This window comes from Microtetraspora niveoalba, assembly GCF_001570405.1.
Classification (GTDB): Bacteria; Actinomycetota; Actinomycetes; order Streptosporangiales; family Streptosporangiaceae; genus Microtetraspora; species Microtetraspora niveoalba.
On record NZ_BBYM01000051.1, the window covers coordinates 1 to 49058 of the forward strand.

Annotated in this window: 50 protein-coding genes, 2 tRNA genes and 1 pseudogene; 28 read left to right on the top strand and 25 right to left on the bottom strand. The window is 68.2% G+C overall.

Going from position 1 to position 49058, the window contains the following annotated elements:
* Positions 1 to 124 precede the first annotated feature (124 nt).
* Positions 125 to 1282 (bottom strand): NAD(P)/FAD-dependent oxidoreductase, encoded by a 1158-nt coding sequence (locus tag AWQ70_RS34705; RefSeq protein ID WP_067186017.1) that lies wholly within the window; start codon positions 1280 to 1282, stop codon positions 125 to 127.
* 251 nt (positions 1283 to 1533) lie between these two features.
* Here AWQ70_RS34705 and AWQ70_RS42520 point away from each other — a divergent pair, with 251 nt between their 5' ends.
* The 3 genes from AWQ70_RS42520 to trhA all read left to right on the top strand — a co-directional run bounded on the left by AWQ70_RS42520 (position 1534) and on the right by trhA (position 3806).
* Positions 1534 to 1983, top strand: a complete 450-nt coding sequence (locus AWQ70_RS42520; RefSeq protein ID WP_169808788.1) for a PadR family transcriptional regulator — start codon at positions 1534 to 1536, stop codon at positions 1981 to 1983.
* A complete protein-coding gene (locus AWQ70_RS34710; protein WP_067186018.1) occupies positions 1878 to 2939 on the top strand; it encodes a serine hydrolase domain-containing protein in 1062 nt (353 codons plus the stop codon). The genes AWQ70_RS42520 and AWQ70_RS34710 overlap by 106 nt, the downstream gene beginning before the upstream one ends.
* Before the next feature lie 189 nt (positions 2940 to 3128).
* Complete coding sequence (gene trhA, locus AWQ70_RS34715; RefSeq protein WP_067186020.1) at positions 3129 to 3806, top strand: PAQR family membrane homeostasis protein TrhA; 678 nt, start codon at positions 3129 to 3131, stop codon at positions 3804 to 3806.
* Between the two features lie 420 nt (positions 3807 to 4226).
* Here trhA and AWQ70_RS34720 read toward each other — a convergent pair whose 3' ends face one another.
* Entirely contained in the window at positions 4227 to 4838 is a 612-nt protein-coding gene (locus AWQ70_RS34720; RefSeq protein WP_067186022.1) for an SMI1/KNR4 family protein, read from the bottom strand.
* Between the two features lie 9 nt (positions 4839 to 4847).
* Here AWQ70_RS34720 and AWQ70_RS39580 point away from each other — a divergent pair, with 9 nt between their 5' ends.
* Positions 4848 to 5000: a hypothetical protein gene (locus AWQ70_RS39580; protein ID WP_157530822.1), complete on the top strand. Its 153-nt coding sequence runs from the start codon at positions 4848 to 4850 to the stop codon at positions 4998 to 5000.
* 96 nt (positions 5001 to 5096) lie between these two features.
* Here AWQ70_RS39580 and AWQ70_RS34725 read toward each other — a convergent pair.
* Positions 5097 to 5185: transfer RNA gene (locus tag AWQ70_RS34725), tRNA-Leu, on the bottom strand.
* A gap of 207 nt (positions 5186 to 5392) precedes the next feature.
* Between AWQ70_RS34725 and AWQ70_RS34730 the strand changes: the two genes are divergently transcribed.
* From AWQ70_RS34730 to AWQ70_RS34740, 3 genes are all read left to right on the top strand, one after another.
* The gene (locus AWQ70_RS34730; protein ID WP_084518144.1) at positions 5393 to 6691 is read left to right on the top strand and encodes a M20/M25/M40 family metallo-hydrolase; all 1299 of its coding nucleotides are present in this window, start codon (positions 5393 to 5395) and stop codon (positions 6689 to 6691) included.
* Between the two features lie 94 nt (positions 6692 to 6785).
* Complete coding sequence (locus AWQ70_RS34735; protein ID WP_067186026.1) at positions 6786 to 7358, top strand: hypothetical protein; 573 nt, start codon at positions 6786 to 6788, stop codon at positions 7356 to 7358.
* A 225-nt stretch (positions 7359 to 7583) separates the two neighbouring features.
* Entirely contained in the window at positions 7584 to 9134 is a 1551-nt protein-coding gene (locus tag AWQ70_RS34740; RefSeq protein ID WP_084518137.1) for a chaplin family protein, read from the top strand.
* Positions 9135 to 9377: 243 nt separating this feature from the next.
* On the opposite strand, the gene AWQ70_RS41780 is transcribed toward AWQ70_RS34740, so the two are convergent.
* Positions 9378 to 9563, bottom strand: a complete 186-nt coding sequence (locus tag AWQ70_RS41780; RefSeq protein ID WP_066945649.1) for a DUF5703 family protein — start codon at positions 9561 to 9563, stop codon at positions 9378 to 9380.
* A 254-nt stretch (positions 9564 to 9817) separates the two neighbouring features.
* On the opposite strand from AWQ70_RS41780, the gene topA reads away from it, so the two are divergent.
* The 9 genes from topA (at position 9818) to AWQ70_RS34790 (ending at position 22882) form a co-directional block, all read left to right on the top strand.
* Positions 9818 to 12508: a type I DNA topoisomerase gene (topA, locus tag AWQ70_RS34750; RefSeq protein WP_067186030.1), complete on the top strand. Its 2691-nt coding sequence runs from the start codon at positions 9818 to 9820 to the stop codon at positions 12506 to 12508.
* A 121-nt stretch (positions 12509 to 12629) separates the two neighbouring features.
* Complete coding sequence (locus AWQ70_RS34755; protein ID WP_067186088.1) at positions 12630 to 13955, top strand: metallophosphoesterase; 1326 nt, start codon at positions 12630 to 12632, stop codon at positions 13953 to 13955.
* A gap of 339 nt (positions 13956 to 14294) precedes the next feature.
* The gene (gene tmk / locus AWQ70_RS34760) at positions 14295 to 16352 is read left to right on the top strand and encodes a dTMP kinase (protein WP_067186032.1); all 2058 of its coding nucleotides are present in this window, start codon (positions 14295 to 14297) and stop codon (positions 16350 to 16352) included.
* Between the two features lie 41 nt (positions 16353 to 16393).
* On the top strand, positions 16394 to 17581 hold the full coding sequence (locus tag AWQ70_RS34765) for a DNA polymerase III subunit delta' (protein WP_067186034.1): 1188 nt from the start codon (positions 16394 to 16396) through the stop codon (positions 17579 to 17581).
* Between the two features lie 297 nt (positions 17582 to 17878).
* Positions 17879 to 18394 carry a SigE family RNA polymerase sigma factor gene (locus AWQ70_RS34770; protein WP_245647296.1) on the top strand — a complete coding sequence of 172 codons (516 nt, stop codon included), beginning with the start codon at positions 17879 to 17881 and terminating at the stop codon, positions 18392 to 18394.
* Positions 18391 to 20064: a hypothetical protein gene (locus AWQ70_RS34775; RefSeq protein WP_067186036.1), complete on the top strand. Its 1674-nt coding sequence runs from the start codon at positions 18391 to 18393 to the stop codon at positions 20062 to 20064. Before AWQ70_RS34770 ends, AWQ70_RS34775 begins: the two co-directional genes overlap by 4 nt.
* 358 nt (positions 20065 to 20422) lie before the next feature.
* Positions 20423 to 20917: a SigE family RNA polymerase sigma factor gene (locus AWQ70_RS34780; protein ID WP_245647297.1), complete on the top strand. Its 495-nt coding sequence runs from the start codon at positions 20423 to 20425 to the stop codon at positions 20915 to 20917.
* The gene (locus AWQ70_RS34785) at positions 20914 to 21528 is read left to right on the top strand and encodes a permease-like cell division protein FtsX (RefSeq protein ID WP_067186040.1); all 615 of its coding nucleotides are present in this window, start codon (positions 20914 to 20916) and stop codon (positions 21526 to 21528) included. Before AWQ70_RS34780 ends, AWQ70_RS34785 begins: the two co-directional genes overlap by 4 nt.
* Positions 21529 to 21619: 91 nt before the next feature.
* The gene (locus AWQ70_RS34790; protein ID WP_245647298.1) at positions 21620 to 22882 is read left to right on the top strand and encodes an amidohydrolase; all 1263 of its coding nucleotides are present in this window, start codon (positions 21620 to 21622) and stop codon (positions 22880 to 22882) included.
* Between the two features lies 1 nt (position 22883).
* Here the strand turns inward: AWQ70_RS34790 and AWQ70_RS34795 are convergent, their stop codons facing one another.
* Positions 22884 to 23543, bottom strand: coding sequence for a trimeric intracellular cation channel family protein (locus tag AWQ70_RS34795; protein ID WP_067186044.1), 660 nt, complete (start codon positions 23541 to 23543; stop codon positions 22884 to 22886).
* A gap of 109 nt (positions 23544 to 23652) precedes the next feature.
* Between AWQ70_RS34795 and AWQ70_RS34800 the strand changes: the two genes are divergently transcribed.
* From AWQ70_RS34800 to AWQ70_RS39585, 4 genes are all read left to right on the top strand, one after another.
* Positions 23653 to 24477 (top strand): PSP1 domain-containing protein, encoded by an 825-nt coding sequence (locus AWQ70_RS34800; RefSeq protein ID WP_067186046.1) that lies wholly within the window; start codon positions 23653 to 23655, stop codon positions 24475 to 24477.
* A gap of 44 nt (positions 24478 to 24521) precedes the next feature.
* On the top strand, positions 24522 to 26018 hold the full coding sequence (locus tag AWQ70_RS34805) for an alpha/beta hydrolase (protein ID WP_245647299.1): 1497 nt from the start codon (positions 24522 to 24524) through the stop codon (positions 26016 to 26018).
* Positions 26019 to 26084: 66 nt separating this feature from the next.
* A tRNA-Thr gene (locus AWQ70_RS34810) sits at positions 26085 to 26161 on the top strand.
* A 131-nt stretch (positions 26162 to 26292) separates the two neighbouring features.
* Positions 26293 to 26892 carry a hypothetical protein gene (locus AWQ70_RS39585; protein WP_157530824.1) on the top strand — a complete coding sequence of 200 codons (600 nt, stop codon included), beginning with the start codon at positions 26293 to 26295 and terminating at the stop codon, positions 26890 to 26892.
* Here the strand turns inward: AWQ70_RS39585 and AWQ70_RS34820 are convergent.
* The 9 genes from AWQ70_RS34820 to AWQ70_RS34850 all read right to left on the bottom strand — a co-directional run bounded on the left by AWQ70_RS34820 (position 26889) and on the right by AWQ70_RS34850 (position 33048).
* A complete protein-coding gene (locus AWQ70_RS34820) occupies positions 26889 to 28244 on the bottom strand; it encodes a tyrosine-type recombinase/integrase (protein ID WP_218004765.1) in 1356 nt (451 codons plus the stop codon). The two genes, AWQ70_RS39585 and AWQ70_RS34820, sit on opposite strands and share 4 nt — an antisense overlap.
* A gap of 1 nt (position 28245) precedes the next feature.
* Positions 28246 to 28437 carry a helix-turn-helix domain-containing protein gene (locus AWQ70_RS34825; RefSeq protein ID WP_067186051.1) on the bottom strand — a complete coding sequence of 64 codons (192 nt, stop codon included), beginning with the start codon at positions 28435 to 28437 and terminating at the stop codon, positions 28246 to 28248.
* A complete protein-coding gene (locus AWQ70_RS34830) occupies positions 28430 to 29824 on the bottom strand; it encodes a replication initiator (RefSeq protein ID WP_067186053.1) in 1395 nt (464 codons plus the stop codon). The genes AWQ70_RS34825 and AWQ70_RS34830 overlap by 8 nt, the downstream gene beginning before the upstream one ends.
* Before the next feature lie 97 nt (positions 29825 to 29921).
* Positions 29922 to 30062, bottom strand: coding sequence for a hypothetical protein (locus AWQ70_RS39590; protein WP_157530826.1), 141 nt, complete (start codon positions 30060 to 30062; stop codon positions 29922 to 29924).
* 5 nt (positions 30063 to 30067) lie between these two features.
* Positions 30068 to 30229, bottom strand: coding sequence for a DUF3970 family protein (locus tag AWQ70_RS39595; protein ID WP_157530828.1), 162 nt, complete (start codon positions 30227 to 30229; stop codon positions 30068 to 30070).
* Positions 30230 to 30249: 20 nt separating this feature from the next.
* Positions 30250 to 30606, bottom strand: coding sequence for a hypothetical protein (locus tag AWQ70_RS34835; protein ID WP_067186055.1), 357 nt, complete (start codon positions 30604 to 30606; stop codon positions 30250 to 30252).
* A gap of 17 nt (positions 30607 to 30623) precedes the next feature.
* The gene (locus tag AWQ70_RS34840) at positions 30624 to 31340 is read right to left on the bottom strand and encodes a DUF2637 domain-containing protein (protein WP_067186057.1); all 717 of its coding nucleotides are present in this window, start codon (positions 31338 to 31340) and stop codon (positions 30624 to 30626) included.
* A 21-nt stretch (positions 31341 to 31361) separates the two neighbouring features.
* Complete coding sequence (locus AWQ70_RS34845) at positions 31362 to 32714, bottom strand: FtsK/SpoIIIE domain-containing protein (RefSeq protein ID WP_067186059.1); 1353 nt, start codon at positions 32712 to 32714, stop codon at positions 31362 to 31364.
* A complete protein-coding gene (locus AWQ70_RS34850; protein ID WP_067186061.1) occupies positions 32707 to 33048 on the bottom strand; it encodes an SCO3933 family regulatory protein in 342 nt (113 codons plus the stop codon). Before AWQ70_RS34850 ends, AWQ70_RS34845 begins: the two co-directional genes overlap by 8 nt.
* Before the next feature lie 108 nt (positions 33049 to 33156).
* On the opposite strand from AWQ70_RS34850, the gene AWQ70_RS34855 reads away from it, so the two are divergent.
* Entirely contained in the window at positions 33157 to 33525 is a 369-nt protein-coding gene (locus AWQ70_RS34855) for a GntR family transcriptional regulator (protein WP_067186064.1), read from the top strand.
* A gap of 177 nt (positions 33526 to 33702) precedes the next feature.
* Here the strand turns inward: AWQ70_RS34855 and AWQ70_RS34860 are convergent, their stop codons facing one another.
* The gene (locus tag AWQ70_RS34860) at positions 33703 to 33921 is read right to left on the bottom strand and encodes a hypothetical protein (RefSeq protein WP_067186067.1); all 219 of its coding nucleotides are present in this window, start codon (positions 33919 to 33921) and stop codon (positions 33703 to 33705) included.
* Between the two features lie 152 nt (positions 33922 to 34073).
* Here AWQ70_RS34860 and AWQ70_RS34865 point away from each other — a divergent pair, with 152 nt between their 5' ends.
* Positions 34074 to 34814 (top strand): helix-turn-helix domain-containing protein, encoded by a 741-nt coding sequence (locus AWQ70_RS34865; RefSeq protein WP_067186069.1) that lies wholly within the window; start codon positions 34074 to 34076, stop codon positions 34812 to 34814.
* A gap of 2 nt (positions 34815 to 34816) precedes the next feature.
* The gene (locus AWQ70_RS34870) at positions 34817 to 35293 is read left to right on the top strand and encodes an NUDIX hydrolase (protein ID WP_067186072.1); all 477 of its coding nucleotides are present in this window, start codon (positions 34817 to 34819) and stop codon (positions 35291 to 35293) included.
* Here AWQ70_RS34870 and AWQ70_RS34875 read toward each other — a convergent pair.
* The 3 genes from AWQ70_RS34875 to AWQ70_RS41785 all read right to left on the bottom strand — a co-directional run bounded on the left by AWQ70_RS34875 (position 35276) and on the right by AWQ70_RS41785 (position 36711).
* Positions 35276 to 35827 (bottom strand): HD domain-containing protein, encoded by a 552-nt coding sequence (locus AWQ70_RS34875; RefSeq protein ID WP_245647300.1) that lies wholly within the window; start codon positions 35825 to 35827, stop codon positions 35276 to 35278. The genes AWQ70_RS34870 and AWQ70_RS34875 overlap by 18 nt on opposite strands.
* Positions 35828 to 35906: 79 nt before the next feature.
* The gene (locus AWQ70_RS34880; protein WP_245647301.1) at positions 35907 to 36383 is read right to left on the bottom strand and encodes a GntR family transcriptional regulator; all 477 of its coding nucleotides are present in this window, start codon (positions 36381 to 36383) and stop codon (positions 35907 to 35909) included.
* Complete coding sequence (locus AWQ70_RS41785) at positions 36370 to 36711, bottom strand: GNAT family protein (protein WP_067186074.1); 342 nt, start codon at positions 36709 to 36711, stop codon at positions 36370 to 36372. Before AWQ70_RS41785 ends, AWQ70_RS34880 begins: the two co-directional genes overlap by 14 nt.
* Positions 36712 to 36876: 165 nt before the next feature.
* On the opposite strand from AWQ70_RS41785, the gene AWQ70_RS34890 reads away from it, so the two are divergent.
* Together AWQ70_RS34890 and AWQ70_RS42525 are read left to right on the top strand one after the other, a co-directional pair.
* Complete coding sequence (locus AWQ70_RS34890; protein WP_067186076.1) at positions 36877 to 37608, top strand: phospholipase D-like domain-containing protein; 732 nt, start codon at positions 36877 to 36879, stop codon at positions 37606 to 37608.
* A 455-nt stretch (positions 37609 to 38063) separates the two neighbouring features.
* Positions 38064 to 38915: an endonuclease domain-containing protein gene (locus AWQ70_RS42525; RefSeq protein WP_084518142.1), complete on the top strand. Its 852-nt coding sequence runs from the start codon at positions 38064 to 38066 to the stop codon at positions 38913 to 38915.
* Positions 38916 to 39524: 609 nt separating this feature from the next.
* On the opposite strand, the gene AWQ70_RS34895 is transcribed toward AWQ70_RS42525, so the two are convergent.
* From AWQ70_RS34895 to AWQ70_RS34915, 6 genes and pseudogenes are all read right to left on the bottom strand, one after another.
* The gene (locus AWQ70_RS34895) at positions 39525 to 41597 is read right to left on the bottom strand and encodes a hypothetical protein (RefSeq protein ID WP_067186078.1); all 2073 of its coding nucleotides are present in this window, start codon (positions 41595 to 41597) and stop codon (positions 39525 to 39527) included.
* Positions 41598 to 41658: 61 nt separating this feature from the next.
* Positions 41659 to 43587, bottom strand: a complete 1929-nt coding sequence (locus tag AWQ70_RS34900; RefSeq protein ID WP_157530832.1) for a hypothetical protein — start codon at positions 43585 to 43587, stop codon at positions 41659 to 41661.
* A gap of 83 nt (positions 43588 to 43670) precedes the next feature.
* Positions 43671 to 44360, bottom strand: coding sequence for a hypothetical protein (locus tag AWQ70_RS34905; RefSeq protein ID WP_067186100.1), 690 nt, complete (start codon positions 44358 to 44360; stop codon positions 43671 to 43673).
* Between the two features lie 280 nt (positions 44361 to 44640).
* Positions 44641 to 44779, bottom strand: a pseudogene (locus tag AWQ70_RS41790) (transposase); the annotation flags it as partial.
* A 176-nt stretch (positions 44780 to 44955) separates the two neighbouring features.
* A complete protein-coding gene (locus tag AWQ70_RS38265) occupies positions 44956 to 46050 on the bottom strand; it encodes an ImmA/IrrE family metallo-endopeptidase (RefSeq protein WP_084518143.1) in 1095 nt (364 codons plus the stop codon).
* Between the two features lie 30 nt (positions 46051 to 46080).
* Positions 46081 to 46347, bottom strand: a complete 267-nt coding sequence (locus tag AWQ70_RS34915; RefSeq protein WP_157530835.1) for a type II toxin-antitoxin system RelE/ParE family toxin — start codon at positions 46345 to 46347, stop codon at positions 46081 to 46083.
* 448 nt (positions 46348 to 46795) lie between these two features.
* Here AWQ70_RS34915 and AWQ70_RS34920 point away from each other — a divergent pair, with 448 nt between their 5' ends.
* The gene (locus AWQ70_RS34920) at positions 46796 to 47179 is read left to right on the top strand and encodes a transposase (protein ID WP_067186102.1); all 384 of its coding nucleotides are present in this window, start codon (positions 46796 to 46798) and stop codon (positions 47177 to 47179) included.
* Here the strand turns inward: AWQ70_RS34920 and AWQ70_RS34925 are convergent.
* Positions 47133 to 48218 (bottom strand): IS110 family RNA-guided transposase, encoded by a 1086-nt coding sequence (locus AWQ70_RS34925; RefSeq protein WP_067186084.1) that lies wholly within the window; start codon positions 48216 to 48218, stop codon positions 47133 to 47135. The genes AWQ70_RS34920 and AWQ70_RS34925 overlap by 47 nt on opposite strands.
* A gap of 254 nt (positions 48219 to 48472) precedes the next feature.
* On the opposite strand from AWQ70_RS34925, the gene AWQ70_RS34930 reads away from it, so the two are divergent.
* Positions 48473 to 48667: a hypothetical protein gene (locus tag AWQ70_RS34930; RefSeq protein WP_067186086.1), complete on the top strand. Its 195-nt coding sequence runs from the start codon at positions 48473 to 48475 to the stop codon at positions 48665 to 48667.
* Positions 48668 to 48783: 116 nt separating this feature from the next.
* Positions 48784 to 49058 (top strand): transposase (locus AWQ70_RS34935; RefSeq protein WP_174552453.1); only part of this gene is annotated, 275 nt, incomplete at its 3' end.

A 49058-nucleotide genomic window follows, 5' to 3' on the forward strand; every position in this document is an offset into this window, starting at 1 on the left:
CCGCCGGGCTGGCCGACCCCGGCGCCCGGCGACCGCCGGGCCGGCTGACCCCGGGGCGCGCCGACCGCCGGGCGTGCCGCCCACGGGCTCGCTGATCGTACGGGTCGGCTGACCGTCGGGGTCGCTAAGCGGAGACCTGCCCGAGCGCGCTCGGCGTCCTGTCCGGATCGTCGCGGACCCCGCGCAGCCGCGCGAGCGAGTACGCGCGGATGTCGTCGTCCGGCTCCCCTCCCTCGGCGAGGTCGGCGAGCACCTCGCCCATGAGGGCCGCGTACTTGAAGCCCTCGCCGCTGTCGCCGCAGGCCAGCACCGTCCCGCCGCCGACGCGGTCGATCACGAAGTGCCCGTCCGGAGAGTCGGTCCAGGAGCACACCTGCTCGTCCACGACCCTCGGGACCACGTCCGGGAACATGGCCCGCATCCGGCGGGTCAGCTCGGCCGTACGCTCCGGGACCGGGGTGCGGTCGTCGTCGCCGGGCACCAGCGGCCGCAGCGGCGTGTCCAGCCCCACCTTGTAGCCGACCCCCGGCGTGGGCATCCCGTACACGCCGGGAGCGCCGGCGTCGGGCCCGTCGAACAGGCCGGGCAGCCGCGCGGCGAGGTCCGGACGGCCGGTGTCCGCGTAGTGGACCACCTGTTCGAGATACGGCCGGAGCGTCACCGCGACCCCGAGACGGGGCAGCAGCTCCGGCGTGCCCGGGCCGGCGGCGACCACCACCGCGTCGCCGGGCAGCGTCGTGCCCCCGGCCAGGCGTACGACCGGGCGGCGGGCCGCGGCGTCGACCGCGACCACCGTCTCGCCGGTGAGCAGCCGCCCGCCGGCCGCGCGGAACCGGTCCGCCTGGGCCGCGAGGAACGCCTCGGCGAGCACCACGCCCGCGTCCTCCTGGAAGACGGCGTCCCGGCCGTCGGAGGCGAGGCCCGGGAAGAACCGGCCGACGTCGGCCGCCGGGACCTCCGCGAACGGCACCCGCGCTTCGCGGAGCGCGGTCGTGAGCCGGGGCAGCGAGGCGGTGTCCCGCCACAGCAGCCCGAGGCGCAGATGCAGCGTGGCCTCCGTCAGGCGCTCCACCCGCCGCATCGCGTCCCGGCCGCGCAGCGACAGCCGTATCCTGCGCGGGTCCGGATCGGCCAGCCGCCACAGCCGGGTCGGGCCGCGCGAGGAGGACAGGGGGTTGCCCACCCCGTAGCGCTCGACCAGGGTCACCTGATGACCCCGGGAGGCCAGCTCGGCCGCCGCGGACAGCCCCCAGGCGCCGGCCCCGACCACTGTGCACAGCACGTCACCACTCCAACCGTCGAGACAAGGTTCCCGTTCGCTCCGGTCGCGGGAACACGTCCTCCGGAGAACATGTCGGGGGCGGCCCTCCGGCGACCAGTCCCGCCCGTGCCGGCAGAAGCCGAAAATCGTGACACTCTGTCAGCCGGCCCGGCAGATCGCGCCGGGTTGTCCGGTTCCGGTCACGTCGGGTGATGGTCATACATGTTATGTTCTGCGGCACGCCCAGGGGTACGGACGAGGTCAGCGAGCCCATGTACTACGTGCTCACCGCGCTGCTCGACGGCCCTCTGCACGGCCACGCGATCATGAAGGTCATTGGGGAGATCTCGGGCGGCCGGGTCAAACCGTCCGTCGGCACTCTCTACGGCATCCTGGAGCGCCTCGGCGACCGGGGCCTGATCGTGGTGGACCCGCCCACGGCGCGGAACTCGTCGGCGTACGGCCGTCCCCATGCCGGAGCGCGTACCGGATCGGTCGCGCACCCGGCGGTAGGGCGGGCCCTACCGTCAAGAGAGCGGGCAACGTTACTGATCTTGCCGCGTCCGCGCCGAGAAGATGAGGACATCGTTCCCCCAGACCTGGAGTTGTCCTCAAAATGCGCAAGCTACTCGCCGCCGCCGCGGCCGCGGTCGTCCTCCTCGGCGCCGCCTCTCCCGCCCTGGCGGCGACCGCGCCGCACAAGACGGTCCGGCAGCACATGACCCGGTTGACCACCCAGGACGGGTTGGCGGGGGCGGTCGTCTCCGTACGCGAGCCGGACGGCCGCGTCACCACCTGGACGTCGGGCACCGCCGAGCGCGGCACGGGCAGGCCCATGGTCGGCGCCGACGCGCACTTCCGGATCGCCAGCGTGACCAAGCCCGTGATCGCGGCCACCGTGATCCGGCTGGTGGAGCAGGGCAGGATCGACCTGGACGCGCCCGTGGAGCGGTACGCGCCCGGCCTGCTCGACGGCCGGCCGATCACCGTCAGGCAACTGCTCAACCAGACCAGCGGGCTGCCCGAATACCTGCCGCTGATCGACTTCGCCCATCCAGGGGGCGACGCCGACTTCCTGCGCCTGGCCCTGGACGCCGAGCCCGTCGGCAAGCCTGGAGAGAAGTGGTTCTACTCCAACACCAACTACCTGGCCGCCGGCATGCTGATCGAGAAGGTCACGGGCAAGGATTTCCGTACGGTCACCCGGCGGGGCGTGCTCCGGCCGCTCACCCACACGTACTGGCCGCGCGAGAACGAGACGGGCATCCGGGGCGCGCACGCGCACACCTACGGCGTCAATCCCTTCGACCCCGAGGCGCAGGGCAAGACGGTCGACACCACCCGGTTGCCGGGGTACCTGTTCGGCGCCTCGGGCGGGCTGATCTCCACTCCCGACGACCTGAACCGCTTCTGGCAGGCGCTCCCCACCTCGACGATCGACACGATGCTCAAGGGAGCGGTGGCCGCCTACGACCCGCCCCGATCCCGCTACGGACTCGGCGTCTACTCCTACCCGCTGACCTGCAGGCCCGCCTGGATGCACGACGGCGGGCTGCCCGGCACCCGCGTCCTGAGCGGCCGCAACCGCGCCGGCCGCGCGGTCACCCTCTACGTCACGGGCACCCCGAAGAACGACAGGCACGTCTTCGAGACCTTCGACGCCGCGATGTGCTCCTAGCCGTACCCGGTCAGGGGCGGCTCCCGGCATGCCGATGACCGTCCCCTGTCAGGCACGCCGACCGGCAGGGAGCCATGGAGGATCAGCGGAACAGGGCGGAGAGCCGGTCGGCCGCCGCCGCGTCGAAGGCGGCAAGGGTTTGATATGGCGAATACTTGCGAGTAACCTACGGTACCGTAACCTAGGCCCATGACGACGATCAGGCCGCCGCGTCTGCGGCCCGTGGACATCGGCAAGCCCCGGATGCGGGGCTGGCTGCACACCTATGCCTCCGGAGTCGCAGCGGCGTGCGGCGTCGTCCTGTGCTCGCTCGCCGCCGTCCGGCCCGGCTGGTCCCCTTTCTTCAGCTGCCTCGTCTACAGCCTGAGCGTGTGTGCCCTGTTCGGCACCAGCGCGCTCTATCACCGCCGGGTCTGGTCGGAGCGGGGCTACCGGCTGATGCGCCGGCTCGACCATTCAATGATCTTCATCTTCATCGCGGGGACCTACACGCCGATCACCGTCCTGCTGCTGCCCGGTGGCCTGGGACGGATCATTCTGGCGGTGGTCTGGGGCGGCGCCCTCCTCGGCGTGGGCATGAAGGTGATCACGCCCGACGCCCCCCGGTGGCTGTCCACCCCCGTCTACGTCGCCCTCGGCTGGGTGGCCGTGATCGTGCTGCCCGACATCCTGCACAGGGGCGGGGTGACCGTACTGGTGCTGACCATCGTCGGCGGCGCCCTCTACACCGTGGGCGCCGTCTTTTACGCCATGCGCAAGCCGAATCCGTGGCCGACCGTCTTCGGCCATCACGAGTTCTTCCACACCTGCACACTCGTGGCGGCGCTCTGCCACCACATCGCCATCTACTTCGCGCTCTATTCCTGACAGCCGCGGCCTTCATCGGTCGGCCCGAGCCGGGGTCGGCGGTGTGGTCACATCATGGGGGGCCTCGGGGGGCCGAGACGAATGACCCGGCGGGAGCCGGCAATCCCGTCCGCGGTGGAGAGCTTCGAACCCCGGAGGGGAGGGCGAGTCCGGGGATGGGCGTCGGAATATCCCGGTTACCGCATCAGCCGTACCGGCATTTGGCGGACCGTACCGAAAGTCGCCTTCATGGAGAACCTCCCGCCGGAGCGGGTGTTCTGGGAGTCGCATCGGGCCGGCGCCGGGTGGCTGGTCGATTTCCTGTGGTTGGACAAGGTCCGCGGGTAAAAGCGAAACGCCCGGACAATCCTGCCCGAGCGTCTGCTCAATCTCGCGTATTCATGCGATCCCGAGGCAGGCTCACGGCAAGGTGTACTGAAGTTACGCCAGGTACCTGCCGAATTGATATTCCATGAGGTCCCAGAACGACCGGTAGCGGACCTCGCCCGGATGCCAGCTCGCGAAGTCCCATGCCTCCCACTCGCCGTCCGGCCCGACGACGTGCGGGTTGAGCAGCCACACCTGCCCCTCGATCTCCTCGGAGACGCAGAGGCTGGCGGACACGGACTCTTGGTGGAGATACCACGTGTCCTGCGGGTCGGCACCATCCAGGCCATCCCAGATCTGGGCGATCATCGGCTCGACATCACGGGTCCACCCAACCTCATTCAAAGACAGCAGGCGGAGACTCGAATGGCTGTACTCATCCCAGCCATCGGTGACCTGGAGAAACTCCCGGTAGCTCGGCGGCAGGCGCATGCCGAGCCGCTCCTCGTGCCGCACGATCTCGGCTTCACTGGCGCCGGTCGTGCCGAGCCAGGGCGCGCGACCGAATCCGTCGTCCGGCTGCGCTGGGCGCTGCGCAAGATGAGCCCTGTACTGCGCGAAGTATTCCTGGGCCGCAGCGTTCACGCTGTGGAGAAGATCGTTCCAGGGATAGCGGGGGGCTTTGGAGACGGCCATGGCGAGGACCTTAACGGCTGTGCCCGACATGCCGCGATCATGCTGATTGCCCGCGTGAACCCGAAGATCGTGAGCGAGTGCCTTGGGCACTCGACGGTGAGCATCACGCTCGGCATCTACTCGCACTGCCTCCCGACGATCCGGCGTGAAGCCGTCGAGAGGTTCGCCGCGATCAGGGGCGGCAACGGCTGATCAAGGCCGGGAAGTATCAGCGCGGTGTCACGGCTCGTTCTGGTGGTGAAAAAGAAAAAGCCCCGAGCCTGTGACCTGCACAAACTCGGGGTCTCCTGGTGTCCGAGGGGGGACTTGAACCCCCATGCCCATCACTGGGCACTAGCACCTCAAGCTAGCGCGTCTGCCTATTCCGCCACCCGGACTTGGTGCCTGCACGTGGGACCGTCATCCCGCGTCGGCTCACACAGATTAGCACTCTCCGGCGCGTGGTTCACACCGGGAATTCGCGGCCCCGGCGCCGGGCTCCTCCTTCCGGCGGTCGGACGGCAGGATGGGAGGCGCAGGCCGTACCCGAACAGGAGGAGCACGCTGTGACCGACCGAAGCACGGAAGACCCCGGGGAGAGGCGCATCACTCCGCTCAACGGCGAGGACGAGGTCGTCGGCCTGTGCCGTGACCTGATCCGCATCGACTCCACGAACGCGGGCGACAACGCGGGGCCGGGCGAGCGCCGGGCCGCCGAGTACGTCGCGGAGAAGCTGGCCGAGGTGGGTCTCGAACCGCGCATCCTCGAATCCGACACCGGGAGGGCCAACGTCATCGCCCGCATCGAGGGCGCGGACTCGGGGAGGGGGGCGCTTCTCCTCCACGGCCACCTGGACGTGGTCCCGTTCAACGCGTCCGACTGGACGCATCACCCGATGAGCGGCGAGATCGCCGACGGGTGCGTCTGGGGCCGCGGGGCCGTGGACATGAAGGACATGGACGCCATGATCCTCGCGGTCGTGCGTCAGCGGCTGAGCCAGAACAGGAAGCCCCCGCGGGACGTCGTGCTCGCCTTCACGGCCGACGAGGAGGCCGGAGGCAATTACGGCGCGCACTGGCTGGTCGACCGGCACCCGGAGGTCCTGGAAGGCTGCACAGAGGCGATCGGCGAGGTCGGCGGCTTCAGCGTGAGCCTCTCGGACAGCCGCAGGCTCTACCTCATCGAGGCGGCGGAGAAGGGCATCGCCTGGATGAGGCTCACCGCGACGGGCCGGGCCGGCCACGGCTCCATGCTCAACAACGAGAACGCGGTGACCGAGCTGGCCGAGGCGATCGGCCGCCTGGGCCGCTACCAGTGGCCGGTACGGCTCACGCCGACGGTCCAGTCCTTCTTCCGCGAGGCGTTCGACATCGAGCTGAGGGCCGAGGACGCGGAGGAGGCCGTGGCCAAGCTCGGCCCGCTGGCACGGATGGTGGGCGCGACCCTGCGGAACACCGTCAACCCGACCATGCTGGACGCCGGCTACAAGGCGAACGTCATCCCCCAGAGCGCCACCGCGCATGTGGACGGCCGCTTCCTGCCGGGGTACGAGGAGGAGTTCTTCGGCACCGTGGACGAGCTCCTCGGGCCGAACGTCACCAGGGAGTTCGTCTACCACGACGTGGCTCTGGAGACGGCCTTCGAGGGGTCGCTGGTCAAGGCCATGTCCGACGCGCTCCAGGCCGAGGACCCGGGCGCCAAGGCGGTGCCGTACACGCTGAGCGGGGGCACGGACCTCAAGGCGTTCAGCCGGCTGGGGATCCGCGGATTCGGCTTCGCGCCCCTCCAACTCCCTGCGGATCTCGATTTTTCCGGAATGTTCCATGGGGTAGATGAGCGGGTTCCGGTGGATTCGCTCAAATTCGGGGTTCGAGTTCTTGACCGATTCCTCGATTACTGCTGAGAAACCGGTTGCGATCACTTGGCGTACCGCTAGAGTAACTCTCCGTTGAGGGGCGATCCGCATCGGGCGGACTCGGTTGACTCGGGGAGGTCGCGTGGCACGCACGCCGGACGAGCGGTCGCGGGCAGAGATGCCCGCCGCCGGCCCGTGCGTGCCCGCGATTGTTTCCGAGGACGGCGAGCGGAGCCGGATGGCGCGGTTCGTGGCCGGTTCCCGGCTGGTCCGCTTTCTGATCGTCTGCGGCTTCATCGGCGCCGCCTGGGTGCTCGGAGTGATCTTCGGCGCCTTCGGCGCGGCTCCGGCCAGTGCCGACACGGCCTCCTCAGCGGTCGTCATCGGGTCGGTCGTCGAGGGTGGTGCCTCCATGAAGGCCGACGGTTTCCCCACGAGTGACGACGCGTTGGTCAACGCCGAAGCGATGGCCGGGCGCAACGTCGACGGGCTGACGAGTCAGTCGAAGCCCGGATTCCCATCGCCGTCCACCGCCGATCACACCTCAGGGAGCCAGGGCATGGTTCCCCAGGGAAGCGGCGGATCCATTCTGTTCGGGGACGTCGCACGTTCTTTCCACGACGTGCGGCTCATGGCCCTGCCCGCGCCTCACGCGGCGGTCCTCCCCCCGGTCGTGCGCACAGCGGCGGACGACCCATCCATCTCGCCTGACTGATCCCGCCTCGGCAACGGTCCGCCCCATCGAACAGCGGACCGGTGGCGGAGCACGCCCCGCGACGGCCCCTGTACCGGTGAGCCGTGCCGCCTGAGCGTCTCCGTGCGGGTGACGCGAGTTTCTTTCCCGAATTCCTCGTGACGGTCCACGGCCCCGCTGTGCCCGGCCGGCACTCCGTCGCGAGCTGTTGTCAGGTATCCCCCAGAAAACCTAGGAGCATCCATCATGCGAACGTGGGCGAAGGGTTCGACCCCCGTGGCGCTTCTCGCCGTCGGTGTCCTGTCCCTCGGCAGCGGTACGGCTTTCGCCGACACCGACGGCAGGGGCTCGATCGGTGGCGGCAACCAGCTCAACCTCCCGATCTCCCTCCCGATCGACATCAGCGGCAACGCGATCGGCGTCGCCGGTGACGCGAGCGCCTCGTCCCAGGGCGGCGCGTCGGTCGTCAACGGCGGCCAGGGCGGTTCCGGAGGGGGTGCCGGCGGCAACAGGACCGACGGCGAGCACAGCATCCTGGGCGGCAACCAGATCGTCGCCCCGATCACCGCGCCGATCAACGCGTGCGGCAACGCGATCGCGATCTTCGGCGACGCCACCGCCGGCTGCAAGGGCGGCGCCTCCGTCAAGAACTCCGGCTCGGGCGCCGGCGGCAACCGGACCTCGGGCCGCTCCTCGGTCCTGGGCGGCAACCAGGTGGTGGCGCCGATCAACGCGCCGGTCAACGTCTGCGGGAACTCGGTCGGCGTCCTCGGCGAGGCGTTCTCCGGGTGCAAGGGCGGCGCCTCGGTGGACGGCCCCGGCAAGGGCGGGGGGCACGGCTACCGCGGTCACGGGCGGGGCCACGGCCGCTCGGGCGGCGGCGCCGGAGGCAACATCACGACCGGCGAGCACGGCATCCTCGGGGGCAACCAGATCATCGCCCCGATCACCGCGCCGATCAACGCGTGCGGCAACGCCGTGGGCAACGGCAGCGCCGGTTGCACGGGTGGCACGTCCGTGAAGAACTCGGGGGCCGGCGCGGGCGGCAACGTCACCTCGGGCCGCTCCTCGGTCCTGGGCGGCAACCAGGTGGTGGCGCCGATCAACGCGCCGATCAACGTCTGCGGGAACTCGGTCGCCGTCCTGGGCGACGCCTTCTCCGGGTGCAAGGGCGGCGCCTCCGTGAGCGGTGGCGGCAACGGCGGCGGCGCCGGTCGCAACGTCACGAGCGGCGCGCACAGCATCCTGGGCGGCAACCAGATCGTCGCCCCCATCGCCGCGCCGATCAACGTCTGCGGCAACGCGGTCGCCGTCCTGGGCGACGCCGCCGCCGGGTGCCTCGGCGGCGCGAGCGTGGGCGGGGGCCAGTGGCACGGCCGCAAGACCTGGCACGGCACCTGGAACAAGAACGCGCACAAGGGCTCGCACAAGGCGCTGCCGGTGCGGACGAGCGGCATGCTCTCCACGCTGCCGATGGTTCCGGGGGTCGCGGACAGCGGCGTTCTGCCCGCCGCCGCCCAGACGCCGGGCCGCCCCGCCGCGGGCAAGGGGAGCGCCGGTTCCGCGCTCGCCCCGGTGACCGGCCTGGTCGGCTCGCTGCCCGTCGCGAACTCCCTCGGCGACGCGGGCGACGTGCTCCCGCTCGGCGGCCTCGGCCTGATGAGCGCCGAGCAGCCGGTCGGCGTGACCGGGATGAACCCCGGCTCCCTCATCGCGCTGGCCCTGGGCGCCATGTTCGCCGCCTCGGCGACCATGTTCGGCGTCGTGCGGCGCCTGCGCCCTCGCGGCCGGCGGTAGGGAGACCGCTGGGGCTCGTCACGGGCGAGTGAGCACGTGACCGGGAACCCCCGCTTCTCCTCCCCGGTGGTCAGCACACGAGGAGGAGAGGCTTCGCCCCGGCCCTGAAGGGAGCGGCCCAGAGCCGCCACCCGCAGGCCGTACGGCGAAGCAGTGAAGAGCTTGCCCGCTCCGGGGGCGCGGCCCGGGGCGGGCAATGCCATGCCCGGCGGACGGCGCCCCGATGATCAGCGTGGGGCGTGGTCACATGGTGCGGACGACACGTATGATCTTGCGGCGCAGTCGGACGCGCCTGCTTCCGTCAGGATAGAGTCGCAGCCGGTCAAGTTCCCAGCTTCCGTACTCGGCATGCTCCGTGAGAACCTGCCTGGCGGCCTCGCGTGAGGTCCCGCAGGGCAGATACAGGTCCTTGTAGGAGTAGTCCAGCACAGCGATTAGTCTCCCAGGGGTGTGTCAGGGGAACGCGCCTGGCTCTATTCTGCGTCCTTGCGGATAGAAGGTCCAGGTGGGTTACACACCGGGACGGGACCGGGTAGCCCGAGGGGGAAGGACTTCCGGCGACGGGTTACCGTCGAGACGGTCCCGTGGACAGGCCGGGCCAAGGATCAGCCGAGCCTGCTGTGAGGGCGGCTGTCCCGACCGGGACACGGGGAACGACAGGGAACAGCGAGGTAGGAAGCAGCGTGCCAGCCAAGGACGGCAACGCCGGCGCAACCCGCCTGGTGATCGTCGAGTCGCCTGCAAAGGCGAAGACCATCGCCGGGTACCTCGGGCGCGGCTACATCGTGGAGTCCAGCATCGGCCATATCCGTGATCTTCCGGAGAAGGCCGACGACATCCCTGAAAAGTACAAAGGAGAGACGTGGGCCCGTCTGGGGGTGAACGTCGACCATGAGTTCGAGCCGCTCTACGTCGTCAACCCGGACAAGAAGTCCCAGGTCTCCAAGCTGAAGCAGCTTCTCAAGGACGCCGACGAGCTCTACCTCGCCACCGACGAGGACCGCGAGGGTGAGGCGATCGCCTGGCACCTGCGCGAAGTGCTCAAGCCGAAGGTGCCGGTGCACCGGATGGTCTTCCACGAGATCACGCCGCACGCGATCCAGGAGGCCGTGTCCAACCCGCGCGACCTGAACCTGCGGCTCGTCGACGCGCAGGAGACCCGGCGCATCCTCGACCGGCTGTACGGCTACGAGGTCAGCCCGGTCCTGTGGAAGAAGGTCAAGCCCCGGCTGTCCGCCGGGCGGGTCCAGTCCGTGGCGACGCGGCTGGTGGTCGAGCGCGAGCGCGAGCGCATGGCGTTCACCGCCGCGGCGTACTGGGACCTGCAGGCCCTCTTCGACACGGGCAGGGACGAGGAGCCGCGCAGGTTCAGCGCCACGCTGACCTCCGTGGACGGCAGGCGGGTGGCGCAGGGCCGCGACTTCGCCTCGACCGGCACACTGAAGAGCGCGGACGTCCTCCACCTGGACGAGGCCGCCGCCGGAGCGCTGGCGGGCCGCCTGGGGAACGCGTCGTACTCCGTCACGTCCGTCGAGCGCAAGCCGTACACGCGCAAGCCGTACGCGCCGTTCCGCACGACGACGCTGCAGCAGGAGGCGAGCCGCAAGCTCGGCTTCTCGGCGAAGTACACGATGCAGATCGCGCAGCGGCTGTACGAGAACGGCTTCATCACCTACATGCGCACCGACAGCATCACGCTGTCGGAGACCGCCGTCGCCGCCGCCCGCGGCCAGGCCATCAAGCTGTACGGCTCCGCGTACGTGCCGGACAAGCCGCGCGTCTACACGAGCAAGGTCAAGAACGCGCAGGAGGCGCACGAGGCGATCCGCCCGTCGGGTGAGGAGTTCCGCACGCCCGGCGAGACCGGCCTGTCGGGGGACATGTTCCGCCTGTACGAGCTGATCTGGCAGCGCACGGTCGCCTCCCAGATGAAGGACGCGGTCGGCGAGTCGGTGTCGGTGAAGGTGGGCGGCGTCTCCAGCGCCGGCGAGAACGTGGAGTTCGGCGCCACCGGCCGCACGATCACCTTCCATGGCTTCCTCAAGGCGTACGTCGAGGGCGCGGACGATCCCGCGACCGACCGGGACGACGCCGAGAAGCGGCTGCCCAACCTGTCGGACGGCGAGCGGTTGACCGCGGCCGAGCTGAACGCCCTGGCCCACTCCACCAAGCCGCCGGCCCGCTACACCGAGGCGTCGCTGGTCAAGGAGCTGGAAGACCGCGAGATCGGCCGCCCGTCCACGTACGCGTCGATCATCGGCACGATCCTGGACCGGGGATACGTGTTCAAGAAGGGCACGGCGCTGGTGCCGTCGTTCCTCGCGTTCGCCGTGGTGAACCTGATGGAGCAGCACTTCGGCAACCTGGTCGACTACGACTTCACGGCCGAGATGGAGAAGGTCCTCGACGACATCGCCAACGACCGCGCCGAGCGGGTGCCGGAGCTGCGCCGGTTCTACTTCGGCGGCGACGGCGACGAGGGCCTCAAGGAGATGGTCACCGACCTGGGCGAGATCGACGCCAAGGAGATCAGCTCCTTCCCGATCAGGGGCAGCGACATCGTGATCCGGGTCGGGCGGTACGGGCCGTACCTCGACCGCGAGGGCGCCCGGGTCAACGTGCCCGAGGACATGACGCCCGACGAGCTCACCGCGGAGAAGGCCGAGGAGCTGTTCGCCCGCCCGAGCGGCGACCGTGAGCTGGGCAAGGACCCGGCCACCGGCAACGTCATCGTGGCCAAGAGTGGGCGGTTCGGCCCGTACGTCACGGAGATCCTGCCGGAGGAGCCGGCGCCCGCGGAGGCGAAGAAGCGGACCAAGAAGGCCGACGCGCCCAAGCCGCGGACCAGTTCGCTGTTCAAGTCGATGTCGCTGGACACCATCACGCTCGACGAGGCGCTGATGCTGCTGGCGATCCCCCGGGTCGTCGGGGAGATCGACGGCGAGGAGGTCACCGCGCAGAACGGCAAGTTCGGGCCCTACATCAAGAAGGGCACCGACTCGCGGTCGCTGGCCGCCGAGGAGGACCTGCTGACGATCACCATCGACCAGGCCAGGGAGCTGTTCGCGCAGCCCAAGGCCCGGGGCAGGGGCCGGGCCGCGGCCGCTCCGGCGCTGCGCGAGCTGGGCGACGACCCGAACTCCAAGAAGCCCGTCGTGGTGAAGGAGGGCAGGTTCGGCCCGTACGTCACGGACGGCGAGACGAACGCCTCGCTGCGCAAGGGCGACACGGTCGAGGACATCACGATCGAGCGGGCCGCCGAGCTGCTGGCGGAGCGTCGTGAGCGGGCGCCCGCGGCCAAGCGCACGACGACCGCCCGGGCCAAGAAGGCACCCGCGAAGAAGACCACGGCCAAGACGACGTCGAAGTCCTGAGGTCGTACGTCGAGCCCCCGGTCCCCGGTTATCCACAGGGGACCGGGGGCTCGACGCGTTCTCGGCGATCGCTCCGTAGGATCGTCCGGCAGCGGAGCGAGGGGAGTACGCCGTGGGGTTCATGAGCATGATCACGGTCGTCGTGATCGTCGTGCACTACTACCTGTGGCGGCGGCTGGTCAGGCCGACCACCCGCCCGGGGAGCGTGCCGCGTCGGGTGCTCACGTGGGCGCTCGTCGTGCTCGTGCTCCTGGTGCCGCTGAGGACCGTCGGCGGCCAGGTCTTCGGGATGTCCTTCGAGCGCGTCATCGCGTGGCCCGGCTTCATGTGGCTGGCGATCATGTTCTATCTCGTCGTGTTCTCGCTGGTCCTGGAGATTCCCCGGGCGATCGCCCTGCTGGTGGTCCGGCGTGCCGAGAAATCTTCTGAGCCTGTGGAGTCTCCTGCGCCAGTGGATTCCGGTCGGCCTGTGGATTCCGGCGGACCCGCGCCGCGGTCGCCTCTCCCGGCGCGGCCGTCCACCGGATCCGGCGCGTCCGGTGCCTCCGCGATATCCACAGACGCGATCGTGTCCCCGGCCCCGGCGATATCCTCCGGCCCGGGAACGTCCAGGGTCGACCGGCGGATGTTCATCTCCCGTACGGCCGCCACGGTCGTGGGCGTCGGAGCGCTGGCCACGGTCGGGTACGGCATGCGCACGGCCCTCGGAGACCCGGTGATCGAGCGGATCCCCGTGCGGCTGCCCCGGCTCGACCCGCGGATGAGCGGGCTGCGGTTCGCCGTGGTGAGCGACATCCACCTCGGCCCGCTGACCGGGAAGGGGCACGCCGAGCGCATCGTCCGGATGATCAACGGTCTCCAGGCGGACGTGGTCACGATCGTCGGCGACCTGGTGGACGGGACCGTGGCCGAGCTCGGGGACCTGGCCGCGCCGCTGCGCCATCTCGAGTCCCGATACGGGTCATATTTCGTCACCGGTAATCACGAGTACTACACGGCCGGGGGCCCGCAGGAGTGGATCGAGGAGCTGAACTCCCTCGGCGTGCGGTCGCTGCGCAACGAGCGGGTCGAGATCGCGCACGGAGGAGCCGTGCTCGACCTCGCCGGGATCAACGACCTGAACGGGACGCCGTCGGGAGACGGCCCGGACCTGGCGAAGGCCCTGGACGGGCGGGACGCCGGGCGGCCGGTCGTGCTGCTCGCGCACCAGCCGGTCCAGGTCGGACAGGCCGCCGCCCACGGCGTCGATCTCCAACTGTCCGGGCACACCCACGGCGGGCAGATGATGCCGTTCAACCTGGCGGTGCCCCTGCAGCAGCCGGTGGTCGCCGGGCTGGACCGGGTGGACGGCACCCAGATCTACGTCACGCGCGGCGCGGGCTACTGGGGGCCGCCGGTCCGGGTCGGCGCCCCTCCGGAGATCACCCTCATCGAACTGCGCGCCTGACCGCCCGCCGTCATGGGCGGCTTCGCAGTGACCGGGCCTCTCACCGCCCGAAAAGCGAGACGGCTCAGGGCGATGAGGCTGTTCCTCGAGCGGGGAGTTCGGGGTGCTGAGGCTGTTCCTCGAGGGGGAGTTCGGGGTGCTGAGGCCGTTCTTCGGGCGGGGCTCGTTCGGGAAGGCGTGGGCGCTCTGGAGGCGGCGGCGGTCCGAAAAGTGGGGCCGTTCCTCCCGTCCGTCCTGCGGGACAGGGCGGGACGTACTACCCTCAGGCGACGAGCGGGTGGAAATCCGGCCCCCTCACACTCTTCTCCCGCCCAGCGAGCACCTGGATACGCTGACATCATGAGCACCCATGGCCGGGCAGTCGCGCGACGCAGACCGCCGAACGTGCTGGCCAACGCGCCTTTCCGCAGGCTGTGGACGGCCATGTCGGTCTGCAGCCTCGGCGACTGGCTGAACATCATCGCGCTGACCGCCCTCGCGGGGAACCTCACCGCGGGATCGGGCTTCCAGACGCAGACCCTCGCCGTCGGCGGCGTGTTCATCGCGAAGATGCTGCCGTCCGTCCTCCTCGGCCCGCTGGCCGGGGCGTTCGCCGACCGGTTCGACCGCCGGTTGACGATGGTGACCGCCGACATCGCGAGATTCGCCGTCGTGGCCTCGATCCCGCTGGTCGGCAACTACCAGTGGGTGATCATCGCGTCGTTCCTCGTCGAGTGCGTGAACCTGTTCTGGGTGCCGGCCAAGGACGCGACGGTCCCCAACCTCGTGCCCCGGGAACGGCTGGAGGAGGCCAACCGGCTCAACCTGCTCGTCACGTACGGCACGGCCCCGGTCGCGGCCGCGCTCTTCGCGGTGCTGTCGGCGGTCATGGGCATGATCACCGCGGCCGCCCCCGGGTTCGCCATGCGGCCGACGGATCTGGCCCTGGCGGTCAACGCCCTCGCCTACCTGGTGTCCGCCGCTCTGATCTTCACGCTGCGGGACATCCCGAAGGGACACACGGTCAGGGCGTCCACGCCGTCCGTGCTCGGGCAGGTCGTCGAGGGCTGGCGGTTCGTCGGCCGCGACCGCGTGGTGCGGGGCCTGGTCATCGGCATGCTGGGCGCCTTCGCCGCCGGGGGCGCGGTCGTCGGAGTGGCCAAGGCGTACGTCAGCGCGCTGGGGGGCGGCGACGCGGGATACGGCGCCGTCTTCTGCGCGGTCTTCCTGGGCATGGGCTTCGGGATGTTCTTCGGGCCCCGCCTGCTCGGGGGGCTGTCCCGGCGGCGGATGTTCGGCCTGGCGATCATCGTGGCCGGTGTGACGCTCGCCGCCATCGCGCTGATCCACAACCTGGCCCTGGTCGTCGTGCTGGCCGTGGTGCTCGGAGCCTGCGCCGGGACGTCCTGGATCATCGGGTACACGTTGATCGGCCTGGAGGTGGAGGACGGCCTGCGCGGTCGCACCTTCTCCTTCCTGCAGTCGCTGGCCAGGGTGGCGCTGCTCCTGGTCATCGCGGCGGTCTCCGCGCTCGGCGGGCTCTTCGGCTCGCACCTTCTCGTGGTAGGGGACATGACGTACCGGTTCGACGGGACGAACCTGGTGCTGCTCCTGGGCGCGCTGCTCGCGGTGGTCGTCGGCGCCCTCGCGCTGCGGCACATGGACGACCGGCGCGGTGTCCCGATCGGGGCCGACCTGGTCGCCGCGTTGCGGGGCGAGAGGTTCGCCGTCCAGGACGACGAGCAGCGTCCGGGCCTGTTCGTGGCATTCGAGGGCGGCGAGGGCTCGGGCAAGACCACCCAGTCGCGGCTGCTCGCCATCTGGCTGCGCGACCAGGGTTTCGACGTGGTGCAGACCCGCGAGCCGGGATCGACCAAGATCGGCATGCGGTTGCGCGCCATCCTCCTCGACGCCGCCCACCAGGGGTTGTCCGCCCGCTCCGAGGCCCTGCTGTACGCGGCCGACCGGGCCGAGCACGTCGAGAAGGTGATCCTTCCGGCGCTGCACCGGGGTTCCACGGTGGTCTGCGACCGGTACGTCGACTCGTCCCTGGCGTACCAGGGCGCCGGGCGGGCGCTCGACCCCGAAGAGGTGGCGCGACTCAACACCTGGGCGACCGGCGGGCTGATCCCCGACCTGACCGTGCTGATCGATGTGCCCCCGTCCGTGGGGCTGCGCCGGATGGCCTCGCCGGCCGACCGGATCGAGTCCGAGCCGATGGAGTTCCACGAGCGGGTCCGGCGCGAGTTCCGGGCGCTCGCGGCGGCCGCGCCCGACCGTTACCTGGTCGTGGACGGCACGCTGGCCCAGGACGAGATCTCGCGGATCATCCAGGACCGGGTGCGCGAGGTGCTGCCCGATCCGGTGCCGCAGGAGACCGAGGCCGCGACCGGCACCATCCCGGCCATCCGCGACTGAGTCCGCCCGGTGCGCCCGTGATCCCACGGTAGGTTGAGCGGGTGGGTGTCTTCGAGGATCTGGTGGGCCAGGACCGGGCGGCGGACGTGCTGCGGCAGGCCGCCTCCGCCGCCGCCGACGCCCTCGCGGGCGGCCGCGGCGCCGGGATGACCCACGCGTGGCTGTTCACCGGCCCTCCCGGCTCGGGGCGCTCCGACGCGGCACGGGCCTTCGCTGCGGCGCTGCTCTGCCCCGACCAGGGCTGCGGGCACTGCGACTCCTGCCACCAGGTCGAGGTCGGCTCCCACCCCGACCTCACGTGGGTGCGGCCGGAGGGCCTCTCCTACAGCGCCAGGCAGACCCGCGACCTCGTGCTCAAGGGCGCGGGAGCCCCGACCCTCGGCCGCTGGCGGATCGTGCTGTTCGAGGACGCCGACCGGGCCACCGAGGCCGCCGCGAACGCGCTGCTCAAGGCGATCGAGGAACCGCCGCCCCGGACGGTCTGGCTGCTCTGCGCCCCGTCACCCGACGACATGATCGTCACGATCCGGTCCCGCTGCCGGGTCGTGACCCTCCGTACGCCGTCCGCCGAGGCGGTCGCGCACGTGCTCGCGACCCGGGACGGCGTGCCGGACGACATGGCGTGGTTCGCGGCGCAGGCCGCGCAGGGCGACATCGGGCGGGCCCGGCGACTGGCCCTCGACGAGGAGGTACGGCGCCGCCGCGAGGAGGTGTTGTCGATCCCCGCGTCGCTGACAGGGGTGGGCGAGTGCATCGCGGCGGCCGAGCGGCTGGTGAAGACCTCGGCCGAGGACGCCGACGCCGCGACGGCCACCCTGAACGAGGCCGAGACCGCCGAGCTGCGCAGGGTCTACGGCGAGGGGTCGTCGGGCAAGGGCCTGGGCAAGGGACTCGTCCGCGGCGGAGCAGGGGCGCTGAAGGAGCTGGAGACCCTGCAGAAGTCGCGGGCGACCCGGATCAAGCGCGACTCGATCGACGTGGCCCTGCTCGATCTGGTGGCGTACTACCGCGACGTCCTGGCGGTGCAGCTCGGAGCCGGGGTGGAGCTGGCCAACGAGGATCGCAGGCGCGAGGTGGAGTCCCTCGCGGCGGGTTCGACGCCGGAGGACACGCTGCGCCGCACCGAGGCGATCATGGTGTGCCGGGAACGGCTCGCGGCCAACGTGAATCCGCAGATCGCGGTGGAGGCCATGACCCTCGTCCTCCGGGACCCACGCGTTTCGCGCTAGGCCGTATCTGACAGATCATGCCCTGCTGCGCGCGGCCCGGATGGGGCCTCGCCGCGGTCTGAGGGCCGGGCATGGGGATCTCGCCGGGGAAGCCGCCCGAGCGCTTGGGATTCGCCGCTTTCGGGCTTCTCGCGGCTTTCGGGTGGCTTCGGTGGCGGATGGTCGTGACGTGGACCATCCCGGTCGAGACGATTCAGGCCGTCGCGGTCGCGTCCCGAAGCAACCTCAGGGACGATTCCGCGTCTCTGGTGCATGCAGGCCGAAACACTGGATATCCATAAACCCCCTGGGGGGCCGGTGAACACCTCGGAGACCGCGGACGAGACGGCCTCGGATCTCATCGCGGTCCTCTACGCCGAACACGCGCTGGGCCTCGCCCGACTCGCACTGATCATGCTCGGTGACCGCGAGACCGCCGAGGACGTGGTCCAGGAGGCGTTCCTCGGCCTCCACCGCCGGTTCGGCGGCCTGCGGGACCGGAGCAAGGCACTCGTCTACCTGCGCTCGGCCGTCCTCAACAACGCACGGAGCGTGCTGCGGCGCAGGCGGCTGCCGTCCTGGTTCGCCGGGGCGTACGAGCCGCCCGTGTGGTCCGCCGAGTCCGCCGCCCTGCTCGGGGCCGAGCGGCGCGAAGTCATGGAGGCGCTGCACCGCCTGCCCCGGCGGCAGCGCGAGGCGCTCGTGCTGCGCTACTACGCCGACCTCTCGGAAGAGGAGACCGCGCAGGTCATGGGCGTCAGCCGGGGCACCGTCAAGTCGACCACCTCCCGAGCCCTGGACGCGCTCGGCCGACTGCTTGGGAACGCACGATGAAGGACATCACCGACCGCCTGCGCGACGCCACCCGGGCCGTGGGCGAGACCATCGACCAGGTTCCGGTCTTCTCCGTGGGCGAGAGCCGTACGCCGTCCGCGGGCGTGAGCCGTACGCGGAGGGTGTGGCTGATCCCGATCGCGGCGGCGGCGTCCGTGGCCGTCGCGGTCACCGGAGGCGTGGCGGTCGCCAGGGGCGGGGACGGCGGCCTCGGTCGGGGCGTCGCCAGTGCCGGGCCCGCCGCCGCACCGAGGTTCTTCGCCGCGGCCGGGGACGACGGGATCACGATCAGGAGCGTGGACGGCGGGAAGGAGACGTCCCGCGTCCCGAAACCCTCCGACAAGGAACGGTTCGTCGGCATCCAGGCGGCGCAGGACAACCGCCTCTTCTACGCGGTGTCGGCCGCGGACGACTGCCGGCCGCGCCTGTACCGCTTCACGCTGGACGACGAGGGGAGGGCCGGCGGGTTCGAGGCACTGCCCTTCGCGCCGCCCGAGGGCACCATGCCCACGTCGCTCGCCGTCAGCGGCGACGGCACCAAGCTCGCGTACGGCGCCGTGCCGTGCCGTGGCGGTGCCGGGGCGGCCCGCCTGGTGGTGGCGGACACCGCGACCGGCGACAGCCGTACGTGGACCGGGAAGGACGGCGGCGACGTCTCCGGCCTGTCGATGACGGCGGACGGTCGTTTCGTGCTCTTCAACCGGGCGCTCCCGGGTGCGACCTTCGTCGCGGAGCCGACGGACGGCCGGGCGTCGGTCGTGGTGCCCGGCGAGGTGACGGTCACGGCGACCGAGCTGCCGTCACCCGCTCCCACGGTCGTGGCGATTCCGGGTGAGGTGACGGCGTCGGAGTCCACCGTGCCCCGGGAGCCCGTCCCGACGGCCGACCCGTCGGTCGCGCCGACTGCGGCGCCGGAGGTCGCGATGACGGCGGAGCCCGCCCTGACGCTTGACCCCTCGGCCGCGCCGAGTGCGACGACGACGGCGCCGGTTCCGGCGGACGACCCGTCGGCCGCGCCGGAGGTCGCCGTGACGGCCGGGCCCGTTCCGGTGGACGACCCCTCGGCCGCCCCGAGTGCCGTGCCGAGCGAGGGAGGCACGTTGGAGATGGCGTCCAGGTGCCCGATGGAGCCCGTGATCGGTGTGCCCGAGGACGCTCTGTCGGCCGAGCCCGCGCGGGAGGCGGACGCCCCCGGCGACGCCCCGGCCGAGCTGCACGCGGTCGTCAGCGTGTGCCCCGACTCGCCGGACCTGCGCCTCCTGGACACCGGTGTCCCCGGCGACGACCTGGACCAGGCGACCGCGTTCCCCCTGCCGAAGCAGGACGGCGGGCCGATGCGGGGCGTGCTGGGGGCCGAGATCAGCCCGGACGGCGCCCGCGTCCTCGTCGCCTTCGGAGAGATCAAGGTCGAGGCGGTCGATGGGAAGAGCCGCGTGGCGAGCGGGTCCGCCGAGCTCATCGCGTACGGCACGGCCGACGGAAAGCCGCTGGGCGTCGTCCACCACGACTCGGAGAGCAGCGTCGTCCGGCTCCTCGACATCGACGGCACCGGCGAGAACGTGCTCGTCTCCCGAGGTGACGAGGTCGGCGCCGTCGACGCGGCGGGATACCGGCCGCTGCTCAAGACGGGAGAGCCGCTGCTGAACTTCGACTCCAGGATCGCCTGGTAATCACGGGTTACCGCGGCCGCGGATCCGCCGTCGCCGTCCCTCGCACGACGGTGACGGCGACGGCTGCCGGGCCCCGGCTCGTCCGGCCGGTCTGCCGAGGTCATGCCTCGGCAGGCCGGCCGCTTCCCTTCCGGCGGACGGCTCTCACGGATCAGGGGCGCGGGGTCGGCCCTGTGGCGATGTGCCGCCGCCGCCAAGCGAGCGCCGTCCGGCTTTCGCCGCCTTCTTCCGAGGCGAAACGGGCTCCGCCTGGCGTCTTCCGAAGCGGCAACCGGATTCTTCCGGAACGGAAGCAGCACGGGATCCACCGGTGCGTCTCTGTTGTGTGAAAGCCGAACTGCTCTCGGAGAGGGAGCTCTTGATCCGGGAACGCGTCGACGTCGCGGCGCTGTTCGCCGACCACCATCTCGGCCTGGTGCGGCTGGCGCTGCTCATGGTGGGTGACCTCGCCACGGCCGAGGACGTCGTCCAGGAGGCGTTCGCGCGCACCCACGCGGGGCGGGGGCGGTTGCGTGATCCCGGCAGCGCCCTGGCGTACGTGCGGTCGGCCGTGCTGAACGGCTGCCGGTCCGTGCTGCGGCGCAGGAGCCTCGCCTTCCGGCGGGCCGTGCCGTACGCGCCGCCGGTCTGGTCGGCCGAGAGCGTCGCGATGATCGGCGAAGACCGCCGGGAGGTCCTGGTCGCCCTGAGCGGCCTGCCGCGACGGCAGCGCGAGGCGCTCGTGCTGCGGTTCTACCTCGATCTCTCGTACGAGGAGATCGCCGACACCATGGGCGTCGCCGGGAGCACGGCGCGCTCCACCATCACTCGCGGGCTCGCCGCCCTCGCCCGGACCCTTGGGGAGGAATCATGATCGAACAACGTCTGCGCGAGGCTCTGTCCGAGGCGGCGGCGACCGCCGACCTCCGGTCCGTCCGCCCGCTGACCGCGCCGCGGCGGCGCGCTCGGAGCGCCCGGATGTCCCGGTTTGTCGTGATCCCCGCCGCACTGGTCGCCGCGGTGTCCGCCGGAGTGTTCCTGCTGGTACGGCCCGCACCTCCAGCTCCGACGGTGGCCAATCCTGCGCCGTACAGCCTGGCCCAGCTCAGCCTGGCGGGGGCGGGTTCCTGGCAGGACGATGTGGTGGTGTTCCTGTGCGACAAGGACGACTTTTACCCGGTGTGCGGGAAGCGGGCGGTGACCGAGGAGAGGCGGCAGATGATCCGGGGGACGCTGGAGTCGCTGCCGGAGGTCGAGTCGGTCCGGTTCGAGACGCGAGCCGAGGCGTACGAGAACTTCCGGACCAATGGGCGGGCCAGTCAGGAAGTGCTCGACCTGATCCGGCCTGAAGACCTGCCGGAGTCGTTCAAGGTGAAGTTGAAGCCGGGGGCCGATAACCAGGCGGTGGTGCGGATCATGAAGGGTCAGCCCGGGGTCTCCAATGTCATCGACGGCGTCTGCCTGAGGGACCGGTCGAAGTGCTGAGTCCCTGACGGCGCATGCGGTCCCGCTCGGCCGAACCGGAGGGCCTAGCCTCGAAGGAGGGCACGTGTGTCGCCGCCACGAGGAGGGCGTCATGGCTGCCATGTCACCCGCGTCATCTGTGGCGGCCCGTCTGGGGGCCGTGCGGGGATGGCAGGAGGATCTCTACCGGGACCTGCATCGGCATCCTGAGTTGTCCCACCACGAACGGCGGACCGCCGCGAAGGTCGCCGAGCGCCTCGGCCGGATCGGCTGCCAGGTACACCAGGGGGTCGGCGGCACCGGTGTGGTCGGGGTGCTGCGCAACGGCGACGGTCCGACGGTGCTGCTGCGGGCGGACATGGACGCGCTGCCGGTGCGTGAGGCGACCGGTCTGCCGTACGCCAGCACCGACACGGTCACGGACCCCGGCGGGCGCGAGACCCCGGTCGCGCACGCCTGTGGGCACGACGTGCACGTCACCTGTCTGCTCGGCGCGACCCAGTTGCTCGCGGAGGGGACCGACCGGTGGCGGGGCACGGTGGTGGCGCTGTTCCAGCCGGCCGAGGAGACCGGCGACGGCGCGCGGGCCATGCTCGACGACGGCCTCGCCGGGCTGATTCCGGCCCCGGACGTCGCGCTCGCGCAGCACGTGCTGCCGGCCCCGGCCGGACATGTCGGCACCCATGCCGGTCCGGTGCTCTCCGCCGCCGACAGCGGGCGCGTCACCGTGTACGGACGCGGGGCCCACGGCTCGATGCCGCAGGCGGCCGTCGACCCCGTGGTCCTCGCGGCGATGATCGTGATCCGGCTGCAGGCCGTCGTCTCTCGCGAGATCCCGCCGCAGGAGACCGCGGTGCTCACGGTCGGCAGCGTCCAGGCCGGCACCAAGAGCAACATCATCCCCGATGAGGCCGTGCTGGAGTTCAACATCCGCACCTACGACGAGCGGACCAGGAGCACGATCCTGGACGCGGTGCGCCGCATCGTCCTCGCCGAGTGCCAGGCGTCGGGGTGTCCGAAGGCTCCGGAGATCGAGCTGTTCGACCGCTTCCCGTTGACCGACAACGATCCCGAGACCACCGGCCGGGTGGCCGCCGCGTTCGGCGAGTTCTTCGGCGACCGCGCCGGGCCGCTGGGCCGGCAGACCGCCAGCGAGGACTTCAGCGACATCCCGAACGCCTTGGGAGTCCCGTACACCTACTGGGGCATCGGCGGCCTCGACCCCGAGACCTACCGCAGGGCCGAGGCCGCCGGCCGGGTGGCGCAGGACATCCCGGTGAACCATTCCGCCGCGTTCGCCCCGGTTCCGCAGCCCACCCTGGACACCGGCTCCCAGGCCCTGGTCGTCGCGGCTCTCACGTGGCTCGGCCGCTGAGTCACCGTCCGTCCCCGGAACCGGAGGCGTCACCCCGGGCGGCGCCCGGCGGGCCCGGAGCGTTGAGGCCGAAGCGGACGCCCACCAGCCGGACGACGAAGCAGACGGCGGCGGCCCCGATCGCGGCGGGCACCCCGTAGACGCCGGTGCGCACGGTGACCGCGGTGATCGCGGCCGCGATCAGGGCGGGGATGGCGTACAGCTCGCTGTACAGCACCGTGGGGATCCGCCGGACCAGCACGTCGCGGAGCGTGCCGCCGCCCACGGCCGTGATCGCGCCCAGGATGACCGCCTGCCCGATGCCGAGCCGGTAGTCCAGCGCCTTGCTCGCCCCGGTCACCGCGAACAGGCTCAACCCGAGGGCGTCGAACACGATGATCGGGCCGGCCAGCCGGTCCAACCGCCGGCCGAGCGCGTACGCGACCAGACCGCTCGCGGCCGCGACCGCCAGATAGCGCCAGTCGCCGAACGTGGCGGGCGGCAGGGAGTCGATCAGGATGTCGCGGATGATCCCGCCGCCCAGCGCGGTCACCATGCCGAGGGTGACCACCCCGACGATGTCGAGCCGGGCGGCGCGCACCGCGGTCAGCGCGCCGTTGAGCCCGAACGCGAAGGTGCCCGTCAGGTCGAGCGCGAGCAGCAGCGGCGGTTCGGCGTTCACCTGGCGTGGATACCCGGCATCCGCCCGACCCTGACGGCACGGCGCCGATGCCGCGTAGGGTAAGGGCGGGCGGCAGCCGTACGAGATCGAGGAGGCCGGGCGCTTGGGCATGATGATGGCGGTGAGCTTCACCCGGTACGGGCGGCTTTATTACCTCGATCCCGGAGGGCATTCCCCGAAGGTCGGCGACAAGGTGCTCGTGCCGACCGACTCCGGGCCCGAGGTGGCCGAGTGCATCTGGGCGCCGCAGTACGTGAGCGAGGACGTCGACGGGCTGCCGGTCTGCGCGGGCATCGCGACCGAGGAGCACCTGACCAGGGACGAGACCAACCGCCGCCGCAGGGCCGAGGCGCGCAGCGTGTCCAAGCGGCTGATCAAGCGGCACGAGCTGCCCATGAAGGTCGTCGGGGTCGACTACGTGGACGCCGACAACGTCTTCACCGTGTATTTCTCGGCCCCGCACCGGGTCGACTTCCGCGCCCTGGTGCGGGACCTCGCGCGCAACCTGCGGGCGCGGGTCGAGCTGCGGCAGATCGGGCCGCGCGACGAGGCCCGCCTCCAGGGCGGCATCGGGCCGTGCGGGCGGGATCTGTGCTGCGCCACCTTCCTGAAGGACTTCGAGCCCGTCTCGGTCCGGATGGCCAAGGACCAGGACCTGCCGGTCAACCCGCTCCGCATCGCCGGAGCCTGCGGCCGGCTGATGTGCTGCCTCAAGTACGAGCACCCGCTGTACGTGGAGGCGCAGCGGACCTTCCCCAGGACGGGTTCCCGGGTGGAGACGGAGGAGGGGCCGGGCCAGGTCGTCGGCAGGAACGTGCCGGGAGACTATGTCACCGTGCGGCTCGACGACGGCGGGCGCCGGTGCCAGTGCTCGCGCGCCTCGGTCTGCGGTCCCCGCAAGGCCCACGACGAGAGGTACGAACCGCGATCGTGAAGATCTCCCGTTCACGACGGAATGTCCCCCCGACCCGGGCTCGCGTGGCGGCGGCCGCGCTCCTGGCGCTCGCGCTCGCGGCCACCGGATGCGCGGCGGACGAGGTGAAGAAACCCGACGCGCAGGCCCCGACCCCCGCGCTCCAGCCGTACTACAGCCAGAAGCTCGACTGGAGTGACTGCGGCGACGGCTTCCAGTGCTCGCGGGCCGAGGTGCCGCTCGACTATTCCGCGCCGTCCGGCGAGAAGATCGGCATCAGCGTGATCCGGCTGCCCGCCACCGGCAAGCGGATCGGCTCGCTGCTGATCAACCCGGGCGGGCCCGGCGGATCCGGCGTCGACTACGCCCGGGCGGCCCGCTCGGTGCTCAGCGAGAAGGTCCGGTCGCGGTTCGACGTCATCGGCTTCGACCCGAGGGGTGTGGGCGAGTCCAGCCCCGTCCGCTGCATGTCGGGAACCGACCTCGACGCGTACGTGAGCCTGGACGCCAGCCCCGACACCCCGGCGGAGGTCACCGCGCTCGAAGAGGGCTCCAAGGCGTTCGCGGCCGCCTGCGGCGCCAAGGCGGCCCGGCTGCTGCCGTTCGTCGGCACGGCGGACGCCGCACGGGACATGGACGTGTTGCGCGGTGTCCTCGGCGACTCCGGGCTGACCTATCTCGGTAAGTCGTACGGCACCCACCTGGGGGCGGTTTATGCCGACCTGTTCCCGAAGAAGGTCCGCGCCCTGGTCCTCGACGGCGCGGTCGATCCGTCCGTCCCGGCGTTGAAGTCCAACGAGACCCAGGCCGTCGGCTTCGAGGTGGCGTTGAAGGCGTTCCTGGAGGACTGCTTCGAGGACGGCGCCTGCCCCTTCTCCAGCCGTACGGTCGAGGGGGCGATGGACGAGCTGGGCGACCTGCTCAAGAAGGCCGACGAGCACCCCCTGAAGAACACGCTCGGCGACGGCCGTGTGATCAACGAGTCGTGGGCGGTCCTCGGCGTCGTCACGCCGCTGTACGAGCGGGAGGCGTGGCCGGTGCTGCGCGAGGCCCTCGGTAGCGCTTTCAACGGTGACGGCACCGACCTGCTGCGGATGGCCGACCTGATGCTGGACCGCAAGCCGGACGGCTCGTACTCCAACCAGACCGAGTCCAACATGGCGATCAACTGCGTCGACCATCCCTATCCGAAGGATCCGGCGGCGTACGCGGAGGGGGCCGCCGAGGCGGCGAAGGCCGCCCCCCATTTCGGAAATTTCGTGATGTGGGGGTCGTTGCCGTGCGCGTACTGGCCGGTGGCGGCCAAGGGGGCCGACAAGAAGCTCACCGCCGACGGCGCTCCGCCGATCGTCGTCGTCGGCACCTCCCGCGACCCGGCCACGCCGTACGAGTGGGCGGAGGGGCTCGCGTCCCAGCTCAGCTCGGGGGTCCTGCTCGGCTACGACGGCGACGGCCACACCGCGTACGGGTCGGGCTCGAACTGCGTGGACAAGGCGGTCGACGACTATCTGATCTCGCTCAAAGCCCCGAAGACGGGCACCATGTGCCCCAAGGTCACGTGACGTCGCCGAGGGGGCGCGAGAAGGGTTCATGAGCCTGTAGACTTCTTCTACGCTGCCGTACGGCACGCCGCCTTAGCTCAGTCGGCCAGAGCGACGCACTCGTAATGCGTAGGTCAAGGGTTCGATTCCCTTAGGCGGCTCCATCAATGAACAGGGCGTTTCCCCTCCGGGAGACGCCCTGTGGTCGTTTCTGGTTGCAGTTCGAGTTGCAGTTCTCCTGCTGGTCCCGAGGCGCTGGGCGTAGCCTGCGCTAGGCGAAGGTTCGGAGGACGCCATGACCAGAGCTCTCAGATACACACTGGATACCAACTGTGTGATTGATGCAGTCCAGGGACATGGGCAGGCGGAAGCTGTCCATGGGCTCGTGGAGCTTGCGCGACAGGGCCAGGTCACCTTATGGCTGACCCGGTCCTTCGATTCTGATCAACTTCGCGCCAATGACGAGAATCGGCAGGCGAATCACAGATGGCTTGCCGAGTGTGGCGTGATCGGTCGCGTCCCCGGAGGGATCCGACTTGATCACCCCGTTCTCGGGAGGCTAGATGGTCAAGCCGTGTTAGTAGACGACGAGACGGCGGCCAAAGAGGAGATTCTGGAGCGCCTCCTGCTGCCGGAGCGCTTGAGGGTGGGCAATCTAGACGGATCAGACGAGGTTTTGATGGCGCAGTTCCTCCGCCGTATTGACGATGTCGATCACCTGTCAGCCCATCGCATGCATGGCCACGATGTGTTCGTGACGCGCGACAAGCCGATCTTGAGGCACAGGGGGCATTTGCTCACAGAGGTCGGCATCGTGGTTGAGACGCCCGATGAAGCCTTGGAGAGGAGGAGGGGCACCCTCGTGAGAGAGCGCCCCAGATCCCAGCCAGGCTAGTCCCAAAGGGCCCTGCCCATCCGGCGGACGGCGTCGCGGGCCATAGGAGTGGCTACGTGCGTGTAGCGCTGGGTCACTCGAATGTCGGAGTGGCCGAGGACCTCCATCACGGTGCGGACGTGTACGCCCATGTCGATCAGGAGCGTTCCCGCCGTGTGGCGGCCGTCATGGACGCGGGCGTCCCGTACTCCGGCCTCCTTGAGGATCTCCTTCCACTCTTCCCAGTCGTGCCGAGGGTCGATCGGGCGTCCGTCTGGCCGGGAGTACACGAGGTCGTTCTCCTCCCAGGACTCGCCGGCTGCTTCCCTCTCGGCGTCCTGGGCTTCCTGCTGCCCCTTGAGAAGCGGCACGAGTTCGTCCGGGAGCGGGATCACACGCTTGGAATTGCTCTTGGGCCGCCGGAAGCCCAGCCCGCCGCCCTGACGCCGTGGGCAAGTGCTCGCGTGCCCCGTGCAGTTCTTCGGGCAGGGATTCTCGACCTCCGGGCAGACATGCCCCCGCTTCCCGCAGTCCTTCGCGCAGCCTTCCCGGTGCTGGTGCTTGGCACAGTCCTTCGGGCAGGGTGCGCGGTGCTTGTCCCTTGTGCACACCTGTGGATCGCCGCAGCCGTGCTGCCACTTCGTGCGCTGGATCTGCCACCAGATCTTTACCTCGTGCGCGTCGAGGTCCACGTACTTCCAGCGGAGGCCGAGCGCCTCACCCTGCCGGAGGCCGAGGGCGAGGCCGACGACCCATCGCGTGCCGTTGCGCCGGTCCGTTACAGCGTCGAGGATCTTCCGCACGTCGGTACGGCTCAGCGGCTCGATCTCGACATCACCGCTTCCCGGTGGCTCCACGAGCTTGGCGACGTTCCGGCCCACCTGGTCACGCCGCATGGCGATCTCAAGGGCACGCGAGATGATCCGGTGGACCTTGAGGATGTGTGACTCGGCTTTTCCCTGCTCGGCCATCGCGACGTACAGCCGGTCCAGGTGTTCAGGAGTGAGCCGGTCGAGGCGGTGCCTCCCCAGGTGTGGGACGATCCAGTTCTTGTTCTTGCTGCGGTAGTCGTCGAGGGTACGGGGTGCCATCTTCCCTGTGGAGACGAGGCGGGCACAGATCGTGTCGAGGTACGTCGACATCCATTGCTCGACGGTCGGTTTCCGGCCCGGCTTGCTCGTCTTTCCGGCGTCGCGGAGCTTTTCCAGCTCCCTGATTTTTCGCGTGACTTCGGCCTCAGAGCTTCCGACACGGTGTCGCCGGTCGGGTGCCCCGTTGTCCTTCACGCCCATGGTCACCCAGCCGTGCCACTTGCCGTCCTTGCCGAGGTAGACGGAGGAACGGCCGTTGGGCTTGCGCGATCCCGATGCCATGTCAGTTCTCCAGTTCAGCGATGAAGGCCAGCAGGGCGCGGAAGGTGACGCGGTGGCACCCGTCCACGTAGACGGAGCGCAGCCTGCCTGAGTTGATCAGTTCGTAGGTCTTGGTCTTGCCGAGCCCGAGCTTCTCGGCGGCCTGGCGGACGGTGAACATCAGAGGGTCACCCTCTTTGAGCAGCTCAGGCATAGGCACCCCCAAAGTCCGCTGATGAGGCCGGTAAGGCCGCGCCCGTCAACGCCGAGGCGACGAGGGCGTCACCGGGGGTGAAGCCGCGCCCGACGTAGTGCCACTCGGAGATGACCAGGACGGTGTCTTCGTCGAAGAGGGGCAGGCGGCCGGTGGTGATGTCGTCGTTTATGACGTGTTCGGCGCGGTCGGCGCGGATGTCCCCGAGGGTGGTGGAGTAGTGGCGTGACCGGGTGGAGAAGTGGCCGCGGAAGCCGAGCATGTGCGCCCACTGGGTCAGCCGGAGGTCGGCCAGTTCGTCAAGGGGGCCCAGGCGTAGGCATTCGGCGATGAGCCGCCGGGCGTGGTCGCGTACGGGTAGCGCGGCCAGGTCCTCGGTTGGGAAGACGCGCCGGTCGAGGGTGCCGACGGATTCGGCGGCTTTGGTGGCGTACTTGGCGATGTAGCCCGCGACTGCCTGTTCGGTCAGCTCACCGTCGAGGGTGATGGGCCGGGCGTCGATCTGGCGGCCCCAGCGCAACACCCGCTCCGGTTCCCCGCCTACGGCCGGGATCGTGGCCGTGACGGCTCCCGCCGCGTGCTGGACGGCTTGAGCCAGCAGGGCGAGGGTGGCCCAGGCCGGGGGCATGGATGTGGGACCGTCCGGGCCGTCGAGTCGGAGCACGGCGTGGAAGTGGACGACGCCGCGTCGCTGGTATTCGGCGACCTTGGCGAAGGAGACGACGAGCTGGGCGCGCATCTCGGCGAGGGTGAGGCCGCCGCTCTTGGCCAGGTGCCGGCGAAGCGCCTCGGCGAAGCGTTTCCACAGCAGCGGAGCCGTGGCGTTGAACAGCACCGAGCCCGTGTAGTCGTAGCAGTCGGGGCAGAGCGGTTCGCCGAGGCATTCCTCATCGGCCCCGTGCCGGGCGGTGCATGACAGGATGCGCCCGTGTGGGCATCGAGTGGCGTCGCGGCGGGCGTGGCATGGGTGGATCTTGCTGTTCTTCTCGCGGCGGGTGTGGACGAGGCCGAAGGACGGGGCGGTGAGGGTGACGAACAGGCATGGGTGACCCGTCACCGTCGCGGGGACGCCTTTGCCGCCGACGAGGCCCGCGCGGATCAGGTGGTAGGTGTCGGCCCGGTAGGTCTCGGCGCAGGACGGGCAGCGGGAGGCGCGGCGGGTCTTGCACGGGACGCGAAGGACGCCGTCGGGTTCGGTTCGGGTGGTGTAGCGGTGGAGGAGTTCGCCGGTGGCTTGGTCCCAGTGCTCGACTCGGCCGCGGAGGTGGATGGGCTGTCGGCAGCCGCCCGAGTGGCGGATCTGGGCTTCCCAGCGGGAGTAGTTCGGGTCATCGAGCCGGGCGATTGCCCCGCGGATCGCGTGCGCATTGGTGAGAGATGCGGGCAAGATGGAGACCTCCTTTCACTCGTTGCGGGTGAGGGGATGGCCCCCGACCTGGCGCATGTCTTGGCGGATGTACGGTCAGGCCGGGGGCGCTGACGGCTCAGCAGAAGCCGAGCCCGTCACAGTGGCGGCAGGTGTCGCCGTAGGAGTCGAGGCCGCCCCCGCCGCAGTGGCAGCACTGCCAGCGCAGAGGCGCGATCTTCGTGGTCTCCGGAGGCGGAGCCTGCTCGGTGTCGTTCACGTGGGTCACCTCCTTTCGCGGGGTGTGGTGGAGACGAAGACCCGCCAGTGATGCGGCCGGGTCCGGTCGAGGTAGGCGCGGGAGACACCGGAGACCGTGAACGTCTGGCGCAGCCGGAACAGGGCGTCGGCGATCTCGGCGCGGGTGCCGTCGAGGCGGATTCGCATGGTGGTTTCCTCCTTGGTGGTCAGGCGGCGTGAGCCGGATCGGTGGTGTGGGTGTCGGGCTGGATGCAGCCGTAGTAGCTGTCGTGTGCCTCGTAGCGGGCGCGAGCGGCGGAGACGATGGCCACGGCCTTGTAGCTGACCGGGCCGAACGTGATCGAGGTGGAGTAGTGGCCGTGCTCGCGGCCGTACTGGTCGATCTCGGAGCCAAGGCGGGCGGCGATCGCGTCGATCTCGGCGCACATCTCGGCGTCGTTGTCCCGCTTGGGGAAGTGATGCACGTTGACGCTGTACGGGATGGGAATCTCGGTGTTGGCCTCCAGGAAGTCGGCCAGGGCGCGGAGCCCGGCGACGAGGCGTGAGCGGTGGTCGTGGTTCATGTGGTGATCTCCTTTCGTCAGGCGGGTTCGGACGCGGTGCGCATTGTGCGGAGCAGGTCTGAGGCGAGTTGGTTGGACACGCCCAGGCGGGCGCGGAGCAGGTCACGGGTGATCGGCTTGCCGTGCTTGGTGTGGTGTTCGTCGGCCACCCGTCGGGCGTAGTCGACGAGCGCCGGTGACGGCCCCGGGCCGTCGTCCTCGTCTGCGGGGACGAGAGCCAGGACGGCGGACGAGCAGTCACCCGATGCCGAGAGCTCACCAGAGGCCGAGGACGAAGAAGCCGGCACCGAGGACGAGCCGGGAACCGTCGAGGACGACGTCGGGACGGTTGCAGAGGACGGTTCAGGACGAGGACCGGAGGCGCGGCGCTCCAGCATCGAGACCGCGATGAGGAACGCCCCGGCCGGAGTTGCTGCGGTGAGCCAGCCCCACATGGTCGGTTCGGCTTGGTGGAGGTTGGCGGCCAGGGACAGGACGATCCCGGCGACGAGGACGAGCGTGGGCCAGGACGCCCAGCCTTGCCGTACCCGGCCGGTCTTCTTGTCCCGCTGACGCTCCCGGGCCGCCATCACGCACGTGAGGTCGACGCAGACGGCCACCGCCCAGGACATCCAGCCGTCCTGACCGTGCTCGGTGGCGGTGTCGCGGATGTGGGTGAACGATCCGGCACCCGCGATAGCGGCCAGGACCAGGACCGGCCCGGAGTCGAGCAGCCATGAGGCGAGGCGTCGCATCGCTACCCCCCTTCTGTCGGTTCAGGCGGACAGGAGTTCGGACAGATCGGCCTCATCCAGCCCGGAGGAGTGGCCGGGGCGGATGACCTCGGACCACTCCGGAGCCAGGTGGGACCAGGTACGGGCCGCGTACTCGGCGGCATGCTCGGAGACGTAGAAGGACCGAGCCCGGTACCACTGGCCGTCCTGGGAAGCGACGATCGCGACGCCGGGCGTCTCGGCGGGGATCGCACGCGCGGAGACGAGGGCCGCCGGGTCGAGGTCACCGAGGGTCATCGTGGCCGTCTCGGGATCGTTGACGCGGTGGCAGATTCGGCCCGAGCACTGCGCCCGCAGCGCGGTCACGCCGGGGCCGAGGTCGGAGCCGATCCGCTGACCGGACAGGAACAGATAGATGCCGAACGCCCGCCCGAGCTGCCCCACCCGCAGCAGCGCCGTGGAGGTACGGGCGATCTCGTCTTTCTCGGACTTGTCGGCCATCAGGTACAGCTCGGCCAACTCGTCGACCAGGACCACGACGGGCACCGGCCGCACTCCCGGGGGCAGTTGCCAGATGTTCCGTGCGCCGGCCGTACGGCACAGGCCCATCCGGTCGACCATCAGCGCGACCAGGTCATCCAGCAGCCCGACCGATTCGGCCCGCGTGGTTGCTAGCGCCGACAGGCGAGGGGCGTAGGGGGTGAACTCCACGCCGCCCTTGAGGTCGAAGCCGACCAGCGCGACCGGCTGCGGAGCGAGCCCGACGATCAGCGCGTTCGCGAGGTTCGACTTACCGGACTGCGTCGCGCCCGCGTTGATCCAGTGCGGGACGGTACGGAAGTCGATCGACCACAGGCCGCCCGTCTCCAGCCGCCCCACCGAAACCTTGAGCAACTCGCCCGATGGTGGGATGTGATCGACCCGCACCAGCGGGTCACGCATGGTCGCGGCCAAGACCACACGCCCCGGACGGGGTGAGAAGACGCGTACCGCATGCACGCCCCAGGAGTGCGCGAGCCGTTCGGCAGCCTGGGCGTAATCGGCCGGGATCTGGCCCTCAAGCGTCCACAGGGTGACACGCCAGCCGTGCCGAGTCGGCCGGGGCAGCCACATCCACGGCTTGGTGTCGACCGCGACCCGCTGGAAGCGCCGCCGCACCTTCACGATCCCGGTCGAGGCGATCGCGCCAGGGACGGTGGTGAACCACCAGCGTTGCCGCTTCTTGGTCAGCCCGCAGCCCAGGGCCACCTTCCGCCATGTCGCCCGGACGGTCAGCGCGACGAGCGGGAAGCCGATGAGCAGCCAGTACGACCGGTAGTGGAAGCGTCGCCAGGCCCAGAGCCCGGCCACCAGGGCGGCCAGGACTCCGAGCGTCTGGGCGAGCGTGTCAGGCATTGGCGCCCTCCTCGGCCGGGAGCAGCGCGGAGGCGCGGTAGGCGATGCCCCACTTCACCTCGCCGTCGCGGGTCTGCTCCCAGGGGTAGCCGATCAGCCCGACGGGGTTGATCTGCTGCCCGCGCGTGATCGGGGGCTCTCCGGAGATGCCGATCTTGACGAGTTCGATGCGGCCGAAGTCGTCTTCGACGGAGGTGATGACCTCGTAGACGGTCTGGCCGTTCTTGTCGGTCTTGACCTCGCCGGTGTGCTGGTTGAGCAGGCGGGGCCGTGGGTCCTTGACGCAGGTGAAGGTGAGCTTGGCCGTGTCGACCGGGATCGGAATGGCGCGCATGGTGGTGACCTCCCTAGGGCTCGTAGGTCAACATAGTTAACCTAGCTGGCTTGGTTGTCAATGTTCTCTCGGTTGGCTTGGTTGTTCTCCTGTGCTGAGATAGGGGTGATGGTCAAGAAGACGGGACGACCGGGTTACCTCCAGATCGCCGACGATCTGCGCGAACAGATCCGCGGCGGCGCTCTCGCGCCCGGCTCCCCGTTGCCATCGACCGCCCAGCTCGCCGAGCAGTACGACGCCTCGCTGAGCGTCGTGAAGATGGCGGTCGGGATCTTGCGGAACGAGGGCCTGGTCATCGGCCAGCAGGGCAAGGGCGTCTTCGTTCGGGAGAACGAGCAGCCCGATACCGGCGACGTCCAGGAAAGGCCGGCTACGGATCTGGCGAGCGAGGTCATCGAGCTACGCACCGCCGTACGGGACCTGTCCGAACGACTGGCGCGGGTCGAGTCCACCCTGTCTCGGCGATCCGAGACGTAGGGCCGCCGTTCCGGACATGCAGACCGGTGACGCGCCGGGCGGCCCGGGCCGACGAGTCACCGGAGGCGAAACCCCGGCGCATGGCCTTGTCCTCGCGCTTGATGCCGACGATGACAGCTACGAAGCCGACGATGACGGCCGCGGTGAGCGTCAGGGCGATGATCAGGGGCAGGGCGCTCACGACCAGATCACCCCAGCCTGCGCGAAGCCGATCGGGCCGCGCGGGGGACGCCGGGTCACGGCGCGCCGCTTGTTCTCCTTGCGCCGGGCCGTCTGACGGCGGGTCCACCGGTCGCGGGCCAGGCACTTACGGCAGCGGATCTGCCCCTGTTCCAGGAGCGCGCCGCAGTCGCAGCCGGGGGTCTCCTCGGGCGGGTTGATCGTCGCGTTTGTCATGCTCACATCTCCTTTCGTCGCGGTCGGTGCTGCGTTGTGACACCGAGATTGCGGCGAAAGGGCAGGACGAGATCACTACACGACGGGACATGTTCAAGACGTCCCGTCTACGATTGCCAGGTCCCTGGACGTCCTCGAACGTGGCAGGTGAGATGGCGAACGAGCGGTTACGCGCGGCACTTCTGGAACGCGGGGTGAGCATCGCCGATCTGGCGACCGCCATCGAAGTGGACCCCAAGACGGTCGAGCGGTGGATCACCAAAGGCCGCGCACCGTATCGAAAGCACCGATACGCAGTGGCGACGCACCTGGGGATGGACGAGAGCTATCTCTGGCCCGAGGCCCTGACTCGCGAACAGGTCGCCTCAGCCTCAGAGAGCGAGATCGTCACCGTCTACCCGCACCGCTGGGTCGTACCAAGGGACGCATGGGGACGTCTGTTCGCCCAGGCGCAAAGTGAGATCGGCGTGCTCGTCTACAGCGGCCTGTTCCTCGCCGACGACGCGGGCATCATGCGGATGTTCAGCGAGAAGGCCGGCGCTGGAGTGCGGGTGCGGATCCTGCTCGGCGACCCGGATTGTGCGGAGGTCGCGCAGCGCGGTGCGGACGAGGGCATCGACGACGGCATGGCTGCCAGGATCCGCAACGCCCTCGTGCTCTACCGGCCGATCCTCGGGCTCGCCGGGGTGGAGATCCGGCTGCACCGGACCGTGCTGTACAACTCGATCTACCGCGGGGACGATCAGTTTCTCGTCAACACGCATGCGTACGGCACACCCGCTGGCAACGCGCCCGTCCTGCACCTGCGCAAGGTCCTCGGCGGCGGCATGGTCGCCACCTACGCCGAGAGTTTCGAGCGGGTGTGGGACCAGGCCACACCGGTAGAGTCCTGACCATGGCGCGCCGGATCGACTTCTACGACGACCCCCAGGCCCCGAAACCGAACAGCCTCGTCCCGTCCGTGAACGTCGTGGTCACCAACGACGCGGGGGACATCCTGATGATCCGCCGCTCAGATAACGGCAACTGGGCCGTCCCCGGCGGCGCGATCGACCTGGGCGAATCCCTGCCGCAGGCCGCCGTACGCGAGACCCTCGAAGAGACCGGCATCGTCTGCGAGATCACGGGCCTTGTCGGCACCTACACCGACCCCAAGCACGTGATCCTCTACACGTCCGACGGCGAGGCCAGGCAAGAGTTCTCCATCGTGCTCACCGCCCGTGCCGTCGATGGCGAGCCGACCCCGAGCGACGAGTCCCGCGAAGTCCGCTGGGTGCCCCGTGACGAGGTCGAAGCACTTTCGATGGACCGCTCAATGCGTCTGCGCATCGGCCACTACCTAGCAGGTCAGGCTCTACCTCACATCGGCTAGCGCGGCCTTGACCGCCTGGACAGCGGCGTGGATGCAGGGCGTTGACGCGGTGATCGAGCGGCTGACCAGGTGCTCGGGGCCGTAGCGGGAATGGATCTCGGCCAGACGCTCGGCGACGTCGAGGTGTCGTCCGTCGGGGCCGGTGGTCATGTCGCAGTAGGTGAGCGCGTCCATCAGGTCGGGCCGCTCGGGCGCGAACTCTTTGGTCAAGACGTCGAACAGGCCGCGTTCGGTCGCCTCCTTGACGGCGCAGGAGTGATGCGCGACCAGGCGGTAAAGCGTCTCGTCGGCCTGGGCGACATCGCGCAGGTAACGCGCACCGTCGAGGGGATGGAACCCGGTGTCGACGAGTTCGGGCGAGTAGCCGATGTCATGCAGGTACGCGGCGGCGGTGAGGGTGTCGGTGTCGTCGCGGAGGATCGGAGCCAGCGAGGCCGCGCGCGCGGCGACGCCTTGCGTATGCGCCCACCGTCGAGGGAGGGGCTTCTCAAGAAGCTGTCTGGCCAGGTCGCGCGCCCACTCAGCTTGTGTCACGCCCTCGACAATAGGCATCAAACCCCCGAACAAGCCCAGAGCGTTCGGTGAGACGTCCTAGGACGTCTCACCCTGAACGTCACTGCGAGGAGCGTACGAACCGGCCCTTGCCGTGCCGGGACACGATCAGCCCCTCGCTCTCCAACTCCGCGAACGCCTGCCGTACCGTGCTGCGGGCCGCGGAGAACAGCCAGCGAAGTTCGGCCTCACTGGGAAGGGCGTCGCCCGGTCCGAGCTCGCCCCGCTCGATCCGGCCGCGCAAGCTCTTGGCGATCTCCTGGTAGCGATACGAGACCTCGGCCTCCTGCGCGGCGGGCCGCACGATCCGCCCCTTGGACGGGACCGTGAGGATCAACCCGCCCTCCTCCAGGGCCGTCAACGCCCGACGGACCGTGTTCCGCGCCACATAGAACTCCGCCGACAGGACCGCCTCTGACGGCAACGTCGACCCGGGGGCGTACTCGCCCGAGGCGATCCGATGGCGCAGCCGTTCGGCGATCTGGGCGTAGATGCGCCAGCCGGTCAGCGGCCTTGCGGGCTGATCAAGAGTGGGCACCGATGACCTTGTCCAGGTCGAAGCCGATCTCACCCTGTTCCCCCTCGCGCCAGCCCTCTCGCGCGGCCTGCTCGATCCGATCGGCCGCCGGCACGAGGCGTAGGCACGACACCCGCTCATCGCCCCTGTCGCCCCAGTAGAACCACAGGAACGCCAGGTGGACGAAGACCCGGCGGGGACGAAATCGGCTGTCCGGAACGTCCAGCGCGGGGCGCCCGCTCTGGTCGACGAGCAGGACCGTGACGATGCCCCTGCGCTTGAGTTCGGCGCGCAGTTCCTCCAACAGCTGTTGCTGGTAGGCGCGCTGCTGAATCTTGATCACGTTCACGATCGGTGACGCTCCTTCGGCTCGGAGATAGGCGGCTGTGGCCGCTTCCCTGTGCCGACGAGCTTCCGTCACGGGCCGGAATCTCTACACCACGACTAGGGGACGTCTAGGGACGTCTCGTGTTAGCGTCGCGCACAGAGCCGATCCCTCAGGAGGTACGCCCCCGTGAGTGAGAACCTTCGCCGCGCCCTCGCCGCCGCCAGGATCCAGGCCGTCGACGTCGCCGCCGCTCTCGCCGTCGACCCCAAGACCGTGAACCGCTGGCTGAAGGGCCGCATCCCCTACCCACGCCACCGCTGGGCCGTCGCTGATCTCCTCCAAGTCGACGAGGCCGAGCTATGGCCCGAGGTTGCGTCAGGTCGGCCGATCTCCGACGACGTCCAGGCTGTCTACCCCCACCGCTGGGCTGTGCCGCAATCCGTCTGGCGACGCCTCTTCCAGGAAGCTGCGGCGAGGATCGACATCCTGACCTACAGCGGCCTGTTCCTCGCGGAGGACGCGGGCATGGTTCGGGTGCTGCGGGAGCGAGCGCGCGCAGGCATTGAGGTCCGGGTTCTCCTCGGCGATCCAGACAGCCCCGAGGTAGCCGCCCGAGGGCAAGACGAGGGCATCGGCCCCGACGTCATGGCCGCCAGGATCAGGAACGCCGTCGCCCTCTATCGCCAACTCCAGCACGTCGAAGGCGTCGAGATCCGGCTACACAGGACCGTGCTCTACAACTCGATCTATCGCGCCGACGACGACCTTCTCGTCAACATCCACGCCTACGGCACCCCAGCGGCTCAGGCACCGATCATCCACGTACGAGCCACCGAGGACGAGGGAACCGCAGCGGTCTACCTCGCCAGCCTCGAACGAGTCTGGGCAACGGCGGAACCAGTCGACAGCATGTGCTGACCCGGTCTGGCATTCATGATCGAAAGCAACTTTTCTTCTCGGCATCAAGGGCAGCCCGCCTGCGGCGGCCTGCCGCGCGTCCGGGCGGTCTGCTGGCCGCGCTGCGGCTCTCCGGCCGGTCGCGGCCAGCACCGCCCGCGCGCCAGCAGTACACAGGTCCCGGCTCCCGGCGATATGGCTAAATTTCCGGTAGCGCGTCGTAGGGTCTGCTCATGGCAGATGCAAGGCTTTGCTCGTTCGAGGGCTGCGAGCGCGTGGCGAAGTACGGCACCCTATGCCAGGGGCACTACAAGCAGAAGAACCAGGGACAGGAACTTGCACCGCTCCGGACGCTTGGTGGGCAGCCCAGGTTCTGCGAGTTTGATGGCTGCGAACGCCCACACCTCGCTAAGGGTTTGTGTAGAGCTCACTATCAGCAATATAAAGCCGGAAAGGAGCTCAGACCGGTTCGCCCTATGAAGGCTTCAGGCAAGCTTTGTGAGTTCGAAGGGTGCGGTCGGGCCCACCAAGCCAAAGGTCTGTGCAGCGCCCACTATCAGCAATTCGTCAAGTCTGGAAATCTTACTCCGCTGTACGAATGGCTCATTTCCCCAGATGCTAGATGTGGCGCTACGCCGTCCTGTGATCGGCCCGTTTACACCTCTTCGCTCTGTAGAACACACTATGAACAGAGGAAGCGGGGGGTGCCGTTTGCGATCCTGAAGCCACTTGTCAATCCAGAGGGCACCTGCGCCGGCCCTGAATGTAAAAAAGAGGCTGAGGGGGAAGGCCGGCTATGCAGATCACATACACTTATCAAGAGGCGAGGTGAAGCGTTGTTCCCTCTAATCTTAAAAACGCGATCGGCGGATCTTCCTGACCTGATCGCACGGGGCGTCTACTGGTGCACGTCTTGCCAGCAGGAATTACCACTATCGGCTTTCGTCATTGACGGTCAGCGTAAGCTTCCGCGGAGTCGCTGCAGGTTATGTTTGGGTATCGAAACCAGAGCAGAAAAGCACCGACGGTCCTTTTTGGAGATACTAACTCTTTTTGAGTATCAGAACTACACGTGTGCAACCTGCGTCAATCGCCACACGGACGACAATGGACTCCATCTTGATCACGACCACAGGTGTTGTCCCAAGAAGGGTGAGTCCTGCGGAAAGTGTATACGGGGGCTGCTGTGCTGGACCTGTAACGCGGGGGCTCTTCCCTGGTATGAGCGTATGCGAGGAATCATCGAGCCTGTGGGGCTGATGGAATCTTATCTAAATCATCCTCCTGCGCTCTTGGCTGGCCTAATATCCGGCAAGAGCTTTGCTTAATTTGCGAGTGTCAATAAAGGTCCTTAATGCTCCAGTGGGGCGTCTGAGGACGGCAGGTGGAGGAGGCAGGAAGCTGCCATCCGCAACTCGAGATTTGTCTGGTTGTCTTGCTATTACTGCCGCGTGGCTTCCGGTTTTCGGGCCTGGCGGCCCTGCGGTCCGGGTCCACTTGGCACCGAATAACTAGGGCGGTCATAGCGCCGAGCGCTACAGCTCATCACGATCGGGGGAGCTCGGAACTTCAAAAACTCACCATCCACCGGTGACCCGTCGGCTTGCATGCCACGCCAGCGCCTTGCGCACAGCAGTTCCACCAGCTCACCCAGCTGCCAGGTCGAGCAACGCGGCCGCCACCGTGCGATCCCCCGCGAATCGTGGTCAGCCAGCGCAGCGGACTGCCGTGACTGAGCCAGATCGTTCCCAGGATCGCGTGATCACGCGGCAGCGCCGCCCGTAATGCCGCCAGCCTGGCATTACGGTTCAGATCGCTCCCGCGACAAGCCGTTGCTACTCTGACCCACGGACGTGCTCCTAGTGTGTTGGGACACCAAAAATGCGCTCCAGCTACCCGACGACAGAGTTATCCCTGATGCTGGCGCGGGGTGGGGATCAAGTGGCCGCGTTGGCGTCTGGCTGTGCGGCGCGCCGTGGACGACGAGATTGTCGAGACAGCCTCGTCAGGTCCGAAGGGGTAGGGCGACCGATCGGTAGTACCCCGACGACGACGAAGCGCGGCGTCTCCGTGGTGCTGCGCGCCTGCCACGTATTCCAGACGCTGTCTTCCAAGCTGGTGTAGCCCTTGGTGTGATCGCTGTGATCTCCGACGAGCAGGATGCAGAAGGGAGGACCGGTCGCGGTGTAATTGGCGGCCTGAGAGATGTACTTCTCTTCGAGTCGTTCCCTGGTCCACTTGCTCTTATGGCGTTTCACTTCGATGACGAAGCGCATCCCGGATTCAGGGGTGTAAGTGATGTCCGTTCGTCCGGACGCGACGTCGATGAGCTCCCGTTGCACGCTGCCGGGTTCCAACATGCCTTGGAGGTACTGCAAGCAGTCGTTCTGTACGTGTTCTTCCAGCCAATACTTCTTGCCTGGTATCGGCGGTCCTAGATAGGCCGTAACATCGCTAAGCAGGTCTGCTTGTGCGTCGAACCGGCTGTGCAGAAAGCGCAAGAAATGTGTCAGGAGGCTGGCAAAGTAACTGTGTTCGGGCTCCACCCAGGCGGGACTTTGAGTTAGTTCGGCGTGTAACCTTTCAAGCTGGCGGTCGAGCAGGATGTTGCCGGTTAGAGCGTAGCCTCGTTCGTGTTCGCGGATCACGCCCAACACCTTTTGCTGAAGGACAGGATCCGGGTCATTGAGCAGCGAGGCCCATGGTTGCTGCCCAGATGCAGATTTTCCCGGCGGCTCCGCAGTGGAGCCGGTCTCAAGGGCCCGCCGTCGTTCCTCCACCTTCGTGTGGAGTCGCCGGGCGTCGGGATGTTCGCTCAGCTCCGGATCGTGTTCAAGTGCCTTCTGCAGGTGGTTTAGCAGACCGAGCTCGCGGATAAACGCCGCTTCCACGGGAGGGGAGAGGAGCTGCTCCAAGCTGCCGCTAGCGCTTGTGAACGTGTAGACCGAACGGCTGGCCTCGTACACCTGCAGTACGCCGCTCAGCACCTTGCTGGCGTCAAGCCAGCTCGGTTCGAGTAGCCGTGCGCTGGCGTTACGCAAGGTAGCAACGAGCTGGAGCCATGCTGCCTCGCTGTGCCCGCGTGCCTCCAGCCAACGCGGCTGGTGCATGCGCGCGGACCATGCGCGCCGCTGCGCCACGGTCTCGCCGAGCTCGCGAGCGCTGGCCACTAGGTGATCTCGAGCGGAGGCGATCGGCTGGTTTTCGAGGTCAATGAAGGCGAAGACCGCGTCCAGGGCAAGCCGGTAGGCTCGCGCATCCAGGCGCGCCTCTTCCACCGTCTCGACGATTTTCAGCCTCAAGGCCGCAGAGCGCAGCAGCCGCGTAACCTCCTGACGGTCCTCCGCACCCAATCCCGCTCGGAGGGTCGCCAGCGCGAGCTCGTATCGGGCATCATTGCGGGCCGCTAACGATAGCGTCTGCGACCCTTCCATGGTCCGCAGCACTTCAAGTAAGCCCGCATCCTCATAGTGGTCATGAGCAATGCCGATGAGCAGGGGCAGGCGCTCCAGCGCATCGGCAGGCTCCTCTCCACTGATCTCGGTCAGCAGTAGCAAGAGACGACGGTGGTTGGTGTACCCGCCAAGGGACATCTGCAGCAGGCCAGCGACGGCATGATGGGCAAACGCAGCGTCTCGCTCTCCTGTAAGGGCCGCCTCCGCATGCCCAAGCAGAGCTTTGGCAGCTACGCTGCCATAAGAGTCCAGCAGCATCGAGTGCGAGCACAACATCTCAACAGCCTCGGCGAGCACCCAGGCTCGGAAGGGTTGCTGGAACCCCTCGGCTATGGCCGGTGCCAGGGCCAGCCTGATTTCTTCGGCACTGCTGGATTCCGGGTGAACAAGCGCCTGCAGCAACGTGGGCAGGTGTGGGCCCCTGGCGAGGACGCGAGCTTCAGCGGTGACAGCCTCAGCGCCCCCCAGATTGTCAAGGCTAGGGCCGCGGTCGAGCTGCTCGCCGGTTGCTCTGGCTGACCAGGCATCCAGGGAGTGCTCGACGGTACTCATCATGTCCTCTCAGTCGACGCTGCGAGCTCCTACACGCTCACGTCAGCTAATCACGTTTCACTGACTAGAACATGTAATTCCGGTCGCCGGTAATAATCCTTTCTCGCGGCAAAGCGTCTCTAACGTACTCAGGCTTGGCAGTCGTCAGGATGATCTGAAGCCCGGGCAGCTCGCGGCTCAGCTTCTCCAGCTCGGAGATCAACTTTGTCGCATCTGGCGTGGTGACTTCCTCGCTCCCGATCGCGTCGATTAGCAGTAGTCCGGGATGGGCCGGCAGCCCCCGCTGAGTGCTGACGCGCAGCATCGCGATCACCATGGCGATGCGGACTCGCAAACGCTCCCCCGGCTGGAACCCGTCGAATGAGGTGCTCTTTCCGCCCTTCTTGGCGTTGAGGTGACCGTTGCGCTTGAGGTCGACGGAGTCGAGGTTCGGTACGCCAAAGTCGCGAGCGAGCGTGACAATCTGGCGGTTGAGCGCGGGGAACAGGTGATCAGCTGCCTCCTTGGCGACGGCATTCAACACTTCGAGGACAGCCGCCACAACCTGCTCGGTCGTGCCGGGAGCTCCAGAGGGTGAGGTGTTGCCGGCCGTTCCCGTAGCCTGCAGTTGCCCTTCCAGCCGGGCGGCGCGGATCTCAAGGTCCCTGAGCGCTTGATAGGTCGGAGCCACCTGAATCTCTTCAAGCCGCGCACGCGCCTCCTCATGGCGTCGGTGAGCCTCCTGCAGGGCCTCTCCCAGCACGGCCAGCCTGTCGCTAGCCTGCTGTCGAACTTCCTGTTGTCCGGCGAGTTCCTGCCCCAGCTCTGCGATGCGAGCCTCGGCAAACTCCGCACTCACCGGCGGCAAAGGGCGCGTGCAAACGGCGCAGGAAGCGTTCTGCCGCTCGGTGACGTGGCGCGCCTGCTCGATCGGTTCCTCACACCGTGGGCAGCATGTCGGGGACAGCAACCCCAACACCCTCCGGGCCTGCCAGGTCTCCTTGGCGTCCATCACTTGCTGCTCAGCTATGAGACACGCTTGCTCAGTGCTGCGGTGCATGTCCTCGGCGTCGGCGAATGCTTGCCTCGCGGTTCGTAGCACATCGAGCGCGGCGTCCACGGCCGCCATGGTCTCTGCGGCCCCCGGGTCCGCTGCCCGATGTGCCTCATCCAACTGCTGTCGAACCTCATCCAACTCCCGCTGCCACTGCTCGCGCTCGTTGCGGCGTGCCGCTCGGTCCTGATCCGCGCGGTGAGCAGCCTGCCTAGTCTCCTTCATGAAGCGTCTCTGCGTGGTTGACAGATGCGTTAGTACCGAGGCATACGGGATGCCGATGAACAGGTCGAGTAGCTTGGCGGGCAACGAGGGCACCTCTTTGATGTCGCCAAGCAGCAACTTGTCCCCGCCGCGGTTGAGGTAACAGGCACCGAAGTAGGCAGGCCAGCCGTGATTCTGCGCGGCTCCCTCGCCATCCATTCCTCCTCTCGGGTTCCAGATAGACGTGTAGCCTAGGCCGAGGGCTTCCATCATGAAGGTCCCGATAAGCCCAGCTACCTGGGGTTCACCGTCGGCCTGGGCGAGCGGGCGCAGATTTGTGTTCACGTCCGTCGAGAGTTCCTCGGCCGAGCCAGCCGACAGGATGCGGCACCCGAGCTGGCCCGGCTCCTGGGAGGTGTCTTGATCCAGCACCACCCGCACTGCCTGGCCACTAACCACAACGTCTACTGCGATGCGACGGACCCAGGACTTGACGTCGGCCCCCAGCTCTCGTGGTCTGCCCCGCAAGGCCCAAACGAGGAACTCCAGCGTGCTGGTCTTACCGACCAGGTTCTTCGGATGCATGATCGCCCACACGCCAGGTTCGAGCGTTTGGTCGATAGAGAAGCTCGTTCCATCGTTCTTGGTTCCGATGGCTCGAAGGCGTCGCACCTCGATCCTTCGAGGTGGCGGTACCGGACTGGGCAGGGTGATCCCCGCCTCGCTCAGCACCGTCTCCACCATGGCAGCGGTCATGGAACACCTCGCCGCTGCCCGCTCCAAAACCTCCCCAGGGCTAGGGGGCGTCCAGGGCTGGGTCTCAGGGGCTGAAAAGCTGGTCACCGAGCCACCTCCGTGAGTCCTGCCTCTGTTGCGCTGGCCTGCCGCAGCGCGATCAAACGTGCGCGAACGTGCTCCGTGATCGCGGGGATGTAGGACCCAATAGGAGTGTCGGCGTAGTCTCGCTGCAGGTACTGGCGCTCCTTGATGCGAGTGCCGCCAACGCCATTGACAAGGTTCACCACGGTGCGGGTGCGCTCGACGTACCACACGAGCGCCGGAGCCTCCGTCACCAGGCTGGCTGCTGTCACCCGCCCCTGGTCTTGCAAGTAGTAGTCGTGCTGGAGGATCCGCGCGCCTCCGATGCGGTGCCGTTTGCGGGCCAGTCCCTTCTCTACGAGAACCGACATCGCGTTGTCCAGCTGCTCAAAGGCGCCGAAGCGGTGCCGGAGCATCGGGAACCGGCGGAGATCGGGCTCCTGCAAGGCGAGGATGCGTTCCGCTTCGTCGACGAGCCCAGGCGATTCCGGATCGGCCTCGTAATCGTTCAGCAACTCATTGGCCAGGTAGTCCGGGTTGCGCACCCAGAAGTCCAGCTTCTGCAGCCGCACCTGAGTATGTACGACGCCAACGGCCCCCGCCGGGGCCGCAGCATCCCCATCGATGGGTTCCACCGCGGCATCGAGCAACAGCAACAGCCGAACCGCGTCCTGCCAGAGACTCGCCTTTCGAACGGTCCATTCAGCCACGCCACAAGCCAACCCGATCAACACGGCTTATGTCTAGATCGCGACCAAGGATCTTCAATTTGGGCCCAGGATGTGGTCAATTGACGAAAAATCCTAACGTCACCGTCAACGGAGCAGCAGACGAACATTCGGGTTCGCCGACTTGCCGACCCTCGACCGGGCGCAGGGCATAGGCGCACTGATGACTATCTGGGTGGCAACGACTATGGAGGAGCCTGGGCGGTGGTGGACGGCCAGGGACCGTATGGCCAGGTCAGGGCGGCGCTCTCATCGCGGTCGGCCTGGGCCACCCAGTTACGGATCGACTGCACGGTCGGCTCGAACTCCTTGGCCAGTTCCTCGGGCGCCCGGCCGGCGCAAACCAGCTCCACCATCTGCTGCCGAAACTCCGGCGGGTACGGCGGACGTGACATCGGCACTTGTGAACTCCTCCCAGGACACATCGTCCCAAGCGATCAGGTGCCCACAAGACCGGAGCAACATCACTACGCTGCTGCCCCAAACGAGCCGGTCAGCTCGTCAAAGCTATTCAGGTCCTTCAGGCTCGAGAAGCAGGATGAAAAGACTCAATGGTTGCCGTCGTGTGAATAAACTATTAAAAGTCGCCCTCCAGCTCAACTTTTCTTTTCAGTCCGTTTCCTTGCCTAGCTGGCCATATGCCGTCATATTGAAGGCGGCCAACAACGATCCCAGGCGACACACCGATATCACGGGCAAAGACGCGAACGGAATTGAGAGATTTCAGAGCGCGAAGTTTCGTCAGATGCTTCCGTGGAATCAGTAGATCAGAGGAGAATTGATTAGCCTCCGCCTCCTTTGGGTCATCCCTGGGAATGCTATCCTCGATCCAAGTATCACTTTTCCCATGCAATAGGATGTGGGCGATTTCATGGAAGAAAGTAAACCAGAGATGATCATCAGTCTTGTAGCGAAGACTGAGCAGGAGCATAGCTTTATCGCTAGAGATCCATCTGGTAGCCCCGCTTGCGCGCGCACCTGTGATTTCTCTAACGAAAACCACCGCCACTCCGTACTGAGCGCAGATATCGCGCATTATTGGAGCTATAAGGTCAGGGGGCTGGGAGGTCAGCTGTCGTAGCCTCGGCAATGCATGCCGGAGGCCCTGATTGTCGAACGGCTTGCACTCAACGTCGCGTGCGGCCAACTCGCCGAGACGGAGCCAAGCAGCAACCGCGCCGGGACTAGCTTCAAATGACTTTGTCTGGCGGAAAGCGGCTACTGGTCTTTCATATAGATCGCGCCACGTGGTCAGATGGGCGACACCGAAAAATGCTAGCAATTGCTGTACGCGTGATATCTTATCTTTAGGCTCTTCTGGGAAAATTCCCCTCTTAACTAGTTCGCGGACTGGCATTTCATCCAGCCAGGAAACCGCGTCTAGAAGCTCCTGCTCCATTCGCAATCGCTGCTGGGCGGACTGATAGTCGGCCTCCAGCCGGTTCCACAGCTTCGCAGGCATGCCCGTCACGAGCTCCAAGCGCTGAGCAATCTCGTGACTTAGTGGCACAAGCCCCTGAATCAACCGATTAACGTGTTTCGCGCTGAGGCCAAGCCTGGTAGCTAGTTCGCGCTGAGTCATACCCAGCTCGTCGAGATACTCGCGGATGGTCTCTCCAGGCGGCACGGCGTAGTCGGGGGCGCCGGAAGGGTGAATTTCAGTTGTCGACATCGTCTCCTACGCTCCTCTCATGCTTTGTGGTCATCCGTGATAATCGACGATCTCTACGATCAACGCGGCATCTTCTTCTCCTAGGCCTTGCTCTGCCTTCTCTTCGGATGTCATAAGCCGGAACACGAGACGCCAGCCCTGATGAAGATCCATTGCGTAGCAGTCGGCATAGCCGCCCCGCAGTGGATGGCAGCGCCCTGGCATCTGGAAGAGGTCGTCCATGGACTCCGCCGCGCGGAGGGCCTGTAGACGCTGCTGGAGCTTACGAGCCCCTTCAGCGCCGTAGGCCTTGCGCATCTCCAGGTCAGACTGGCACACGAGCTGGAGACGACGTGATGCATGGAACACCTCCAACTGTGCCAGCCTCTCCTAAGTATTAACCAACCTGGTAAACGAAACACTCCCCAACCCGGACAAGATAGCGTCACCATCGGCGGTCCGCGAGCCGTTCGCTGAGGGCGATGGGCACGAAGCGTTGCCGGTTACGGGAGTTACGGAGGGATCTCGTAACGAAGCTGCTGCAGGCGAGGCCGGCCAGGTGGTTTCCCCGGCTGGCGTGTTGTTTGTAACCATGACGCGGCGAGCGCCAGGGGTTCGGCCGGACCGTCGGCTGGGGCGGCGAGTGGGCCGCGAGGGCCTCCAACAGGTAGCGGCGGTCGCTGCCGGTCGTGAGCTACGACAACGGGGCAATCCGTCTTTGCGCTTCCCCTCGTAGCGTGGAGACCGAACCGGGAGAGGTTTGGTCGTGGCAGGCACCACGAGGCGCCGCTTTGATCCGGAGTTCCGGGCCGGTGCGGTGCGGATCGTCAAGGAGACCGGGAAACCCGTCTCGCACGTCGCGCGGGACCTTGGTATCAACGAGTACACGCTGCACAACTGGGTGCAGATGGACCGGCACGCCGGAGGGCAGGCCGGCGGCAACGGCGGCGGAGGCGGGACGCTGAAGGAGTCCGAGCGCGAGGAGCTGGCGCGGCTGCGACGGGAGAAGGCCGAGCTGGTCAAGCAGCACGCCCGTGAGAAGGCGGCATGGGAGAAGGAACGCGCTGAGCTGGAAGACGAACGTGATGACGCCCCTATGTTTGTCAAGCCGTCGCTGAGGAGGTTTGCGCTGGTGAGAGTGCTTCCCTGATGATCGGGAAGACTTCTCGGGCGACGTACCGTTTGAGGCAGCGGATGATCTCTTTCTTGGATTTGCCCTCGGCTGTGCGCCGCTGAGCGTAGTCGCGGGTGCGCTGATCGCGCCCGAGTCTGGTCAGCACGACGGTGTAGAGGGCGCTGTTGCTGCGCCGGTCACCGCCACGGTTGAGACGGTGTCGGGCCGTCTTTCCAGAGGACGCTTCGATGGGATTGACGCCACATAGCGCGGCGAAGGCGGCCTCGCTGTTCAACCGTTCAGGGTTGTCACCTGCGGTGATGAGGAGACAAGCGGCGGTGTCCGGGCCGACTCCGTGCCGTTCGAGCAGCCGTGGGGCGCAGCCGGTGATGATCTCTGTCAGGACGTTTTCGTGGGTGCGGATCTCCTCGGTGAGTGCGAGGATCCGCAAGGCTAGGACGCGCAGGACCGCGATGGCCGCGTCCTCGATCACGCCAAGGGAGCCGGGTTGGAAGGCGGCGCAAGTGCGCAGCAGCGCGGCCTGTCCAAGCTCCTTGAGCGAGTCGCGCAGACTCGGGTCGGTTCGCGTGAGTACGGCTTTGAGCTGGTTCATGGTCTGGGTTCGTGCCTTGATCGCGGAGTCCTTGGCCATCTTGAACAGCCGGATCATCTCGACCGCGCCGTCGCCGGTCTTGGCGATCGCCGTGGCCTGTCCGGCCAGGACCGCCCGCGCAGCGTTCTCGGCGTCAACGGCGTCGTTCTTGCCGCGTCGGCGCCGTGTCGCCCGGTTGGGCCGGTTGACCTCGAAGACCTGGATCTCCTGGCCGAGCAGGTAGCGGTTGAGCGCCACTCCGTGGGAACTGGTGCCCTCAACGCCGGCCCGGCGCAACTTGCCGTGTCCGCGAGCCCAGGTGAGCAGAGTGGCATACCCTGCCGCGGTCGTCGGGAACGACTCGGTGGCCACGAGCCTTCCGAGCGCGGTGACGACCGCGGCGACGTGGGTGTCGGCGTGGGTGTCCACCCCCAAGACGATCTCTTCATCGACGCGGACGGTCTCGGCAACGGCGCGGGTCACGGTTCTCCTCACAAGCTCGGGGGGGCACCGGCCGGGCGGAGGAGGTCAGGACTGTGACGATGCGCTCGCAAGGCCCCTATGGGGACACATCCCCGCCTGGTCGGCGGCACCGCCCAGGCCCAGGCGACAGGTCATCACGAAGGCACGGGGCCAGTCTCAAGCCGGGTCAGACCTGGGCGCTTCGGGCGGTGCCTCTCCAGTCTCACAGTCCTCAAGCGCTCGGTGGTCTTGTGGGTGAAAGAGGCGATGGGCCGGTGAGCGTGGCGGCCTTCATATGCTCTCAGAAGACCGACTACGACATCGACCACGCCACCAGTTGCCGGGCGCTGGGGGTGTCGCAGTCGTGGTTCTACAAGTGGAAGAACCGCATCGACGTCGAGATGCCCACGGCCCGCGACCAGCGGCGCAACGACCTGGACGCCGAGATCATCCGCCTGTTCGAGGGGTGACGTCCCCTCGGGTGGTGTAACTCCAAGCTGACAAAGCAAGCCCCGGACATGGGACGAGCCATCGTGTGACCGTCAGCGAGTTCCCGACCAAAGGTTCTCGCGGAGGACACCACACGATGGCTCTGGACCAGTCTGCCCTGCTCGACCTGCTGGAGTCTTTGAAAGCCGCCGACGCCGACGACGTCATCCGCCAAGCGCTCCAAGCCATGCTTCAGGCACTCATCGAAGCAGAGGCGACCGCGGTGATCGGCGCCGCACCCCACCAGCGCACCGAGCAGCGCACCACCCACCGCAACGGCTACCGCGACCGGCTACTCACTACCGCAGCCGGAGACCTGGAACTGAAGATCCCCAAACTGCGGTCCGGGTCGTTCTTCCCCTCCCTGCTGGA

What these genes read in the sequence shown, in the direction of transcription:
- AWQ70_RS42525 (WP_084518142.1), top strand. Translation starts at nt 38,064, where the DNA reads ATGAAGGCTTCAGGCAAGCTTTGTGAGTTCGAAGGGTGCGGTCGGGCC.
- AWQ70_RS34855 (WP_067186064.1), top strand. Translation starts at nt 33,157, where the DNA reads ATGGTCAAGAAGACGGGACGACCGGGTTACCTCCAGATCGCCGACGAT.
- AWQ70_RS39595 (WP_157530828.1), bottom strand. Translation starts at nt 30,229, where the DNA reads ATGCGAATCCGCCTCGACGGCACCCGCGCCGAGATCGCCGACGCCCTG.
- AWQ70_RS34895 (WP_067186078.1), bottom strand. Translation starts at nt 41,597, where the DNA reads ATGATGAGTACCGTCGAGCACTCCCTGGATGCCTGGTCAGCCAGAGCA.
- AWQ70_RS34850 (WP_067186061.1), bottom strand. Translation starts at nt 33,048, where the DNA reads ATGCGCGCCATTCCGATCCCGGTCGACACGGCCAAGCTCACCTTCACC.
- AWQ70_RS34755 (WP_067186088.1), top strand. Translation starts at nt 12,630, where the DNA reads ATGAGCATGATCACGGTCGTCGTGATCGTCGTGCACTACTACCTGTGG.
- AWQ70_RS34820 (WP_218004765.1), bottom strand. Translation starts at nt 28,244, where the DNA reads ATGGCATCGGGATCGCGCAAGCCCAACGGCCGTTCCTCCGTCTACCTC.
- AWQ70_RS34860 (WP_067186067.1), bottom strand. Translation starts at nt 33,921, where the DNA reads ATGACAAACGCGACGATCAACCCGCCCGAGGAGACCCCCGGCTGCGAC.
- AWQ70_RS39580 (WP_157530822.1), top strand. Translation starts at nt 4,848, where the DNA reads ATGCTGATTGCCCGCGTGAACCCGAAGATCGTGAGCGAGTGCCTTGGG.
- tmk (WP_067186032.1), top strand. Translation starts at nt 14,295, where the DNA reads ATGAGCACCCATGGCCGGGCAGTCGCGCGACGCAGACCGCCGAACGTG.
- AWQ70_RS34870 (WP_067186072.1), top strand. Translation starts at nt 34,817, where the DNA reads ATGGCGCGCCGGATCGACTTCTACGACGACCCCCAGGCCCCGAAACCG.
- AWQ70_RS34865 (WP_067186069.1), top strand. Translation starts at nt 34,074, where the DNA reads ATGGCGAACGAGCGGTTACGCGCGGCACTTCTGGAACGCGGGGTGAGC.
- AWQ70_RS34775 (WP_067186036.1), top strand. Translation starts at nt 18,391, where the DNA reads ATGAAGGACATCACCGACCGCCTGCGCGACGCCACCCGGGCCGTGGGC.
- AWQ70_RS34785 (WP_067186040.1), top strand. Translation starts at nt 20,914, where the DNA reads ATGATCGAACAACGTCTGCGCGAGGCTCTGTCCGAGGCGGCGGCGACC.
- AWQ70_RS34800 (WP_067186046.1), top strand. Translation starts at nt 23,653, where the DNA reads ATGATGATGGCGGTGAGCTTCACCCGGTACGGGCGGCTTTATTACCTC.
- AWQ70_RS34825 (WP_067186051.1), bottom strand. Translation starts at nt 28,437, where the DNA reads ATGCCTGAGCTGCTCAAAGAGGGTGACCCTCTGATGTTCACCGTCCGC.
- AWQ70_RS34790 (WP_245647298.1), top strand. Translation starts at nt 21,620, where the DNA reads ATGGCTGCCATGTCACCCGCGTCATCTGTGGCGGCCCGTCTGGGGGCC.
- AWQ70_RS39585 (WP_157530824.1), top strand. Translation starts at nt 26,293, where the DNA reads ATGACCAGAGCTCTCAGATACACACTGGATACCAACTGTGTGATTGAT.
- AWQ70_RS34710 (WP_067186018.1), top strand. Translation starts at nt 1,878, where the DNA reads ATGCGCAAGCTACTCGCCGCCGCCGCGGCCGCGGTCGTCCTCCTCGGC.
- AWQ70_RS34720 (WP_067186022.1), bottom strand. Translation starts at nt 4,838, where the DNA reads ATGTCGGGCACAGCCGTTAAGGTCCTCGCCATGGCCGTCTCCAAAGCC.
- AWQ70_RS34835 (WP_067186055.1), bottom strand. Translation starts at nt 30,606, where the DNA reads ATGAACCACGACCACCGCTCACGCCTCGTCGCCGGGCTCCGCGCCCTG.
- AWQ70_RS34845 (WP_067186059.1), bottom strand. Translation starts at nt 32,714, where the DNA reads ATGCCTGACACGCTCGCCCAGACGCTCGGAGTCCTGGCCGCCCTGGTG.
- trhA (WP_067186020.1), top strand. Translation starts at nt 3,129, where the DNA reads ATGACGACGATCAGGCCGCCGCGTCTGCGGCCCGTGGACATCGGCAAG.
- AWQ70_RS34740 (WP_084518137.1), top strand. Translation starts at nt 7,584, where the DNA reads ATGCGAACGTGGGCGAAGGGTTCGACCCCCGTGGCGCTTCTCGCCGTC.
- AWQ70_RS38265 (WP_084518143.1), bottom strand. Translation starts at nt 46,050, where the DNA reads ATGTCGACAACTGAAATTCACCCTTCCGGCGCCCCCGACTACGCCGTG.
- AWQ70_RS34900 (WP_157530832.1), bottom strand. Translation starts at nt 43,587, where the DNA reads ATGACCGCTGCCATGGTGGAGACGGTGCTGAGCGAGGCGGGGATCACC.
- AWQ70_RS34840 (WP_067186057.1), bottom strand. Translation starts at nt 31,340, where the DNA reads ATGCGACGCCTCGCCTCATGGCTGCTCGACTCCGGGCCGGTCCTGGTC.
- AWQ70_RS34915 (WP_157530835.1), bottom strand. Translation starts at nt 46,347, where the DNA reads ATGCGCAAGGCCTACGGCGCTGAAGGGGCTCGTAAGCTCCAGCAGCGT.
- AWQ70_RS42520 (WP_169808788.1), top strand. Translation starts at nt 1,534, where the DNA reads ATGTACTACGTGCTCACCGCGCTGCTCGACGGCCCTCTGCACGGCCAC.